The 57,063-nt window shown below is 64.6% G+C and carries 55 protein-coding genes and 1 pseudogene (1 of these 56 only partly in view); 33 read left to right on the top strand and 23 right to left on the bottom strand.

The genetic code is table 11. The features are described from left to right. Nucleotides 1–798, top strand: the 3' portion of a protein-coding gene (gene thpD, locus GOSPT_RS00405; protein WP_210734976.1) for an ectoine hydroxylase. It extends 126 nt beyond the left edge of the window; 798 of the gene's 924 nt are visible here — the last part of the coding sequence; its start codon lies beyond the left edge, outside the window; it ends in the stop codon at nt 796–798. Between the two features lie 91 nt (nt 799–889). Here the strand turns inward: thpD and GOSPT_RS00400 are convergent, their stop codons facing one another. After that, on the bottom strand, nt 890–2,383 hold the full coding sequence (locus GOSPT_RS00400) for an MFS transporter (RefSeq protein WP_005201841.1): 1,494 nt from the start codon (nt 2,381–2,383) through the stop codon (nt 890–892). Between the two features lie 105 nt (nt 2,384–2,488). Here GOSPT_RS00400 and GOSPT_RS00395 point away from each other — a divergent pair, with 105 nt between their 5' ends. Genes GOSPT_RS00395 through GOSPT_RS00385 form a run of 3 tightly spaced genes read left to right on the top strand, consistent with a single transcriptional unit; the run spans nt 2,489 to nt 5,017 of the window. Next, on the top strand, nt 2,489–2,995 hold the full coding sequence (locus GOSPT_RS00395) for a MarR family winged helix-turn-helix transcriptional regulator (RefSeq protein WP_005201840.1): 507 nt from the start codon (nt 2,489–2,491) through the stop codon (nt 2,993–2,995). An 8-nt stretch (nt 2,996–3,003) separates the two neighbouring features. Next, a complete protein-coding gene (locus GOSPT_RS00390) occupies nt 3,004–3,879 on the top strand; it encodes an SDR family oxidoreductase (RefSeq protein WP_005201839.1) in 876 nt (291 codons plus the stop codon). Beyond that, nucleotides 3,866–5,017: a CaiB/BaiF CoA transferase family protein gene (locus tag GOSPT_RS00385; RefSeq protein ID WP_005201838.1), complete on the top strand. Its 1,152-nt coding sequence runs from the start codon at nt 3,866–3,868 to the stop codon at nt 5,015–5,017. Before GOSPT_RS00390 ends, GOSPT_RS00385 begins: the two co-directional genes overlap by 14 nt. A 39-nt stretch (nt 5,018–5,056) precedes the next feature. On the opposite strand, the gene GOSPT_RS00380 is transcribed toward GOSPT_RS00385, so the two are convergent. Then, nucleotides 5,057–5,350, bottom strand: a complete 294-nt coding sequence (locus GOSPT_RS00380; RefSeq protein ID WP_005201837.1) for a hypothetical protein — start codon at nt 5,348–5,350, stop codon at nt 5,057–5,059. A gap of 188 nt (nt 5,351–5,538) precedes the next feature. Between GOSPT_RS00380 and GOSPT_RS00375 the strand changes: the two genes are divergently transcribed. The 12 genes from GOSPT_RS00375 (at nt 5,539) to GOSPT_RS00320 (ending at nt 16,664) form a co-directional block, all read left to right on the top strand. Next, the gene (locus GOSPT_RS00375; RefSeq protein WP_005201836.1) at nt 5,539–6,375 is read left to right on the top strand and encodes a sulfurtransferase; all 837 of its coding nucleotides are present in this window, start codon (nt 5,539–5,541) and stop codon (nt 6,373–6,375) included. A 186-nt stretch (nt 6,376–6,561) separates the two neighbouring features. Further along, on the top strand, nt 6,562–7,590 hold the full coding sequence (locus GOSPT_RS00370; protein ID WP_005201835.1) for a zinc-binding metallopeptidase family protein: 1,029 nt from the start codon (nt 6,562–6,564) through the stop codon (nt 7,588–7,590). A gap of 2 nt (nt 7,591–7,592) precedes the next feature. Beyond that, nucleotides 7,593–8,393 (top strand): crotonase/enoyl-CoA hydratase family protein, encoded by an 801-nt coding sequence (locus GOSPT_RS00365; protein ID WP_005201834.1) that lies wholly within the window; start codon nt 7,593–7,595, stop codon nt 8,391–8,393. Between the two features lie 83 nt (nt 8,394–8,476). After that, on the top strand, nt 8,477–9,358 hold the full coding sequence (locus GOSPT_RS00360; protein ID WP_005201833.1) for an ABC transporter permease: 882 nt from the start codon (nt 8,477–8,479) through the stop codon (nt 9,356–9,358). Continuing rightward, on the top strand, nt 9,355–10,149 hold the full coding sequence (locus tag GOSPT_RS00355) for an ABC transporter ATP-binding protein (protein WP_005201832.1): 795 nt from the start codon (nt 9,355–9,357) through the stop codon (nt 10,147–10,149). The genes GOSPT_RS00360 and GOSPT_RS00355 overlap by 4 nt, the downstream gene beginning before the upstream one ends. Continuing rightward, nucleotides 10,142–11,749: an FAD-dependent oxidoreductase gene (locus tag GOSPT_RS00350; protein ID WP_005201831.1), complete on the top strand. Its 1,608-nt coding sequence runs from the start codon at nt 10,142–10,144 to the stop codon at nt 11,747–11,749. The genes GOSPT_RS00355 and GOSPT_RS00350 overlap by 8 nt, the downstream gene beginning before the upstream one ends. Next, nucleotides 11,746–12,120 (top strand): 4Fe-4S dicluster domain-containing protein, encoded by a 375-nt coding sequence (locus tag GOSPT_RS00345; RefSeq protein WP_005201830.1) that lies wholly within the window; start codon nt 11,746–11,748, stop codon nt 12,118–12,120. The genes GOSPT_RS00350 and GOSPT_RS00345 overlap by 4 nt, the downstream gene beginning before the upstream one ends. 11 nt (nt 12,121–12,131) lie before the next feature. Then, the gene (locus GOSPT_RS00340) at nt 12,132–13,160 is read left to right on the top strand and encodes an ABC transporter substrate-binding protein (RefSeq protein WP_005201829.1); all 1,029 of its coding nucleotides are present in this window, start codon (nt 12,132–12,134) and stop codon (nt 13,158–13,160) included. Nucleotides 13,161–13,179: 19 nt separating this feature from the next. After that, a complete protein-coding gene (locus GOSPT_RS00335) occupies nt 13,180–14,289 on the top strand; it encodes an LLM class flavin-dependent oxidoreductase (protein ID WP_005201828.1) in 1,110 nt (369 codons plus the stop codon). Between the two features lie 139 nt (nt 14,290–14,428). After that, nucleotides 14,429–15,640 (top strand): LLM class flavin-dependent oxidoreductase, encoded by a 1,212-nt coding sequence (locus GOSPT_RS00330; protein WP_051993706.1) that lies wholly within the window; start codon nt 14,429–14,431, stop codon nt 15,638–15,640. Beyond that, the gene (locus tag GOSPT_RS00325; protein ID WP_005201826.1) at nt 15,637–16,134 is read left to right on the top strand and encodes an NAD(P)H-dependent oxidoreductase; all 498 of its coding nucleotides are present in this window, start codon (nt 15,637–15,639) and stop codon (nt 16,132–16,134) included. Before GOSPT_RS00330 ends, GOSPT_RS00325 begins: the two co-directional genes overlap by 4 nt. After that, nucleotides 16,131–16,664, top strand: coding sequence for a flavin reductase family protein (locus GOSPT_RS00320; protein WP_005201824.1), 534 nt, complete (start codon nt 16,131–16,133; stop codon nt 16,662–16,664). Before GOSPT_RS00325 ends, GOSPT_RS00320 begins: the two co-directional genes overlap by 4 nt. Nucleotides 16,665–16,668: 4 nt before the next feature. Here the strand turns inward: GOSPT_RS00320 and msrC are convergent, their stop codons facing one another. From msrC to GOSPT_RS00295, 5 genes are all read right to left on the bottom strand, one after another. Beyond that, nucleotides 16,669–17,154 (bottom strand): free L-methionine (R)-S-oxide reductase MsrC, encoded by a 486-nt coding sequence (gene msrC / locus GOSPT_RS00315; RefSeq protein ID WP_005201823.1) that lies wholly within the window; start codon nt 17,152–17,154, stop codon nt 16,669–16,671. A 46-nt stretch (nt 17,155–17,200) separates the two neighbouring features. After that, a complete protein-coding gene (locus tag GOSPT_RS00310; RefSeq protein ID WP_051993705.1) occupies nt 17,201–18,025 on the bottom strand; it encodes a TIGR03619 family F420-dependent LLM class oxidoreductase in 825 nt (274 codons plus the stop codon). A gap of 164 nt (nt 18,026–18,189) precedes the next feature. After that, complete coding sequence (locus GOSPT_RS00305) at nt 18,190–18,465, bottom strand: GlsB/YeaQ/YmgE family stress response membrane protein (protein ID WP_005201821.1); 276 nt, start codon at nt 18,463–18,465, stop codon at nt 18,190–18,192. A 229-nt stretch (nt 18,466–18,694) separates the two neighbouring features. After that, a complete protein-coding gene (locus GOSPT_RS00300) occupies nt 18,695–19,567 on the bottom strand; it encodes a formate/nitrite transporter family protein (protein WP_005201818.1) in 873 nt (290 codons plus the stop codon). 138 nt (nt 19,568–19,705) lie between these two features. Continuing rightward, nucleotides 19,706–20,755, bottom strand: a complete 1,050-nt coding sequence (locus GOSPT_RS00295) for an NAD(P)-dependent alcohol dehydrogenase (protein WP_005201816.1) — start codon at nt 20,753–20,755, stop codon at nt 19,706–19,708. Between the two features lie 177 nt (nt 20,756–20,932). Here GOSPT_RS00295 and GOSPT_RS00290 point away from each other — a divergent pair, with 177 nt between their 5' ends. Beyond that, nucleotides 20,933–24,262 carry an arabinosyltransferase domain-containing protein gene (locus tag GOSPT_RS00290; protein ID WP_005201814.1) on the top strand — a complete coding sequence of 1,110 codons (3,330 nt, stop codon included), beginning with the start codon at nt 20,933–20,935 and terminating at the stop codon, nt 24,260–24,262. Further along, nucleotides 24,252–27,629, top strand: coding sequence for an arabinosyltransferase domain-containing protein (locus GOSPT_RS00285; protein WP_005201813.1), 3,378 nt, complete (start codon nt 24,252–24,254; stop codon nt 27,627–27,629). The genes GOSPT_RS00290 and GOSPT_RS00285 overlap by 11 nt, the downstream gene beginning before the upstream one ends. Nucleotides 27,630–27,677: 48 nt before the next feature. Here the strand turns inward: GOSPT_RS00285 and GOSPT_RS00280 are convergent, their stop codons facing one another. Further along, nucleotides 27,678–28,721, bottom strand: a complete 1,044-nt coding sequence (locus tag GOSPT_RS00280; RefSeq protein ID WP_005201811.1) for an ABC-2 transporter permease — start codon at nt 28,719–28,721, stop codon at nt 27,678–27,680. 68 nt (nt 28,722–28,789) lie between these two features. Here GOSPT_RS00280 and GOSPT_RS00275 point away from each other — a divergent pair, with 68 nt between their 5' ends. After that, nucleotides 28,790–29,266: a glutathione peroxidase gene (locus GOSPT_RS00275; protein WP_005201810.1), complete on the top strand. Its 477-nt coding sequence runs from the start codon at nt 28,790–28,792 to the stop codon at nt 29,264–29,266. A 62-nt stretch (nt 29,267–29,328) separates the two neighbouring features. On the opposite strand, the gene GOSPT_RS00270 is transcribed toward GOSPT_RS00275, so the two are convergent. Continuing rightward, on the bottom strand, nt 29,329–29,802 hold the full coding sequence (locus tag GOSPT_RS00270) for a DUF2231 domain-containing protein (RefSeq protein ID WP_005201808.1): 474 nt from the start codon (nt 29,800–29,802) through the stop codon (nt 29,329–29,331). Between the two features lie 71 nt (nt 29,803–29,873). Beyond that, nucleotides 29,874–30,176 (bottom strand): DUF2316 family protein, encoded by a 303-nt coding sequence (locus GOSPT_RS00265; protein WP_005201805.1) that lies wholly within the window; start codon nt 30,174–30,176, stop codon nt 29,874–29,876. 94 nt (nt 30,177–30,270) lie between these two features. Between GOSPT_RS00265 and GOSPT_RS00260 the strand changes: the two genes are divergently transcribed. Next, entirely contained in the window at nt 30,271–30,756 is a 486-nt protein-coding gene (locus GOSPT_RS00260; RefSeq protein WP_039854106.1) for a helix-turn-helix domain-containing protein, read from the top strand. Nucleotides 30,757–31,067: 311 nt separating this feature from the next. After that, a complete protein-coding gene (locus GOSPT_RS00255) occupies nt 31,068–31,841 on the top strand; it encodes a glucose 1-dehydrogenase (RefSeq protein ID WP_005201800.1) in 774 nt (257 codons plus the stop codon). Between the two features lie 2 nt (nt 31,842–31,843). Here GOSPT_RS00255 and GOSPT_RS00250 read toward each other — a convergent pair whose 3' ends face one another. Then, the gene (locus GOSPT_RS00250) at nt 31,844–32,731 is read right to left on the bottom strand and encodes an alpha/beta hydrolase (protein WP_005201798.1); all 888 of its coding nucleotides are present in this window, start codon (nt 32,729–32,731) and stop codon (nt 31,844–31,846) included. An 80-nt stretch (nt 32,732–32,811) separates the two neighbouring features. Between GOSPT_RS00250 and GOSPT_RS00245 the strand changes: the two genes are divergently transcribed. From GOSPT_RS00245 to GOSPT_RS00235, 3 genes are all read left to right on the top strand, one after another. After that, nucleotides 32,812–34,614 carry an N-acyl-D-amino-acid deacylase family protein gene (locus GOSPT_RS00245; protein WP_005201796.1) on the top strand — a complete coding sequence of 601 codons (1,803 nt, stop codon included), beginning with the start codon at nt 32,812–32,814 and terminating at the stop codon, nt 34,612–34,614. A 188-nt stretch (nt 34,615–34,802) separates the two neighbouring features. Continuing rightward, nucleotides 34,803–35,300, top strand: a complete 498-nt coding sequence (locus GOSPT_RS00240) for a redoxin domain-containing protein (RefSeq protein WP_005201795.1) — start codon at nt 34,803–34,805, stop codon at nt 35,298–35,300. A gap of 10 nt (nt 35,301–35,310) precedes the next feature. After that, nucleotides 35,311–35,835, top strand: coding sequence for a DsbA family protein (locus GOSPT_RS00235; RefSeq protein ID WP_005201793.1), 525 nt, complete (start codon nt 35,311–35,313; stop codon nt 35,833–35,835). A 37-nt stretch (nt 35,836–35,872) separates the two neighbouring features. Here GOSPT_RS00235 and GOSPT_RS00230 read toward each other — a convergent pair whose 3' ends face one another. From GOSPT_RS00230 to GOSPT_RS00215, 4 genes are read right to left on the bottom strand one after another with little or no spacing between them, the layout of a single operon-like run. Continuing rightward, nucleotides 35,873–36,880, bottom strand: coding sequence for a pyridoxal phosphate-dependent aminotransferase (locus tag GOSPT_RS00230; RefSeq protein ID WP_005201791.1), 1,008 nt, complete (start codon nt 36,878–36,880; stop codon nt 35,873–35,875). Continuing rightward, nucleotides 36,880–37,914, bottom strand: coding sequence for a 3-oxoacyl-ACP synthase III family protein (locus GOSPT_RS00225; protein ID WP_005201789.1), 1,035 nt, complete (start codon nt 37,912–37,914; stop codon nt 36,880–36,882). Before GOSPT_RS00225 ends, GOSPT_RS00230 begins: the two co-directional genes overlap by 1 nt. Then, nucleotides 37,911–38,576 (bottom strand): hypothetical protein, encoded by a 666-nt coding sequence (locus tag GOSPT_RS00220; RefSeq protein ID WP_005201788.1) that lies wholly within the window; start codon nt 38,574–38,576, stop codon nt 37,911–37,913. Before GOSPT_RS00220 ends, GOSPT_RS00225 begins: the two co-directional genes overlap by 4 nt. Beyond that, nucleotides 38,573–40,258, bottom strand: a complete 1,686-nt coding sequence (locus GOSPT_RS00215) for a thiamine pyrophosphate-binding protein (protein WP_005201786.1) — start codon at nt 40,256–40,258, stop codon at nt 38,573–38,575. The genes GOSPT_RS00220 and GOSPT_RS00215 overlap by 4 nt, the downstream gene beginning before the upstream one ends. A gap of 134 nt (nt 40,259–40,392) precedes the next feature. Here GOSPT_RS00215 and GOSPT_RS00210 point away from each other — a divergent pair, with 134 nt between their 5' ends. Further along, a complete protein-coding gene (locus tag GOSPT_RS00210; protein WP_141630761.1) occupies nt 40,393–41,898 on the top strand; it encodes a sensor histidine kinase in 1,506 nt (501 codons plus the stop codon). Here GOSPT_RS00210 and GOSPT_RS00205 read toward each other — a convergent pair. Beyond that, nucleotides 41,815–42,495: a response regulator transcription factor gene (locus GOSPT_RS00205; protein WP_005201781.1), complete on the bottom strand. Its 681-nt coding sequence runs from the start codon at nt 42,493–42,495 to the stop codon at nt 41,815–41,817. The genes GOSPT_RS00210 and GOSPT_RS00205 overlap by 84 nt on opposite strands. Nucleotides 42,496–42,556: 61 nt before the next feature. Between GOSPT_RS00205 and GOSPT_RS00200 the strand changes: the two genes are divergently transcribed. Next, a complete protein-coding gene (locus tag GOSPT_RS00200; RefSeq protein ID WP_005201779.1) occupies nt 42,557–43,915 on the top strand; it encodes a cytochrome P450 in 1,359 nt (452 codons plus the stop codon). On the opposite strand, the gene GOSPT_RS00195 is transcribed toward GOSPT_RS00200, so the two are convergent. The 3 genes from GOSPT_RS00195 to GOSPT_RS00185 all read right to left on the bottom strand — a co-directional run bounded on the left by GOSPT_RS00195 (nt 43,878) and on the right by GOSPT_RS00185 (nt 46,681). Then, nucleotides 43,878–45,122, bottom strand: coding sequence for an APC family permease (locus GOSPT_RS00195; protein ID WP_005201777.1), 1,245 nt, complete (start codon nt 45,120–45,122; stop codon nt 43,878–43,880). The two genes, GOSPT_RS00200 and GOSPT_RS00195, sit on opposite strands and share 38 nt — an antisense overlap. Before the next feature lie 103 nt (nt 45,123–45,225). Next, a complete protein-coding gene (locus tag GOSPT_RS00190; protein ID WP_005201775.1) occupies nt 45,226–46,236 on the bottom strand; it encodes an acrylyl-CoA reductase family protein in 1,011 nt (336 codons plus the stop codon). Between the two features lie 43 nt (nt 46,237–46,279). Then, nucleotides 46,280–46,681: an ArsR/SmtB family transcription factor gene (locus GOSPT_RS00185; RefSeq protein ID WP_245548665.1), complete on the bottom strand. Its 402-nt coding sequence runs from the start codon at nt 46,679–46,681 to the stop codon at nt 46,280–46,282. A gap of 103 nt (nt 46,682–46,784) precedes the next feature. Between GOSPT_RS00185 and GOSPT_RS00180 the strand changes: the two genes are divergently transcribed. Continuing rightward, a complete protein-coding gene (locus GOSPT_RS00180) occupies nt 46,785–48,248 on the top strand; it encodes an MFS transporter (protein ID WP_005201771.1) in 1,464 nt (487 codons plus the stop codon). Nucleotides 48,249–48,584: 336 nt separating this feature from the next. Here the strand turns inward: GOSPT_RS00180 and GOSPT_RS00175 are convergent, their stop codons facing one another. Beyond that, entirely contained in the window at nt 48,585–49,268 is a 684-nt protein-coding gene (locus GOSPT_RS00175; protein ID WP_005201770.1) for a type 1 glutamine amidotransferase domain-containing protein, read from the bottom strand. A gap of 60 nt (nt 49,269–49,328) precedes the next feature. Next, nucleotides 49,329–49,727, bottom strand: a complete 399-nt coding sequence (locus GOSPT_RS00170; RefSeq protein WP_005201769.1) for a hypothetical protein — start codon at nt 49,725–49,727, stop codon at nt 49,329–49,331. A 62-nt stretch (nt 49,728–49,789) separates the two neighbouring features. Between GOSPT_RS00170 and GOSPT_RS00165 the strand changes: the two genes are divergently transcribed. Beyond that, nucleotides 49,790–50,221 carry a MarR family winged helix-turn-helix transcriptional regulator gene (locus tag GOSPT_RS00165; RefSeq protein WP_005201767.1) on the top strand — a complete coding sequence of 144 codons (432 nt, stop codon included), beginning with the start codon at nt 49,790–49,792 and terminating at the stop codon, nt 50,219–50,221. A 10-nt stretch (nt 50,222–50,231) separates the two neighbouring features. On the opposite strand, the gene GOSPT_RS00160 is transcribed toward GOSPT_RS00165, so the two are convergent. Continuing rightward, a complete protein-coding gene (locus tag GOSPT_RS00160; protein ID WP_005201765.1) occupies nt 50,232–51,602 on the bottom strand; it encodes a CoA transferase in 1,371 nt (456 codons plus the stop codon). Between the two features lie 64 nt (nt 51,603–51,666). Between GOSPT_RS00160 and GOSPT_RS00155 the strand changes: the two genes are divergently transcribed. Beyond that, a complete protein-coding gene (locus GOSPT_RS00155; RefSeq protein WP_005201763.1) occupies nt 51,667–52,377 on the top strand; it encodes an IclR family transcriptional regulator in 711 nt (236 codons plus the stop codon). A gap of 95 nt (nt 52,378–52,472) precedes the next feature. On the opposite strand, the gene GOSPT_RS00150 is transcribed toward GOSPT_RS00155, so the two are convergent. Continuing rightward, nucleotides 52,473–52,961, bottom strand: coding sequence for a hypothetical protein (locus tag GOSPT_RS00150; RefSeq protein ID WP_005201761.1), 489 nt, complete (start codon nt 52,959–52,961; stop codon nt 52,473–52,475). 419 nt (nt 52,962–53,380) lie between these two features. Here GOSPT_RS00150 and GOSPT_RS00145 point away from each other — a divergent pair, with 419 nt between their 5' ends. The 4 genes and pseudogenes from GOSPT_RS00145 to GOSPT_RS00130 form a co-directional block, all read left to right on the top strand. Then, nucleotides 53,381–53,995 carry a TetR/AcrR family transcriptional regulator gene (locus GOSPT_RS00145; protein ID WP_235434417.1) on the top strand — a complete coding sequence of 205 codons (615 nt, stop codon included), beginning with the start codon at nt 53,381–53,383 and terminating at the stop codon, nt 53,993–53,995. 125 nt (nt 53,996–54,120) lie between these two features. Continuing rightward, nucleotides 54,121–54,525: an SCP2 sterol-binding domain-containing protein gene (locus GOSPT_RS00140; protein WP_005201757.1), complete on the top strand. Its 405-nt coding sequence runs from the start codon at nt 54,121–54,123 to the stop codon at nt 54,523–54,525. A 27-nt stretch (nt 54,526–54,552) separates the two neighbouring features. Beyond that, nucleotides 54,553–56,068: pseudogene (locus tag GOSPT_RS00135) on the top strand (aldehyde dehydrogenase family protein). 1 nt (nt 56,069) lies between these two features. After that, nucleotides 56,070–57,063: NAD(P)-dependent alcohol dehydrogenase (locus GOSPT_RS00130; protein WP_039854102.1), on the top strand; the 994-nt coding region annotated here is incomplete at its 3' end.

Genomic DNA, 57,063 nt, shown 5'->3' with positions numbered 1-57,063 from the left:
GTTGTCTGGGAGCACGACGCGCGAGGGCCGCTGTCTGCTGCCGAGGTCGACGGCTACCGCGAGCGCGGGTACCACGTTGCCGAAAATGTGTTGTCCGACAGCGACATCGACACATGCCTGACAGAGGTTGCGGCCATCACCGACAAACTGGGCGTCGACGAACGCGTGGTGCGCGAGTCGTCGAGTGGCGACGTGCGTTCACTTTTCGCGGTCCATCAGCTCAGCGACGCGATCGCCGACATGTGTGATCGCACCGAAATTGCCGGTGTCGCAAGACAAATACTCGGCGACGACGTCTACATCCACCAGAGTCGTATCAACCTCAAACCAGGATTCGCGGGCGGCCCGTTCTACTGGCACTCCGATTTCGAGACCTGGCACGCCGAGGACGGCATGCCCACACCGCGTGCGCTCAGCGTGTCGCTGGCTCTGACTCCGAATCTTGTCACCAACGGCGCGTTGATGATCATCCCGGGCTCCCACGAGCAGTTCGTCGGGTGCGTCGGACAGACTCCCGACGGCTACCACAATCAGTCGCTGGTGTCGTACCGTCCGCCGTTCGGGACGCCCGAGGAATCCGACGTGACGACGTTGGCGGACGAGCACGGCATCGACATGATCACCGGGCCCGCGGGTACGGCGCTGTATTTCGATTCGAATTGCATGCACGCGTCGTCGGGCAACATCACGCCCTATCCGCGCAGCAACCTCTTCGTCGTGTTCAATGCGAAATCGAATGCGCTGCAAGCGCCTTTCGCGTCCGGCGCGCCGCGCCCGGACTATCTGGCGCATCGCTGAGTGAACGCGAAAAGTGGGGGACGAGAACTCGTCCCCCACTCTCGGTGAGCTGTTCGTGCGCCCCTCTGTTGGCCCGTCTGCCTGTTGGCCGTCAGTTCGCGGCGGGCACCGCCGGAGCGTCGTCCGATGACGCCGCAGTCGGTACCGGCTGCGGACCGCGCTTGGGAATGGTGAGCGTGATCGCGACACCGACGAACGCTGCAATCGCGCCGACGAGGAAGCACAGACGGAACGACGTGTGCGACGGCATGTCGTGGCCGCCGAGCGACACGGTCGCGGTGGTGAGCAGCACAGCCATGACAGCCGACGACACCGTGGTGCCGATCGATCGCATCAGGCCGTTGAGACCAACCGCCGCACCGGCTTTGGTCATCGGCACCGAACCCATGATCAGTGTCGGCATGGCCGCGTAGCCGATTCCGACGCCCGACGCAGCGATGATCGACGCGACCATGAGCTGCCACGGTGAGTTCATTAGGAACAGTGCGATCAGGTAACCGGTGCCGAGGACCGTGGCACCGATCGCCAGGGTGTATTTGGCGCCGATCTTGTTGATCAAGATGCCCGACACCGGCGAGAAGACCAGCATCATCAGGCCACCGGGGGCCATCCAGAGTCCGGCAGCCAGCATCGTTTGGCCGAGTCCGATCCCGGTTTCCTTCGGCATCTCCAGCAGAGCGGGGATGACGACCGACTGAGCCATCATGCCGAAACCGATCGCGATCGCGGCGATGTTCGTCAGCAGCACCGCCGGCTGCGCAGTGGTGCGCAGGTCGACGAGTGGGTCGGATGCGCGCAGTTGGTAGAAGCCCCACGCGATCAGCACGACGATGCCCACGGCGAGTAGGCCGAGCGTGGTGCCCGATGCCCAGCCCCAGTCATTGCCTTTCGAGACCGCGATCAATGCGGCACACAGGCCGATGGCCAGGCCGATGGCGCCGATGATGTCGAGTCGACCGCCCGCGGCGTCGGGAACATGCGGCACGACGACGATGACCAGCGCCAGCACGACTGCGCCGAGCGCCGCCGCGACCCAGAACAGGGCGTGCCAGTTCCACGTCTGCGCGATCCACGCTGAGAGCGGGAGACCGATCGCGCCGCCGACGCCGAGGGTGGCACTCATCGCGGCGATGGCCATCGAGGTGATCTTCGGCGGGGTGACCTCACGCATCAGGCTGATACCGACGGGGATGAAGCCCATCGCGAGGCCCTGGATGGCGCGACCGACGATCATCGGGATGACCGAATCGCTCAGCGCGCACACAACCGAGCCGACGACGAGCAGTACGCCCGAGCCGACCAAGACGCGCTGCTTGCCGAACATGTCGCCGAGTCGGCCCGCGATGGGCATCGCCACGGCTGCGGCGAGAAGCGTTGCGGTGATAACCCACGAAGCGTTCGAGCGCGACGTGTGGAGTAGATCGGGCAGTTCAGGTTGAATCGGGATCACGAGCGTCTGCATCAATGCGGCGACGAGTCCGCCGAGGCAGAGGACGATCACGGTGGCGACCGCGCCGGTCGCGGTCTTGTTCTCCACGTGCGGCAGCGAATTGTCTGCAGCAGGGGATGATTGAGTGTCGGACATGAACACCTCCTTGGGGTATGCACACTACATATGTAAACTACATATGCCTAATCCCTTAGGATATTTCGGACATAGTGGACAGCGTTGAGGGCGAAGGGAATTCGTGTGACGAGGGAACGCGCAAGCGGCGTCGACGACTCGAGCGATGAGTACGCACCCTGGCCGTCGCCGCTCTATCGCGATCTCGCGGAGGAATTCCTCCGCATGGCCCGACGTCGCTCGCATGTCGATCCCGACTCGATCCTCGAGGTCTCCGCTTTCAGCCTGCTGTGGATACTGTCCGACGGCAGGCCTCGCACGTTGCGACAGCTGACCGACGCCATGCAACTCGAGCAGTCGACCGTCAACAGGCAGGTGAACGCGGCGATCAAACACGGCTACCTCGAGCGCTTCGACGTCGCGGGATCGATCAGCAAGCAGGTCAGGCCGACGAGAGCGGGTCTCGACGCTTTCGAGCACGACGGCCTGCTGCGCGCGCGACGCCTCGAGCGTGTGCTCTCCGACATGGGGCCCGGATCTCCCGAGGCATTGTTTCGCCAACTCCACGCGTTCAACAACGCCTATGACCGTACGCTGGCCGACGACGACCGCAACCGGCGGCGACACGGATAGGAGGCACGATGGCCGACGCTCCGCGGCGATACGTGGTCACCGGAGCTGCCTCGGGAATGGGTTGCGCAGTGGCGGAATCCCTTCGGGCACAAGGGCACACCGTTATCGGTGTCGATCAACGAGATGCCGACGTCGTCGCCGACCTCGCGACGCCCGATGGTCGACGCGACGCGATCGCTGCCGTTCTCACGCTCTGTGACGGCGTACTAGACGGCGCCGTGCTAGCCGCGGGAGTCGGGCCCGAGGCGGGTGCAGAACGCGCGATTGTCGAGGTCAACACCTTCGGTGTCACAGAACTGCTCGCCGGACTGCGCGACGCGCTCACAGCGTCGAACAAGGCGAAAGTGGTTGTCTTCGGCTCCAATTCGACGACGTCGACACCGTTCGTGCCGAAGTCTGCGGTGCGCAAACTGATGAAGGGCGATGCGGCCGGGGCGGCCACGATTATCCGACGCCGCGGTAAACCGCTGTCGGGGCCGGTTGCCTACGCGGCGTCGAAACTCGCTGTGACCCAATGGTGTCGTGTGCACGGTACCGATCTCGACTGGGCAGGCGCGGGTATCCGGTTGAACGTGATCGCGCCGGGGCCGGTGATGACCCCACTGCTGCAGGCGCAGCTGGACGGTGTGTCGGGCAAGAACGTCCGGTCGTTCCCGGTCCCGTTGCGCGAGTACGGCACGCCGGAACAACTCGCGGCGTGGGTCATGCTCATGCTGTCGTCGGATGCCGACTTCATGTCGGGTTCAGTGGTCACGGTCGACGGCGGAACGGAGGCGTATCTTCGGTCGCGCGATTGGCCGGTCCGGCTGCCGTTGCACGAGGTGCCGCGAACGCTGTGGCGAATGTACCGAGCTCCCAGGGAGGGTCGCGTTGTCAGATACTGAGGGTTCGTCGTCCGAGAATGATTGGGCACCAGGGGCTCTCGACGGCCTCGTGGTCGCCGACTTCACCCGCGTACTTGCCGGTCCGTACGCGACGATGATGCTCGCAGACCTCGGCGCCGACGTCGTCAAGATCGAACGTCCGGGGGCGGGGGACGACACGAGGACGTGGGGGCCGCCATTTACGGCCGACGGCACCGCTACCTATTTCGCGTCCGTCAATCGCAACAAGAAGTCGGTGACGCTCGACCTACGCGATCCGGACGATCTGGCCCGCGCTCGTGCGATCGCGCTGCAGGCCGACGTCGTGATCGAGAACTTCCGGGCCGGAACGATGGAGCGCCTCGGTCTGGGATACGACCAATTGCGTTCGGAAAGACCAGATCTCGTGTACTGCTCGATCACCGGATTCGGTCGTGACGGGGGCGCGGCACTGCCCGGATACGACCTGCTGGTTCAGGCGGTCGGCGGATTGATGAGTGTCACCGGCTCGGGACCCGACGAACCGGTGAAGGTTGGAGTCGCAGTCGTCGACGTTCTCGCGGGTCTGCACGCGGGCTTGGGAATCCTTGCCGCACTACGCCATCGCGACCGGACCGGCCAGGGGCAACGCGTCGACGTCGACCTGTTCTCGGCATCGTTGTCGTCGTTGGTCAACCAGGCGTCGGGGTTCCTCAACGCAGGTGTGGTGCCCGCGCCGATGGGCAACCGCCATCCGAGTATCACTCCCTACCAGGTGTTCTCGACGGCCACCCGCCCGATCGCGTTGGCTGTCGGCAACAACGGCCAGTTCGAGAAGGCCGTCGAGGTGCTCGGCCGCCCGGAACTGGCTGCAGACGAACGCTTTACGTCGAACTCGGCGCGCGTTGCCCACCGCGACGAATTAGTCGACGAGATCACCACGGTGCTTGTCACCAAGGACGCCGATCATTGGTACGCCGAATTCACAGCTGCGGGAGTGCCTGCGGGACCGATCAATTCGGTCGCCGAGGCGTTCGACTTCGCCGACGAACTCGGCATCGACGTGCGCGCCTCGACCCCGGACAGCGCAATCGTGACGACTGCGAACCCGATACGACTGTCGGGTACGCCGGTCACCTATCGCAGCGGACCTCCGAAACTAGGCGCCGACAACAACTAGGCGCCGACAACATCACCGCGCCGACAACGAGGGTTGAGGTCACTCGTTGTGATCCTTGGGCCAGTCGCCCTCGGTGATCAGCTCTTCGAAGTTCTTGAGGAGATGCGGATTGAGCTCGTCCTCGACGGCCTTCTCGTAGTTGCCGTTCCACTTGGCGAACCACTTCTCGTCGCGATCCATCAGATAGATCGGCCAGCCGTGCGTGATGATCAGCTCGTCGGAGTACAAATCCGTCGACCCGTCGTCACGCATGTACCAATACTTCTTGCCTGAGTCGTAGAACGCGGCCAGTTCCTCGGCCGTCACGAAGTATGTGCCGTCTGCCTGCCTCATGGCGACGATCCTACGGAGTCAGGCGGGCCGGCGGGGGTAGGACTCGACACACGGGCGAAGGCCGGTGGTGGCGAGTATAGGCGGCGACAGGGCACGATTGGTATGCGCGGGTCGCCATGAGTCCACCTCCGCCATGACAGGTCCGTGTTCGCTTTTCGTCCAGGTCGTTGTTCCCAGAGAGGTCTCGTGTGTCAACCGTGCTGATCGACGTCGAGCAACTTGCCGACGCCATGCTCTCCGACACCCCGCCGGTCGTGCTCGACATCCGGTGGCAACTCGGCGACGCCGACGGTCACGCTCGCTACCGCACCGGACACATTCCGGGAGCGGTCTATGTCGACCTCGACTCCCAACTCGCAGCGCCGCCGTCGCCCGAGGCCGGGCGGCATCCGCTACCCGAGATCGACGCACTGACCGAGGCGGCGCGGTCGTGGGGCATCGACGACACCTCACCCGTCGTGGTCTACGACGACAACGGCAACCTCGCAGCTGCTCGCGCCTGGTGGCTACTGCGGTGGGGCGGCCACCGCGACGTCCGCATTCTCGACGGGGGTCTGGCCGCATGGCGCGATTCCGGCATGCGGTTGTCGAGCGGCGACACACCCGTCCGGCCCGGAAACGTCACGCTGCACGCGGGATCACTGCCGGTCGCCACGATCGACGACGTCGCGGCGCTCGGTTCCGATGACTCGAAGACAGTCCTCGTCGACGCGCGGGCAGGCGAACGTTATCGCGGTGAGGTCGAACCCATTGACCCGCGCGCGGGTCATATTCCCGGTGCGATCAGCCTCCCCACCAGCGAGAACATCGACGCGTTCGGACGTTTCCGCGCCGCGTCGGATCTGCGTGAGCGGTTTGCGCAGGCGGGCGTCACGGACGGATCGGCGGTCGTCGCCTACTGCGGTTCGGGTGTGAATGCCGCACACGAGATCGCCGCGCTGGAGATCGCGGGATTGTCCGGGACTCTGTATCCCGGCTCGTGGTCGCAATGGTCGGCCGACCCTGCGCGTCCAGCGGAGATATGACCGAACTGGAACCTGAACACCATCGAATTCGACGACTGTACTGCGAGAACAGGGTGACACTGGTCACGAACGCGTGCAGAAGGCAGCGCGGCTCCGACCTCCATCACGATGCATAGCTCTGAGACGTCAGCGGCTCGGAGTTCACCACCGGTTACGTCCGGCCCGAAGAACGAGAAGAGTGAGTAGATGCGCGATTTCCATTGTTCCAACTGCGGACAGCAACTGTCCTTCGAGAACACTGTCTGTCTCAATTGCGGGCACAACCTGGGTTTCCACCTGCCCAGCCGCACGATCCAGGTGCTCGACGACGACGAGAAGGGCACCGTCGACGGGGCGACGATCGTCCGCTGTGCCAACAATCTGCCCGCCGCCTGCAACTGGATGGTCGAGGAGGGCCCGGATCTGCCCGCGCTCTGTGAATCGTGCCGGTTGACGCGCACAAGGCCGTCGGACTCCGACGAACAGGCCATGGCCGCCTTCGCCGAGTCCGAGGCCGCGAAGCGTCGAGTGATCTACGAGCTCGACGAGCTCAAGCTCCCGATCTTCGGCAAAGACACCGACCCGGAGACCGGACTCGCCTTCGACCTGCTGTCGAGCCGCGATCAACCGGTCACCACCGGGCACGCCGACGGCGTGATCACCCTCGACCTCGCCGAGGGCGACGACGTGCACCGCGAGCGTCTACGCGTCTCGATGGACGAGCCGTACCGCACGTTGATCGGGCACTTCCGTCACGAGATCGGGCATTTCTATCAGATGGTTCTCGTGGGTGACGGCCCCAACCTCGAGCGCTACACCGAGCTGTTCGGTGACCCCAACACGAGCTACCAGGACGCGATCGATCGTCACTACAACGACGGACCGCCGGAGAACTGGGAACAGGACTACGTCTCCTCGTACGCCACGATGCATCCGTTCGAGGACTGGGCCGAGACGTTTGCCCACTACCTGCACATCCGCGACACCCTCGACACCGCAGCCGCCTTCGCGCTGGCACCCGCCGGCGCGACATTGGAGGCAGACCTGCCGGGCAAGGTCGGGTTCGAGCGGATCATCGACTGGTGGCTGCCGTTGACCTGGGCGCTCAACCAGATCAATCGGTCGATGGGGCATCAGGACCTCTACCCGTTCGTGCTGCCTCCGAAGGTGCTCGAGAAGATGGAGTTCATCCACGAACTCGTCAGCTCCGACGACCGTGCGGTGGTCGCGCAGTAGTCATGGCCGAGCCGGTGCTCTACGAGGTCGACGGGCCGGTTGTCACCATCACGCTCAACCGGCCCGAAGTACGCAACAGCGTCGACGGGCCGACTGCGCGTGCGCTGCGAGCAGCCTTCCACCGATTCGACGACGATCCGGACGTCAAGGTTGCGGTCCTCGTAGGCGCAGGCGGAACATTCTGCGCCGGAGCCGATCTCACGTCGGTCGGCGATCCGTCGCGCCGCAACGACCTCGACGCCGACGGCGGGGGAGACGGTCCGATGGGTCCGACCCGAATCGCGTTGTCCAAGCCGGTGATTGCGGCGGTCAGCGGGTACGCGGTGGCCGGTGGATTGGAGTTGGCGCTGCTCGCCGATCTCCGTGTGGTCGACGAGGACGCGACGCTCGGCGTGTTCTGCCGACGGTGGGGCGTGCCGCTGATCGATGGCGGGACGGTCCGCCTACCGCGCATCGTCGGCCTCGGCAGGGCGCTCGACCTCATCCTCACCGGAAGACCGGTCGACGCCGAGGAAGCCTTGGCGATCGGGTTGGCCAATCGGATTGTGCCGCATGGCAAGTCGCTGGACGCTGCGCGGGAACTCGCGCAGCAGATCGCGCAGTTCCCGTTCGAATGCGTGCTCGCCGACCGCGTGTCGGTGTACGCGGGACTCGACCTTCCCCTCGACGACGCGCTCCGCGCCGAGGGGGCGGCAGGCGTACCCATCGTCGAACGCGAGGGCGTCGCCGGTGCAGCGCGCTTCGCGGGCGGGGCAGGGCGTCACGGCAGCTTCTCGAGCGGACCACGGTCAGGATCGCAGTGAATTCAACTCTGTGATCGAGTGAGCGTCGGCACTACCGTCCACTGAAGTTCAGCCCGACTTCTTTGACGACGGAGATGCCACCCGTGACCCTGCATGTGCGTAGTGAGGCGTGGCCGCGCCACGAGCGCAGCCCGTCGAGAACCGCTGTCGTGCAGGCAGGTTCCGGAGCCACGTCTCGTGGCGGCGTCCGTGTTCCACGGCCGTCGGCGCGCGTCATCCGTCTGCTACGTCAGTCGTCGGGTTTGATCGTCGTGGTCTTCGTGTGGCAACTCGGTGCCCGCGCATGGTTGGGTGCCACGACACCTGCGCCGACCGAGGTGTTGTCCGCCGGTTGGGAACTGACGCGAACCGGTGAGATCTGGCAACACCTGGCAGCGTCGACGCGACGAGTCGCCATCGGTCTGGCCATCGGCATCACCATCGGAACTCTGCTGGGTGTCGCTGCAGGGCTGGCTCGCGTCGCCGAGGACTTCATCAACGCCCCGGTGCAGGTCTTGCGCATGATGCCAGCAGTTGCGCTGGTTCCGGTGTTCATCATCTGGTTCGGCATCGACGACGTCTTCAAGATCGCGCTTATCATTGTCGCGCCGATCTTCCCGATGTACGTCAACGTGTTCGCAGGTATCCGAAGCGTCGACCAGAAGCTGATCGAAGCAGCAGAGTCGTTGAACCTGAACCGATTCGAGCTGATGCGCTTCATCCTGCTGCCCGGCGCGCTGCCTCAGGCGTTCGTCGGTCTACGGCAGGCGCTGGGCATAGGGTGGCTCGTGCTCGTCGTCGCCGAGATGCAGACGACGCCGGTGGGTCTCGGCTATCTGATGAACGACGCCAAGGAGTACCTGCGCACCGATCAGATCTTCCTCGTGCTGGTGATCTACGCGATCCTCGGTCTGCTCACCGACCTCGCGGTGCGACTTCTCGAGAAGCGTTTCTTGTCCTGGCGCAACGGGTTTGCGGGACGATGACCGACACCGTAGCGGCCCAAGCCGCATCATCGTCCGGCATCGAGACGACCAGGGGCAGCGGTGTTGTCGTCGAGAACGCAGGCAGGACGTTCGGCGATCGCGACGTGCTGCGCAACGTCGACCTTCGCATCGGAGCGGGAGAGTTCGTCGCGCTGTTGGGTGCGAGCGGTTCTGGCAAGAGCACGCTGCTGCGCGGAATCGGCGGTCTCGACGACGGATTCACCGGAACTATCGAAGCCCCGACTGCCAAAGCGATTGTCTTCCAGGAACATCGATTGGTTCCCTGGCTTCCGGTGTGGCGGAATGTCGCACTCGGCCTGCGGGGTGCGCGGCCCCGTGACCGATCGGTGCAGGCGTTGGCCGAGGTCGGTCTCGCATCGAAGGAGAATTCGTGGCCGACCACGCTCTCCGGGGGTGAGGCGCAACGAGTTGCGTTGGCGCGGGCGCTCGTACGTGAACCCGACCTGCTACTCCTCGACGAACCGTTCGGTGCGCTCGATGCGCTGACGCGACTGAACGCCCAATCGCTCGTCGAAAAGCTCTGGCAGCGGCATCGCCCCGCCACGCTGCTTGTGACCCACGATGTCGAAGAGGCTGTGCTACTTGCGGATCGGGCACTTGTGCTCCGCGACGGACGGATCGCCGAAGACATTCCCGTCGATCTCGACCATCCGCGAGACATCACGGATCCGAGGTTCGTCGACCTACGCAGAACACTGCTGTCCGCGCTCGGCGTCGGACGGGGCCCAGATGGCACACACACTCGAGAACCGGAGAACCCTGATGACTGAGCAACTCACCCTGCAGACGGACGTGCTCGTTCTTGGCGGTGGACCGGCCGCGGCGTGGGCTGCGTTGAATGCCCGAGATCGAGGTGCCGAAGTGGTCCTCGTCGACAAGGGCTACTGCGGTACGTCGGGAACCACCGCGCCTGCGGGAACGGGAGTTTGGTACGTCGTGCCGGATCCCGAGCGGCGGGCGAAGGCCAAGGCCGATCGGGAGCAACTCGGTGGATACCTGGCCGACCACAACTGGATGGACCGGGTACTCGACCAGACGTACGCGAACATGCGACGTCTCGGCGACGAGGGCCGCTACCCGTACCCGATCGATGAGAAGACCGGCGAACCGATCCGCAGCGGTCTGCAAGGCCCCGAATACATGAGGCGAATGCGAGCATGGCTGCAGCGCAGGGGGGTTCGCATTCTCGATCACTCGCCGGCGCTCGAGCTGCTGTTCGACAACGCCGGCCGAGTGTCGGGCGCCGCGGGTGTGCAGCGCCAGACCGGCGACGAGTACCGCATCAGTGCTGGTGCGGTGGTGCTGGCGACCGGAGGGTGTGCGTTCCTCTCACGCGCGCTGGGCACAAACGTCGACACCGGCGACGGCGCGCTGATGGCGGCCGAAGTCGGTGCCGAGTTCTCCGGGATGGAGTTCGGCAACGCGTACGGGATCGTCCCGAAGGGTTCGACGATCACCAAGACGGCCTACTACGGGTACGCGAGCTTCTATCACGAGGACGGCAGGATCGTCGAAGGCGCGGGCTCGATGAGAGGACGCTCAGTGATCGCGCGAACCCTGTTGACGGAGAAGGTCTTCGCGCAGCTCGACCGCGCAGACGAGACGACCGCCGCCCAGATGAGGCTGGGCCAACCCAACTTCTTCCTGCAGTTCGATCGACGCGGAATCGACCCGTTCACCCAGCGGTTCGAGGTCGATCTCCTCGCGGAGGGGACGGTGCGCGGCACTGGTGGGGTGAACGTGATCGACGACGACTGCTGGACAGGCGTCGAAGGCCTCTACGCCGCGGGAGACGCCGCAACGCGTGAGCGCATTTGCGGCGGCTTCACCGGGGGAGGCAGTCACAACGCCGCCTGGGCGATGTCGTCGGGCACCTTTGCGGGCGCGGGTGCAGCGCGAGATGCGTTGGCGCACGGGCGTCGAGCGGTCGCGTCACTGAGGGGTGCGGGACGAGTCGGACTCGGAGTCGGCGATACGACGCTGAACCCCGACGCCGTCGTCGTCTCAGCGCAGTCACAGCTCCTGCCGTTCGAGAAGAACTATCTACGTGACGGGATCCGGTTGACGCCCGCGCTGGGTGAATTGAACAGTATTTGGGAGGCACTGTCGCACAGTGACTTCGGTGCGTCGACGGCTCGTGGGCGAGTCCTCACCAGGCAGGCTGCAGCGATCACCGCTGTCGGACGGTGGATCTACACGTCGGCCCTCGCGCGAACGGAATCGCGTGGGATGAGCACGCGCGACGACTTTCCCGCTCTCGACCCGGCGCAACACGGTCACGTCCTCATCAAGGGACTCGACGACGTCGAGATCCGTCGCACGCCTGCGCTTCCGGGTTCGCTGCGGCCTCATCAGGTGAGAGTCGCATGATCGAACTGGTTCTCGCCGACGCATGTATCGCATGCGATAGGTGCGTAAGTGTCTGCCCGACAAACGTGTTCGACTCGACAGAGTCGGGTATCCCCGTCATCGCACGCCAGACGGACTGTCAGACGTGCTTCATGTGCGAGGCATACTGCCCGACCGATGCGCTCTATGTGAGCCCCGAGTCGACGCCGGTCGACGACGTGGATCTGCTGCGCACCGACCTCATCGGCACCTATCGCGAGCACATCGGCTGGGGTAAGGGACGCGAACCCGGCAGTCGAACCGCGGTAGGACCCGAGATCCCACACGGCGACCCACCACCGAGGAACGCGGCACGCGTAGCCGCAACCACGCCATCACACCAGAGATCATGAAACGGAACACCATGAACCGCCCATTGAGGATCCGCCCTGTCGCGGTCCGCCTTCTCGCGCTCATCAGCGCGTCACTTCTCGCAGGACTGGCGCTCACTGCCTGCGGCGGCCAACAGAACTCGGGTGCGCAGCGAGACGTCATTGACACATTGCGCGTAGGCGTGATCGGTTCGGCAAACATCCTGACCGGGCCTACTGGGTACGCACACAGTAGAGGCCAACTGCTGCCTGCGCTCTCCTCTCTCGGGGTGAAGAACATCGAGGTTGTCAGCTTTCCCAACGGCCCCGATCTGAACCAGGCGCTCGTCGGCGGGCGGCTCGACGTCGCACAGTACGGCGACACCCCCGCGCTGGTGGCGCGCGGCAGCGGCCTCGACACCCGACTCATCAACATCGAGCAGTTCAACCTCAACGCCGGAGTCGTCGCGAAAGACCCGACGATCAAGACCCTGAAAGATCTGCAGGGCAAGAAGATCGGTGTACCCAAGGGGTCATACATCGATCGCTACCTCCAGGGTGCTCTGCAGGAGGAGGGCGTCACCGCTGAACTAGTGCACCTGTACCCGGCGGATCAGGAGGCCCCACTGGGAGCGGGCGAGATCGACGGTGCCGCACTGCCGGGCGTCGTGCCATCGGTATCGCTGCAGATGTTTGAACTCAAGGGATTCCACCTCGTCGACTCCGTTTACCGGGACCACCCGCATCTCGCCGGAACATCGTCGACTGTCGCCGAGAGCGGCTTCCTCGACAAGCATCCGACGTTCGCCGCGACCTGGCAGCAGCTGCACGCGAGCGCCGTGACCTATGCCAAGGCGCACTGGAACGAGTACGTGGACTTCGAGGTCAAGAACTCCAAGGCGCCCGCCGAGGCGATCCGTCAAGCCGCGAACCCCGACGGGTACTCGACCGAGCCATTCCCCGACGCAGGCGTCACATTGCTGCGCGGCACAAAAGAATTCCTCGTCGCGAAGAAGAGCATCAAGAAGGACTTCTCGCTCGACGACTGGTTCTATCGCGCACCCGCGTCATCCAACTCCTGAGCAATGGAAGCGAAATACTATGACCGACAACGTGACCAACGATGATGCAGCACGACGGGCCGGACCCAGGTTCGGTGTGTGGGCCAATGTGTACGGCACATGGGCGTCGGCCCACCACCCCGATGACCCGGTCGACGCATCGTGGCGACGCAACCTGAACCTGATCCAGCAGGCCGAGAACCTCGGATACGAAAGCACATTGGTTGCTCAGCACCTGATCAATCCGTTCTCACACGACTGGGAACAGTTGGAGACCTGGACAGCGGTCGCGGCGCTCGCGGCGTCGACGACGAAGATCGAGTTGATCGCCGCAATCAAGCCATTGCTGTTTCATCCGGTCGTACTGGCTAAGCAGGCAGCGACGATCGAAGAGATCTCTCGCGGTCGGCTGTCGTTGAACGTGGTCAACGCCTGGTACAAACCCGAGATCGAGCGGGCGGGCATCGCCTTCCCCGAGCATGACGACCGATACGCCTATGGTGCCGAATGGCTCTTGGTCGTACGCAGGTTGCTGGCGGGCGAGGTCGTCGAACATCACGGAAAGTTCTTCGACATCGACGGCTATCAACTCAGTCCGACCGGGCTCTACCGCGAACGGCCGCAGATCTACGTCGGTGGCGAGAGCGATCGGGCGCGTGACCTGGTCGCCGACCAGGGCGACGTGTGGTTCATCAACGGGCAACCGATCGACAGCGTGCGCGAGCTCATCGGATCAGTCGCCGCACGACCACGCCACGGCGACCCGGTGCGGTACGGGCTCGCAGCGTTCGTCGTGGCGCGGCCGACTGCCGCCGAGGCGCAGGCCGAGCTCGACCGCCACTGGGAACTCAACCGACTCGACGAGGAGTACACGGCGTCGATAATCGCCGGCGCCGACGAGAAGGCTGTGATGTTCCAGACATTTGCGAAGTACCCGGCAATCGGGACGAATGGCGGAACCGCGGCGGGACTCGTCGGCAGCTACGACGAGGTGGCCGACCGGATCGTCGAGTTTCACAACGCCGGCATCGAGACCTTCATGCTGCAGTTCCAACCGTTCGAAGCGGAGATGGAGCGCTTTGCCGGCGAAGTCATTCCGCGGGTCAGGGAGCGTATCGGGAGCGCCGAACTCCAAGTCAGTGCGTCGTGATCCAGCGCTAGCAGGCGGCAGTCAGCGGGTGGCAAATCTAGTAATCAGTGCGAACGCAACCCTTGGAAAAACTCTCCACCTGCACTGAACTGGTGTAGTTGCGCCTACGGCGCGGCACCTGCTCGCGCTCGATGCCCGGATGTGTCGAGCGACGAGATGCGTCGATCGAGGAGAGAGGCTTTACGTGAGCTCCCTGAAGTTCCATTGGTTCCTGCCCACCAACGGTGGTGACAGCCGCAATGTCGTCGGAGGTGGTCACGGCGTCGCTGCCGAAGCCGCTGGTCGACCGGCGTCGGTGCAGTATCTGGGACAGATCGCGCGCAGCGCCGAGCAGCTCGGCTTCGAGGCCGCGCTCACTCCGACGGGTGCCTGGTGTGAGGACGCGTGGGTCAGCACGGCCATGATCAGCAGCGTCTCCGAGCGTCTGAAGTTCCTCGTGGCATTCCGCCCGGGGATGACCGCGCCGTTCCTGGCCGCGCAGATGGCCGGGACGTTTCAGAATCTCTCCGGTGGTCGACTCCTGCTCAACGTGGTCACCGGCGGTGAGGACGCCGAGCAGCGGATGTTCGGCGACTTCCTCGACAAGAAGCAGCGCTACGCCAGGGCCGACGAGTTCCTGGAGATCGTGCGACGGCTCTGGACCGGCGACACGGTGAACTTCGACGGTCAGTACCTCTCCGTCGAAAACGCGGTGTTGCACCAGATCCCGGATCCGTTGCCGCAGATCTACTTCGGCGGCTCGTCGCCCGAAGGAATCGCGGTGTCGGCGAAGCATGCCGACGTCTACCTCACCTGGGGCGAGCCGCCAGAGGCCGTGGCAGAGAAGATTTCTCGTGTCCGTGCCGCCGCGGAAGAGCAGGGTCGCGAACTGAAGTACGGAATCCGGTTGCACACCATTGCGCGGGACACCTCCGAAGCCGCGTGGGCCGAAGCGGATCGCCTGCTGGCCAACATCTCCGAAGACGACATCGCGCGCATCCAGGCGGGGCTGAAACGCTCGGCGTCGGAGGGGCAGCAGCGCATGCTCGCGCTGAACAAGGGGTCCAAGGACGGGCTGGAGATCTACCCGAACCTCTGGGCGGGCGTCGGCCTGGTGCGCGGCGGTGCGGGAACCGCAATGGTCGGCTCCTTCACCGAGATCGCCGACCTGATCGAGGCGTATCACGAGGTGGGGATCGACGAATTCGTGCTGTCGGGCTACCCGCATCTCGAGGAGTCGTATTGGTTCGGGGAGGGTGTGCTTCCCGAGCTCACCCGTCGCGGACTGTGGGAGCACCCCGCTCCTGTCGCGGTCAGCGCATCGGTTCCGTTCGGGTCGCCCGCACCGCTCAAGCGGGTGTCGGCGTCGTGACGACTGCGGTCGTCGTCGGCAACCCGAAACCAGGTAGCAGAACACTCGGCGCCGCAACATATCTGGCCGCGGAACTGTCGGGTTCTGAACCCGATCTGATCGTCGACCTGGCAACACTTGGTTCGACGATTCTCGACTGGGGCGACGAGTACGTCAACGATCTCGTGTCACAGGTCGGCCGGGCTGATCTCGTCGTATTCGCCAGTCCCACATACAAAGCCGCATACACCGGTCTGCTGAAACTGTTCCTCGACCGCTTCGCCGGCGGGACAGGACTCTCCGGCATCGCGATTCCGCTGATGCTCGGCGGTAGCCCCGCACATTCACTCGCGCCGGAGCTCACGTTGCGCCCCGTGCTCAACGAGATCGGTGGCACGGTGCCGGGACGTGGACTCTACGTCATCGATTCCGCATACGACGACCCTGCCGCATACGCCGAATGGCTCACTGCGACAAAGCCGATCGTCACCACATTGCTGAAGGCAGGCTCATGAGCGAACCGCGTCCGAACGAACTCCCGACCAATGAACTGCATACCAACCAGGATCTCGATCCCGCTCGTCTACGCAAGGCATTCGGCATTTTCCCGACCGGTGTCGTCGCGGTTGCCGCAGAGGTCGACGGCCAGTTGACCGGCCTCGCCGCAAGCTCGTTCACCAGCGTCAGTCTCGACCCGCCGCTGGTGTCGGTCTCGGTGGCGTCGGGGTCCAAGACGTGGCCGGATCTTCGACGCGCAGCACACCTCGGCGTCACGATTCTCGCCGACCACCAGGGTGCCGCCTGCCGGCAACTCGCCGGAGCGGTCGAGCACCGATTCGACGGCATCGCGGTGAAGGCATCCGACGAGGGCGCGGTCACCCTCGACGAGGGACTGGCTCATTTCGATTGCACCATCTACCGCGAGGTCGAGGCGGGCGATCACATCATCGTGCTGCTCGAGCTGCACGGCGTCGACCATCCGGAGACCGGAAATCCGCTGATCTTCCATCGCAGCGGGTTCGGCAAGCTGGCGCAGGTCATCTAGGAAGCTACCCGAGAGACGCGAGGAACGTCTCGGCGATCGATTCGAGACCCGCCTGATCGTCGGCTCCGAAGCGGTGGGTGACCGGACTGTCGAGGTCGAAGACCCCGATGAGTTCGCCGTGGTGCACCAGCGGCACAACGATTTCCGACCGACTGTCGGCGTCACAGGCGATGTGGTCGGGGACGGCGTGCACGTCGGCGACGCGTTGCGTGATGCGGGTCCGTGCGGCAGCCCCGCAGACGCCGCGATCCAACGGGATGCGTACGCAGGCAGGTTTTCCCTGGAACGGGCCGACCACCAGCTCGTGGCCGTCGAAGAAGTAGAAGCCAACCCAATTGACCTGTGGCAGAGCCTGATAGACGAGCGCCGACAGATTGGCAGCATTGGCGACGCGATCGGATTCGCCATCGATGAGTGCGCGTGCCGCGCCGGTGAGCTCGGCGTAGTCGATCGCGGGGTGGCCGGTAGGCGGAAGGTACTCGGCGCTCATCTCACCACTGTGCCCGCATCGGTGGCTGTTGCGCCAGCGCGGGTCGTCATGTGTTGACCTGTGCCTTGCGTGCGAAACGTTCTTGGAGAGGGCCGAATACGGATGGCTCCCCGAACCAGACGACGACGTCGTCGGCCCCGGCACGACGCCACGTGTCGAGTTCGTCGACCAACGCGTCGACCTGGTCGGCGGTGCGGACGAAGCGCTTGATCGCCGTCGTGACGCGACCTTCGGTACGACGTTTGAGGTCTGCTGCTATCGCGCGGAACGTCGCCGGGTCGGTCCCCGAGTTGTTGAAGTAAATCGACTGCCAACGATCACCAAGGCGTGCAGCACGATTCACCGCCGCGGGGGAGTGCCCGCCGATCGTGATCGGAATGCCCTGTGGGCGTACCGGGGTGGGATACCCGCCGCCGAAGCTGTAGTGCTCGCCCAGCAGGCCGTCGGTGTTGCCTGCCCACAGATGGCGCAGCACGCCGATCGCTTCGTCGGTGCGGCGCCCGCGGTCGTGGAACTCGGCTCCCACGGCGGTGAATTCGTCGGCGTTCCACCCGACACCGACCCCGAGTTCCAGCCGCCCGTCGCTCAGCGCGTCGACAGTCGCGGCCTGTTTGGCGACGACGAACGGATTCCGCAGGGGGAGAACGAGTATGGAGGTGCCTACCCGCACGGTGGTCGTGTGCGCGGCGATGAAACCGAGCAGCACCAGCGGGTCATACTCGGCGGCATAGGCCGAATCGGGATGCTTGATCGGTGGAAGGACGTGCTCGGCCAGCCACATCCCGTCGAAGCCGAGGTTCTCAGCCGCGGTCGCGAGTTCGGTGAGTTGCTCGATGCTGCCGTCGTTGGGCAGTGCGACGTGAAAACCCATGCACACCATAGTGTGACGTACGCGTCGCGCAGACGATCATTGTGCCCACGGCGATCACAAGTGAGTCGACTCGTGATCATCAGCCACAGAGGTGGATTCGAATGCTGTGAATACGACTACGGCCGGGAAGTCCCCGTGCTTCCCGGCCACGCGTCACCCCAGTGCTAGTGGCGGACGGCGGTACGTCCCCGGATCGCCAGGTATGCGGCGATCAACACGATCGCCACGACGATGCCGACGATGAACGGGATGACCTCCCAGCCGCCGTTCGCGTTGCTGTACCCGAACTGGTAGGTCAGCCAGGAACCGATGAGCGATCCCAGGATTCCGAGAACGATGGTCATGATGATGCCGATGTCCTGCTTGCCCGGCATGAAAAGCCGTGCGAGTGCGCCGATGATCAGGCCGACGATGATGGCGCTGATGATTGTTCCGATCACGTGAAACTCCTCCGATAGCGGGCCCTGATCCCCCTTTGGATGTTCCACGACTGCTTCATGGAAGGAAGGTCGATTCTTCGACGCATCCGCAAGGCCCCGAGTCAACGTACGACCGGGGACCAGCGGCAAAGCTCATCGCCGACCGCGTCGTGATCCAATCGCAATGTCGGACATATGACCCATCTCGGGTGGGCGCCGATTGGTGCGGAGCGTGCGGGGGCGTGACGGTTCAGTGCCGGTGCCGTCGGAGGTGCACGAGGTGGGTGTCGCGCTCGTCGTTGACCCACGCGTAGTAGAACCCGATGAGGATTCCGCCTCCGACGAAGTTGCCCAGCAGCACGGTCCCGAGATTGCCGAACACCAAACCGATCGGTATGTCGTGTTGGAATCCGACGATCATGAACAACACGGTGTTGGCCACGGAGTGCTCGAAATCGAGGAACGCGAAGACGAAGACGGCGGTGATCATCGCCATGCATTTCGCGATGTCTTCGGTCAGGTAGCCGTTGTAGACGAGCAACATCGCGAGGTTGATCATGAAGTTGCAGAGGACTGCGCGGATGAACAGGTCGAGCCAACCGCTGAATCCGTTGCTGAGGTAGCCCGTCTTGACGTCGACCGCGTGCACCATCGCGTTGAGTACCGGGCCGTCGAGAAGTGTTGTGCCACGCAGCATCACGGCGATCAGCAGGCCGCCGAGGATGTTGCCGAGGTAGCAGAACAGCAGGATGCGCATGATCAGGACGGGTGTCACGCGTCGGTAGTACGCGCCGACCGAGACGATCATCATGTTCGAGGTGAGCAGCTCGGACTTGGTGTAGTAGATGAACACCAGCGCCCAGCCGAAGGCGAGCGCACCGATGAGCTTGCCGACCGCGTGCAGTTGCCCTGGCGGATCGGTCATCGTGTCGAATGCGGCGACGATCGTGTAGTTGATGACGTAGAAGATCGCGATGATGATGCCTGCCATCGCGGCGCGCTGGATGAACCGGCGTCGCAGATGGCCGGTCATCTTCTTCTTGGACTCGAGCACGTCGAGCGTGGTGCTGATGAAGAACTTGCCCGGGAAGAGCTTGTTCACATCGAACTCGGGGTCGCTCATGTGTCAACGGTTCCACAGCGCATGGCCGGGCGCCCGTTATACGTACACAACTGCGACCTCAGCGCGAGGCCATCGAAATTATTGTCGTGGCCTCGCGCTGACGACCGAGTTGTGTACGTACCTCGTCGAGGGTTGGGGTCAGTCGGCGAGAGTCGCGGTGTCGATCACGAATCGGTACCGCACATCGCTGTCGACGACACGGTCGTAGGCGGCGTTGATCTCATCGGCGCTGATCTTCTCGATCTCGGCGCCGATGCCGTGTTCGGCGCAGAAGTCGAGCATCTCCTGGGTGGCAGGAATGCCCCCGACCATCGAACCGGCGATCGAGCGGCGGTTGGCCAGCAGCGAGAATGCCTTGATCTCCAGGGGATGCTCGGGCACCCCCAGTTCGACGAGGGTGCCGTCGATGGCCAGCAACCCGAGGTAATCGTCGAGGTCGAGATTCACCGACACGGTATTGATGATGAGGTCGAACTCTCCGCGCAGGGTGCGGAAGGTCTCGGGATCCTTGGTCGCGTAGTAGTGATCGGCGCCAAAGCGTTCGCCGTCATCCTTCTTCGACAGGGTCTGACTCAGGACGGTCACTTCGGCGCCCAGCGCATGGGCGATCTTGACTCCGATGTGTCCCAGGCCGCCGAGACCGATGATCGCGACCTTCTTGCCGGGGCCGGCTCCCCAGTGCTTCAACGGCGCATACAGCGTGATTCCCGCGCACAGCAGCGGTGCCGCGACGTCGAGGTCGACGCCCTCGGGGATCTTCAGCACGAAGTCCTCGGTCACCACGACCTGTTGCGAGTACCCACCGTGGGTGAACTCGCCCTCGTAGGTCTTCGAGTTGTAGGTCTGGACGACGCCCTTGGTGCAGTACTGCTCGTCGCCGTTCTTGCACGCGGCACACTCACCGCACGAGTCGACGAAGCATCCGACGCCGACGCGATCGCCGACCTTGTGCCTTGTCACCTCATCGCCGACGGCCGCGACCGTTCCGGCGATCTCGTGTCCGGGCACGACGGGGTAGGTGGTCCCGCCCCACTCGTTGCGGGCGGTGTGGATGTCGGAATGGCAGATCCCGGCGAAGGCGATGTCGATCAGGACGTCCTTCGGGCCGAGGTCCCTGCGCTCGATGGTTGTCTTCGATAGTGGCGCATCGGGAGCTGTTGCCCAGAAAGCATTGACGGTCGTCGTCACTGTGTTCCCTCTCCGGCGTCCGCGGAATCCACGACGATCTGCCGGTGCCGCGGGCACCTCACCACATCCAGCCTGCCGACGTATTGCCGGATGCGCATGCGACTGTGTCGCGTGACACGCCCTGCTGAAATGGGGCCGACTTGGTTTTGTCACAGGCAACCTGACTAGCATTCGCGTGTGACCGAATCGCCGGAGAAGACGACAGCTGCGCTGCCCAACCGTCGATCCGACGACCCGAATAGTCGCGCACGACGCCTCTCACCTGGGACGACGTCGATCATTGCTGTCGCAGCGGGTCTGATCGCGATTGTGGCTGCAGTACTCACGCCCTTCCTCCCGGTCACCACGACTACGGCAACCATCACCTGGCCTCAGGGCCAGAAGCTCGGTGCGACCAACGCCGACATCACGGCTCCGCTCGTCGCGCAGATGGCGCAGGATCTCGACGTCACCATTCCGTGTTCGCTCCTGCGGTCGCCGCCGACGGATGCGTCGTCGACGATCCTCACGACGATGCCGCCCGCGGCGAAGAACCAGCGATCCTCTGCGCTGAACGTGACGGCAGACGCGAACGCGGTGACGGTGACGATGCGTGGCGACACCGTCGCGTCCGCTCCGCGCGCCGACGTCGCGTCGGATCGGTGCACGCAGCTGCACATCTTCTCGTCGGCGGCGGGTTCGGGCGCACGCTTCGTGGGACTCGGACCTGCACAGACGGCGCCGGAGGCCGACCGGCCGCAGGTGGCGGGCCTGTTCACCGACATCCCGACGTCGACGATCACGTCGACGCCCGGCCTGTCGGCGCGCATCGTCGTCGACGATCGGTTCGATTCGAGTCCGTCGGTCATCAAGTGGCTCGTGATGATCGTCGGCGTGCTTGCGGCGATCGTCGCACTCGCGGCGCTCGCACAACTCGATCGCATCCACGGCTACCACCGACGGGTCGGTGGGGTGCGGTGGTTGGCGCTGCTGCGTCCGCGCGTCACCGACATCGCCGTGACCGCCATCCTGATTGTCTGGCACTTCCTCGGAGCAGGCTCGTCCGACGACGGCTACATCCTCAACATGGGTCGGAACGCGGAGCACGCGGGTTACCTGGCCAACTACTACCGCTTCTACGGCATCCCCGAGGCGCCGTTCGACTGGTATTACGACTTCCTCGCGCACTGGTCGTCGGTGTCGTCGACGGGTGTGTGGATGCGCATCCCGTCGTTGGTGATCGGATTGGTGAGCTGGTTCATCCTCAGTCGGGTGCTGCTCCCGCGGCTGGGGCGTGCCGTCCGCACGTCGCAGTGGGCGATGGTGACCGGCGCCGCGGTCTTTCTCGCGTTCTGGCTGCCGATGGCCTCGGGTCTGCGCAGCGAGGGCGTCGTGGTGCTCGGCAGTCTGCTGACCTGGTGGGGCGTCGAGCAGGCCATCGCGACCCGGCGCATGTTGCCTGCCGCGGGAGCGGCCTTCGCCGCCGCTCTGACCCTTGCCACCGCGCCGACGGGTGTCATCGCGGTCGCACTGCTGATCACCGGTGCGCGGCCGATGCTCAAGATCCTTGTTCGACGACGCCGCGAATCGGGCCTCGCCTCCCTTCTGCTTCCCCTGTTGGCGGCTCCGGCGATCGTGGTGATCATCGTGTTCCGCGACCAGACACTCGCGTCGGTGTTCGAGGCCATCCGGGTGCGCTATACCGTCGGGCCGACGCTGGCCTGGTACCAGGAACTCCTGCGGTACTACTTCCTGGCGGTCAACACGCGCGACGGCTCGCTGGTACGCCGGGTGCCGGTGCTGTTGCTGCTGGTCTCGCTGTTCGTGGTTCTCGCGATCATGCTGCGGCGCAAAAAGATCCGTGGAGTCGACAGCGGACCGGTCTGGCGCGTCACCGGGGCGGTACTGATCACGATCGGGCTGCTCTCGCTCACCCCGACCAAGTGGACCATTCAGTTCGGCATCTTCGCGGGCCTCGCCGCGGCGCTCGCTGCGGTCGCCTGTGTTGCGATCGGCCAGGTGGCGCAACGTAATACGCGCAACCTGTCGATCCTGATCGCAGGTCTGCTCGTCGCCTGCGCGGCCGCGGCGGCCGGATACAACGCGTGGCCGTGGTCGTACGACTTCGGGATCTCGTGGTTCGACAAGGCACCAGTGGTTGCGGGACTGCAGGTCTCGTCGATGTTCCTGGTGCTGGCGGTGATCGCACTCGTCATCGCGGTATGGCAGCACCTGCGCCTCGACTACGTCGCCGACACCGGACTGCACCACGACGCGGGCAAGCCGCCCAAGCGGTGGCGAACCGGCATCGCGTCGTCGCCCATCGCCGTCATCGCGGTGATCATCCTGCTCGCGGAACTCGCGGTGTTCGCCAAGGCCGCAGCGGCTCGCGCCGACACCTACTCCGTGTTGAAGGGCAACGTGCACGCGGTCACCGGGGGTTGCGGGATGGCCGATTACGTTCTCGTCGAACCCGATTCGAACAAGGGCAGTCTCGCTCCGGTCGACAACGCCTCGGCGTCGAAGGCACTGGAGGGCACCTCGCGGGGCTTCTCGCCCCAGGGGGTCGCCGACGACCTCACCCCGGAGGCGGATTCGATCAAGCCGGGTACCCAGAACACCTCGGCCGATCTCTCGAAGACCTTCGTCGTCGCCGGTGGTGCGCCGGGCACGACGGGCGGGCGCGGACCAGAAGGGGTCAACGGCAGCACCGCGGCACTGCCGTTCGGACTCGACCCCGCGACGACCCCGGTGATGGGTAGTTACGCAGCCGATGGCCAGGCATCGCTGACGACCGACTGGTATCGACTGCCCGCGCGCGACTCGTCGCCGCTGATCGTCATCACGGCGGCAGGCGCGCTGGCCTCGACCGATCCCGACGGGGTCACGACGTACGGGCAGTCGCTGCAGGTGGAGTTCGGCGTCGAGCAGGACGGAAAGTTCCAGCAGGTCGGTGCGGCCGTGCAACCGATCGACGCCGACCGCAAGGCGAATCGGCCGTGGCGCAACCTGCGTATCCCGATGTCGTCGGTGCCCGCTGGTGCGACCGCGATGCGGATCGTCGCCACCGACAACAACCTCGACCCCGACCAGTGGCTCGCGGTGACACCGCCGCGCGCTCCCGAGTTGAAGACGTTGCAAAACGTCGTCGGGTCGTCGGACCCGGTGCTCGTCGACTTCGCGGTTGGCGCGGCATTCCCGTGCCAGCACCCGATGGATGCGTCCAACGGCGTCAACCAGATTCCGCAGTGGCGAATCCTGCCGGAGCTGGCGGTGGCGAACTCGCAGTCGAAGACGTGGATGGCCACCGTCAACGGTGGACTGCTCACCACGGCGGAAGCGCTGACGACGCCGTCGACGATGGCGACGTATCTGAAGAACGACTGGTATCGCGATTGGGGCAGCCTGCAACGGTTGTCGCCGTTGGTGCCAGAGGCGGTGCCCGCAGCGGTGAGTACCGGAACGTCGACCAGGTGGGGCTGGAGCCGTCCCGGAGCAATGCAGGTGGTGCCAGAAGATGATGAGTGAGACGCCGGTGAACGCAGCGGGGAAAGACGACGACAAGCCTGACGCCAAGAGCACGGGCGGATCGGTGTCGTCGACGTCGGCCGATCGGATCAGGATCGCCAAGATCGTCGCGGTGGTCGCGGGGCTCATCGGCATCGTGATCGCGTTGCTGACCCCGTTCCTGCCGGTCAACTACACCAAGACGGAACTGACCTGGCCGCAACAGAATTCGGTCGGCAGCGTGGCGGCGCCGAGCGTCTCGTTCTCGCCGGTGTCGATGGACGTGTCCGTCCCATGCTCACTCGCCAAGAGTCTGCCGGCGTCGGGCGGCGTGATCGTCTCGACGGTGCCGTGGAACGGAACCGACGCCAACAAGGTCGGCTTCTTCATCCGCGCCACCCGCGACTCACTGCAGTTGACACAGCGAAACATCGTGTTGCTCAGTGCCCCTCGAAGCGCGGCGGAGAATTCACCCGGATGCCGCGTCGTCTTCCACGCCGACACCGACGGTGCCGCAGGCAAATTCGAGAATCTCTCGACAACCGACACCGGTCTGGGCTCATTCGACCTGCGCGACGCGACAGCACGACCGCAGATCATCGGTGTGTATTCGCAGTTGCCGCAAGATGCGCCGACGGAAGGCTTGTCGTTCCGCGCCACGCTGGACACCCGGTTCGCGTCGACCCCGACGACGCTGAAGTTCTGGCTGCTGGTGATCGGCGTCGTCATGACGATTGCCTCGATGCTCGCGCTGGCCGTGCTCGACGCCCATGACGGACGCGGCGTCCACAAGCTCTTCCCGCAGGGGTGGTGGAGACCGCGCTGGGTCGACGCCTTCGTCACGCTCGTCCTGCTGATCTGGTTGTTCGTCGGTGGCAACACGGCGGACGACGGCTATCAGGTCACCGTCGCCCGAGTCGCCCGCAATGCCGGCTACCTCGACAACTACTACCGATACTTCGGTGTGCCGCAGGACCCGTTCGGCTGGCACTACCAGTACCTCTCGCTGTGGATGGAGGTGAGCACGGCGACTCCGTGGCTGCGCTTGCTGCCCTTCCTCTACGCGGTGGTCGGCTGGTGGCTGATCAGCCGCGCCGCCATCCCGCGGCTGGGCTACGCGGTTCGGACGTCGCAGTCGGCGATCTGGGCTGCCGCGCTGGTGTTCCTCGCGGTGTGGATGCCGTTCAACAACGGTCTTCGTGTGGAACCGATCATCGCCGTCGGCACGCTGCTTGCGTGGGTGCTGGTGGAGCGGGCGATAGCCACCGGACGGTTCTTCCCGTTGACGCTCGCGATCGTGGTCGCGGCGTTCACGCTCACGATCCACCCGACCGGCGTGATCGCTGCCATCCCGCTCATCGCGGGAATCCGACCGCTGTTGAAGCGTCTGATGATCAGACGTCGACGAGACGGCTTGTGGCCCATCCTCGTACCGATTCTGGCGTCGGGACTCGTGGTGCTCTACGAGATCTTCGCCGACCAGACGCTCGCCACGATTCGCGAAGCGATCAGGGTCAACTCCGCTGTCGGTCCGACCAACAAGTGGTGGGAAGAGGGCATGCGCTACTACATGCTCATGAATCCCACCGCCGACGGTGGCATCGCGCGCCGCTTCGGTGTGCTCATCACCTTCGTGTGCCTGATCGTCGTGGTGGTCATGCTGCTCAACCGTCGACGGTTGGCGGGCATTGCGTCGGCTCCCACCTGGCGGTTGGTTGCCACGGTCGCGGGCACCGCTCTGATGATGGCGTTCCTGCCGACCAAGTGGACTCACCAGATGGGTGTGTATGCCTGCATCGCAGGCGCTTTGGCCGCTGTCGCAACCGTGTGCGTCGACCGCGCCGTGATGCGTCGTCGACGCAACCGCACGCTCTTCGCCGCAGCGTGTGCCTACGTTCTCGCGCTGGCATTCTCCGGACGTAACCAGTGGTGGTACGTCGGCAGCTACGGAATCCCTTGGCGCGACGCCGTTCCCGACGTGAAGGGGATTCCGGTCTGGGCGGTCATCCTCACGGTCGCGGTGTTGTTGACCATTCTCGGTCTCTGGCAACACTTCCGCGACGACTACGTCTCCGACGACGTTCGACGCGGTGAGGAGCGGGTATCGAAGAAGCGGTGGACGGCCTGGCTGCGTTCGCCGTCGATCATCGTCGTATCGGTGATCATGCTGCTGTTCACCCTCGTCTCGTTCGCGAAGGCGGATTGGACACAACGGAATTCGTGGTCGTGGCTGAGTTCGAACGTCGCGGCGGTGCGCGGTCAGCCGTGCGCGCTCGCCGACTCGGTGCTCGTCGAGAAGGACGTCAACTCGGCCTTGCTCGCACCTGCACGTGTTGCGGGACAGAACAACCCGTCACCAGGAGCGGCGCTCGCGGGTGCCGAGGCGACCGGTTTCGACCCGAACGGCGTCGGATCCGATCTCTCCGACGACGGCACCGAATCGGACTCGTCAACGGGGACATCGTCGGCCGAGGTCGACCGGACGCAATCGGACGCGACCGATCAGACCGGAACGGACAGCAGTAGTCCGTCGAGCGACACCGCGGGCGGCACGACGTCGACCACGGGCGTCAACGGCTCGAAGGTGAAGCTGCCGTTCGGGCTGTCGCCGCAGCGCACGCCGGTGCTCGGTACCTACGGATCGCCGTCGGGCACAGGCAGTCTGACGTCCGATTGGTATCAGCTACCCGCGCGCAGCTCCGACGCTCCGCTCATCACCATGTCGGTTGCCGGACAGATCGAATACGTCGACGACCTCGCCGTGACACGTTCGGGACAGCAGGTCCGCCTCCAATTCGGCCGCGTGGGTCCGGACGGATCGGTGACGCCCGCGGGGATCATGATCCCGATGGACATCGGCGGTGCACCCGCGTGGCGCAACCTGCGGTTCCCGCTCGACGGCGCCCCGCAGGGCGCGACGGTCGTGCGTGTGCTGGCGCAGGACACGTCAACCAACTCCGATCAGTGGCTCGCTGTCACACCTCCTCGTGTCTCGAAGATGGTGACGCTCAACGACCTCGTGGGTAGCGAGGCGCCCGTGATGATCGACTGGGAGGCCGCGCTGGCGTTCCCGTGTCAGCGTCCCGCGCAGGTGTACAACGGCGTGCTGGAGACACCGGAGTGGCGGATCTCGCCCGACCGCGAGGGCGAGCGGGTCAACTCGCAGCGCTGGATGGCCGGGACCGCGGGCGGTCCGCTCGGCATCGTCGAAAACGAGATGCGCCCAACGGTGTTGCCGTCGTATCTACGCAACGACTGGGCCAAGGACTGGGGCATGTTGCAGCGTCTCACTCCGCTTGTGCCGCAGAAGCCAGCAGAACTGACGGTGACGACCGATGTCCACAACGGACTGTGGTCGCCCGGACAGATCCGCGCCGTGGGCTTCTGAGGCCCGTCGGTTTCTGAGGCCCATCGGTTTCTGGGGCCTGTCGCGAGATCAGGCGGCGCCGATGTCGGCGGCCGGTGCGTTCGGGGTCTTGCGGCCCCGAACGCGTCGCTCGAACAGGTAGACGGCGATACTCACCGCGGACCACACGGTGAGCACCAGAAACGGCCAGACATGTTGATGCCCACGGAAATACACCGCGGTGTGCAGTGCGTTGACCGACGCGCCGGGTGGCAGCCAGCCGCCGATGGTCGCGATCACCCTGGGTAGCAGCGGCCACGCGACGGAGCCTCCCGATGAGGGATTGCCCAGCAGTACCATGACCGCCCACGTCGGCAGAATTGCCCAGCGTCCGAACATCGCGCTGAACATCGTGAAGATCATGCCGCAGGTGAACATTGTCAGGGCGAGGATGAGCCATACCTCGAGCACCGGCAGCGTCAGCGCACCGATGATCCAGTCGATCATGGCGCAGATCGTGAAGCCACCCAGTAGCGAGTACAACGCGGTGAATCCGATTCTCTCCCAAGGCCGCAACTTGTTGGCGTGCACGCCGAGCTGGATCGCGCCGACGAATCCGATGATGACCGCGGCGAGCATCATGTAGAAGATGGTGAGCCCGTGCGGATCTCGCGGTTGCAGCGGGTTGACGTCGCGGATGCTCACGCGGTACCCGGTCCCGGCGGCGGCACGCGGCATGCTCTGTTCGAGGAGTTGGGCGACCGTCGCGCCGGATGCACTCGACAGGTCGACGTCGATGGTGCGTGCCGTGGTGTCGATGTCGACGACCGCGAAGACCTGTTGGTTCTGCAGCTGTTCCATGGCCTCGGCGTGAGTCGACAGATGCCGTACGTCGACGGAGCTTCCGAGTTCATGTGCGAGCCGTGCCTCGACGTCGGCCGACTGTGGTGGCGGCAGGGTGCCGACGACCGCGATCGGCACGCGTTCGGGTTTCGGGTTGGCCGTCGAGTAGGTGTAGGAGCCGACGAACAACGCCGCGGCGATACCCAGGATCACCACGATCACCAGCGCGGGCGCGAACCGCGAGGTGCGGACGGTGTGCCAAGCCCTGCGGAAGTCATCTGAGGTGCGCACGCTTCGAGGCTATTCGTTCGTCGGATAGGCTGCGGAGAAGCTGATCGGATCGACGCGGAGGTAAGCCCATGACCAGTGCCTACGATTTCACGGCAACGGACATCGACGGCAACACCGTCGACCTCGACGATTTTCGGGGGCGGCCCCTGCTGATCGTCAACACGGCGTCGAAGTGTGGTTTCACCCCGCAGTACAAGGGACTCGAAGAGCTCAGCAAAACCTACGCCGAGAGCGGACTCGTCGTACTCGGGTTCCCCTGTGATCAGTTCGCTCACCAGGAGCCGGGCGACGAGGCGGAGATCAAGAACTTCTGCTCGCTCACCTACGACGTCAGCTTCCCGATGTTCGCGAAGGTCGACGTCAACGGCTCCGACGCGCATCCGCTCTTCGCGTGGCTACGCGAGCAGAAGTCGGGCGTGCTCGGCAATCGCATCAAGTGGAACTTCACCAAGTTCCTCGTGAACCGCGACGGCCAGGTCGTCGACCGCTTCGCACCGACCGTGAAGCCCGAGAAGCTGACCGGAGACATCGACAAGGTGATCTGAGAACGGGAATCGCCGTGTGGCCGTTGTCTGCCGTGTGGCCGTTGTGTGCCGTGTGACCGTCGTCAGCCCAGCCACACAGACCGCGCCCCGGAATCGCCGACGCGGACGACCATCACCAGAGCGCCAAGCGCCACAACGATAGTCGCCACCGCGAGCCCGACTCGCAGCCAACGATGAGTGCGTACCGAGGCCGCAGCGGGCACACGTCGTGCGATGGTGTCGTCGTACATCGCCCAGGAGAGCACGACCAGTACGAAAAGCGCTGCGACCCAATAGAGCATCTGGCCGCCGAGCTCGGTATGTCGGTGCAGTGTTTCTGAACGCGGCACCTGCTTCTCCAATGCCTCACCCGCGGAAGTGGTGAGCGGAGTAATGGCCATTGCGACAACCGCGACCGCCGACGTGAACCAGCCGAGCCGTCGGCGCGCTGCCGGCCAGAGGCTTGCCAGGATCGCCAGAACGGCCGTCAGGGGAATCGCCACCACGGCAAGGTGAACAAGGAGGGGGTGCGCGGGCAGTCCTGCGATCGTGTCCATCGCACGAGTGTGACCGTCGGTCGCTGAAGGAGCGCTGAGAATGCGTCGGCAAGCCCATCGCGTGGAGCGACTCAGTCCGAGAAGCGGTGATCTCCGACGCCGAACCAGACCTGCGCGGCCGATCTCATCCGCTCGGGAAGGTAGGTGTACTCGTGCGGCGCAGCGCCCGCCGCACGGGCCGCGGATTCGAGGTGATCGCGCAGGCGCCACACGAGTGCTGGATCGGTCGCCGGTCCGATGTCGAGCGCGTCCTCGACTGCAGCCGTCGACAAGCCGAGTTCTGCTGCGAGCGTTGCGGTATCGAGGTCGGCGAGGTCGAGATTCGCGCGCAGCTCCGCGCTGGTGACGCGGCGCTGGTGTTCGTTCAGAGACATGGTTCGCCAACCCTCCTGGGCGCCGTTGCGCGTCTTGTGACCGACATGTTATCCCCTGTGTCGGCGGTCTGGGCGGCACATAGATAATGTGCGAATGACTAACGGAACTATGGTCCCCGAGCCCTGGTATTCAGCGTTGCTCAATGCTGGATTCACTGGTCCACACGGCGACCCTTCGTTGCGCCAGCTGGCGTTGGCGGTCGACATCCATCCGTCGACTGTTTCTCGCATCATTCACGGGACTAACACGCGTGGCGCCCGGCCGGAGTACCTAGGGAGGATCGCGAAGGCGCTCAGAACGGACCCTGCGAAAGTCGCGGAGTGGGCGAAGTCGGAGTGGCGCGAAGGTCCAGGGCCCTATACGCCGCCGGCCGGGACCGAGATACTCGCCCTCCGCCAGCGCGAAACCGTCGATCGGGTGATTCGTGCGTTTATCGAGGTGAACCAGCGTGCGCGGACCCGTCGAGCCTTGGACTCGAAGACCGTCGTAGAGCTTGCAAAAGCCACACGGAGGAGTCGCCGTGAGATCGCCGACATCCTGGAAGAGATAGAGGGCGCAGAAATACATGAGATGCAGTAACACCAAGAGAAAGAACAGAATACAGCCATAAACGATCCTCGGAACTAGTTGATCCGAAGAGTTCGATTCGTTTGCATGCGTGTCCGCAACTGGTCTCATGAGGTATGCACGACACACTCAACAAACGGGCGGAAACCGCAAGCAGTGGCACTCAAGGCGCGGTGTCATCCTACGTTGTGAGTCGGTCTGCCAGCCGTTCTGCGGACATCTCGACCCCGCAGGCCCCGAATCTGCGCGATCGGAGAAATCTACGCCATACAACGAAGCGACGGGCGTATGGTCTGCCGAGACGGAGTCTGGAAGGGGAGACGATGAGCGAGCGGCTGGCGGGCAAGGTTGCATTGGTGAGTGGCGGCGCGCGGGGCATGGGTGCCGCGCACGTGCGCGAGATGATCGCGGAGGGCGCGCGCGTGGTCGCCGGTGACATCCTCGACGACGAGGGCAAGGCACTCGCGGATGAACTGGGCGACGGGGTGCGCTACGTCCATCTCGACGTCACAGAGCCCGATGACTGGGACGCCGCTGTCGCGCTCACGGTCGAGACTTTCGGGCGCCTGGATGTCTTGGTGAACAACGCCGGGATCGTGAACTTCGGCCTGTTCGAGGACTATTCGCTCGACGACTGGCGCACGATTCTCGACGTGAACCTCACGGGGGTGTTTCTCGGCATCAAATCTGTTGTGCCGCAGATGAAGGAGGCCGGTCGCGGTTCGATCGTCAACATCTCGTCGATCGAGGGTTTGGCGGGGACGATTGCCACTCACGGCTACACGGCGTCGAAGTTCGGTGTGCGTGGACTCACCAAGTCGGCTGCGCTGGAGTTGGGGCCAAGCGGCATTCGGGTCAACTCGGTGCACCCGGGCTTGATCAAGACGCCGATGACGGAGTGGGTGCCCGACGACATCTTCCAGACCGCACTCGGCAGGGCAGCCGAACCGTCCGAGGTGTCGAAACTTGTTGTCTACCTTGCCTCCGACGAGTCGAGCTACTCCACGGGGGCGGAGTTCGTCGTCGACGGTGGTGTGGTTGCGGGATTGGCGCACAAGGACTTCGGGGTCGTCGACGCTTCGGGGGTTGACGGCTGACCTCACACGGACGCGAGCTTCCTACGCAGGAACGAGCGCAGTGACTCGTTGAATCGTTGCGTCGTGGGTGCTTTCGGCACAAGCTGATCGAATGCGTGGAAGGCGCCGTCGGCGACCTCAACCTCGCAGTCGACGCCTGCCTCACGGAGTCGTCGCGCGTAGTCGAGTGTCTCGTCGTGGAACAGGTCGCAGGTTCCGACGCCGAGCCAGGTGGGCGGGAGACCGTCGAGGTCAGCGCGGCGTGCGGGTACGGCCCGCTGCCTGTCCGCAGCGCCGAGGTACAGATCCCACCCCCGCTTATTGTCACTCTCGGACCAGAGCACGTATCGACGTCCCGTTGGCGTCGCGGCGGTCCGGTCGTCGAGCATCGGGTACACGAGAGCCTGTGCGGCAAGCGGGATATCGCCACGGTCGCGCGCTAGTAGTGCGAGCGCCGCGGTGAGGCCGCCGCCCGCGCTGGCACCCCCTATCGCGATGCGATTGCTGTCGACCCACGGCTGCTCGGCCAGCCAGGCGAGCGCGGTATAGCAGTCCTCGAGCGGTGTGGGATACGGGAATTGCGGTGCGAGCCTGTAGTTCACGGCAGCCACCGTGATGCCGGTGGCGTCGGCGAGGTCGCGGCAGTAGATGTCATCTTGTCCGGCGGAACCGAGCACGTACCCACCGCCGTGGATCCACAGCATTGCGGTGCCGGTGTTCTGTGCTCCGGTCGGACGGTGCAGGCGAATCGATACCCCCGGCGCGATACTGACCGTCGGGACGCCGCGCAGGCGTGCCAGCGGCACGCCGCCGAGTCGTAGGACGGCTTGCGGCATGTGTCGCAATCCGATTCCGCGAGGAATCCAGCGTGCGGTGCGTCGAAGGTCGGGAGCGATGTCATCGATCGTCATCGACTGGACTATACATTTTCGGAAAAGTGTCTACATCGACTGTGATCTGTGCCACGATGAGCCCGGCGAAGGGAGTGGTCATGTCCACATTTGACACAGTCGTTCGAGGTGGCCGGTGGTTCGACGGCACGGGGGCGCCCTCGGCGATCCGCGACATCGGTATTCGCGACGGTCGTGTGGCCGCGATCAGTACCGAGCCGCTCGACACCGACGGCGCGCAGGTCATCGACGCCGAGGGTGCGTGGGTGACGCCGGGACTGATCGACATCCACACGCACTACGACGTCGAGGTTCTCGACACCCCGGAACTGACCGAGTCGCTTCGCCACGGAGTGACAACGGTATTCATCGGGTCGTGCTCGCTGTCGACGATCTACGTCAACGGCGAGGAGGCGGGCGACCTCTTCGGGCGCGTCGAAGCGATCCCGCGCGACCACGTCATCGCCGCGGTGGACGAGCACAAGGACTGGTCGTCGCCGAAGGAGTACGTCGAGCGATTGGAGAGTCTGCCGCTCGGGGCGAACCTGGCTGCGTTCATTGGACATTCGGACATGCGGACGTCGGTGATGGGTCTCGATCGTGCGACACGATCGGATGTACGACCCACACATGCCGAGCAGGCGCGGATGGAGGAGATGCTCGGCGACGCACTCGTCGAGGGATTTGTCGGACTCTCGTCGCAGCAGCTCAAGTTCGACAAGCTCGACGGTGTGACGTGTCGGTCACGAACGCTGCCGTCGACGTACGCCAAACCCAAAGAACTGCGCCGACTCAAGAGCATGCTGCGGCACAGTGGCCGTGTGCTGCAGTCGGGACCCGACATTCAGAACCCGCTCAATCTGGTGTCGCAGATGGTGCAGTCGATCGGCTTCGGGCGCCCTGTGCTCAAGACGTCACTGCTGTCCGCGGCCGACGTGAAGTCGAACGAGAAGGCGCTGATCCTGATGGACCGGCCCACCGCGCTCATCAACCGGCTGGGCGGCGACTTCCGCTGGCAGCATCTGCCGGTGCCGTTCGAGGTTTACGCGGACGGTATCGATCTGGTGATCTTCGAGGAATTCGGTTCCGGCGCAGCAGCATTGCATCTTCGTGACGACATCGAACGAGATGCGCTGATCCAAGATGAGGAGTACCGGCGCCGGTTCCGCAAGGATTACGAGCAGAAGTTCGGCATCAGGGTGTGGCACCGCGACTTCTTCGACGCCGACATCGTCGCGTGCCCCGACGAGTCGGTGATCGGAAAGTCGTTCGGCCAGGTCGGACTCGATCGCGGCGGACTCCATCCGGTCGACGCCTTCCTCGACCTCGTCGTCGAGCACGGACGTGAGATTCGTTGGCGCACAACCATCTCGAATCACCGTCCGGAGATGCTCAAGAAGATCGCCACCTGGCCAACAGTCCAGATGGGCTTCTCCGACGCGGGCGCGCACCTGCGCAACATGGCCTTCTACAACAGCGGACTGCGACTGCTGCGCCATGTTCGCGACGCCGAGCAGGCCGGAAAGCCTTTCATGAGTACCGAATACGCGATCCATCGACTGACCGGTGAGGTCGCCGACTTCTACGACATCGACGCGGGACACCTACGTGTCGGAGACCGCGCCGACCTCGTCGTGATCGATCCCGTACACCTCGACGAGCAGCTCGAGGCGTACGGCGAGGCGCCGATCGAACAGTTCGGCCAGATGTCGCGCATGGTGAATCGAAACGACGACGCGATCAGAGCCGTCATGGTGAGTGGGCAGACAGTGTTCGCCGACGGCGAGTTCGCGTCGTCGGTGGGCACGACGCGCACGGGAAGCTTCCTGCGGGCCGGGCACACCACGCCGCCGACAATCGCGCCGCCGACGACAGCTGAGCGTGAACTGATCCGGTCGAACTGAGTGCTGTCGAACTGAGTGCGGTCGGGGAGTCGTTGAGGACTCCCCGATCGGCGCTCTACGCCTCGAAAGTCACTGTTACGTATAGGTGCGACAGCGGTTTGCGTCGCATCTCCACCGGCAGACGTCGGTACGCAGAAGTCGCCAGGCTTTCAGTGCGGTGACCCCCTCCCGCGTGCAACGATCGGAGTATGGCCGATACAAGCACCGCACCCGACAGCATCCTTGAGGCCGGTACCACCGCGCCCGATTTCACCCTCAAGGCGACGCCCGATCAGTCGCTGAGCCTCTCAGAACTCAAGGGCAATCCTGTTGTCCTCGTCTTCTATCCCGCCGACTGGAGTCAGGTGTGCGGTGACGAACTCGCCGTGTTCAACCAGTCGCTGCCGCTGCTGCAGGAGTACCGCGCCGTACTCCTCGGCATCTCGGTCGACAGCGCGTGGAGCCATCAGGCGTTCAAGGAGTCGCGCAAGCTCGGCTACGACCTGCTTGCCGACTACAACCCCAAGGGTGCGGTCTCGAAGGAGTACGGCGCGTACGACGAACAGGCCGGATGCTCCAAGCGCGCGCTGTTCGTCGTCGACGCAGACGGTGTCATCTCGTGGAGCTACCTGTCGCCGATGGCCATCAACCCGGGTGTGAACGGGGTTCTCGACGCCCTCGAAGCCCTCAAGAACAAGAACGCGTGAGGAGCCGACCATGCCGCTGACCCAACCCGTGGGATCCGACGACTACATTCAGGGACCGTCCGACGCCGCTCTCACACTCGTCGAGTACGGCGACTATCAGTGTTCCTACTGCGGGCAGGCCTATCCGATCGTCAAGCAGATCCAGCGCACCTACCCCGACTCGCTGCGATTCGTCTTTCGCAACTTCCCGATTCCCGAGATCCACCCGGAGGCACTTGCAGCCGCGGAGGTCGCCGAATACGCCGGTAGCCAGGGCAAGTTCTGGGAGGCGCACGACGCGCTGTATGAGAACCAGGATCAGCTCGGCGACGGCTTCTACCGCGCGTTGGCGTCGAGTCTCGGACTGGACGCCGCCGCAGCGGAGGCTGCGGTGAGTGCGCAGCAGTTCGGTGATCGTATCCAGGGTCAGATCAACAGCGGACTCCGCAGCGGTGTCAACGGCACACCCGCCTTCTTCATCAACGAGCAGTTCTTTCCCGGACCCTTCACCGAACTCCCCGACGTGCTCGAGCAGATCTTCGCGTCGGGACGCTGACACGCCCAGGCAGTTGCTCGCCCGGGCAGTTTCTCGCTCAGGCAGTTGCTGCCGTCGCGCGCAATGCGGCCAGTACACGCGCGTTGCTGAAGGTGTCGCCGACGGTGATCCGGACGCCGTGACCGGGAACGGTCTTGACCGCAACGCCGCAGGTGCCGAGCAGTGAGCCGAGCGCCACTCCGTCCGCGCCGGGCAGATAGACGAAGTTGCCCTCACCCGCAATGGTCGACGCACCTATCGCGTGCAGTTGCGCGGAGAGCCGATCACGCGCGGCGCGCATCGCCTCGACCCGGTGCGCGAGCGCGGTCGTCGCGGCCAATGCCACCGGCACCGCGGCTTGGGCCGGCGCACTCACGGCGAAGGGAATCTCGAAGCGACGGATGCCCGACATGAGCCGCTCGTCACCGACGCCATATCCAACCCGCAGAGCCGCGAGACCGTGTGCCTTGCTGAAGGTTCGGACGACCACCAGGCGGGGATGCAGTGCGACCAGCCGGTGCAGATCTGGTGCGGCAGTGCTGAACTCGATGTAGGCCTGATCGAGAATGACCGTCACGTGGTCTGGCAGTGACGTCAGGAACGCATGTAGTTCGCGTTCGTCGACGACCGTACCCGTCGGGTTGTGTGGTGAGCAGACGATCACTGCGACGGTGGCCGCGGTGACGGAGGTGCGCAGCGCGTCGAGGTCGACGCCGCCGAAGCGATCGAGCGGCACACCGCGAAAGTCCATGCGCAGCAACTGCGCGAGGATGGGGAATCCGTCGAATGTCGGGGTCGCGGTCACCAACTCGGGCACGACGCCCCCGTGGTGGTCGAGAGCTGCCTGCAGTGCCTGGAAGATGACTCCGGTTGCTCCAGCGCCGACGGTGACCATATCGTCGGACACGCCCAGATGGTGTGCGATGACACGACGGGAACCGTGCGGTGTGAACTCCGGGTAGCGGTGCGCCGACAGCACCTGTTCATGGAGCACCTCGGCGACCGCAGGCAATGGCGGATACGCGGATTCGTTGAGATTGAGTCGAATCATGTTGTCGGCGAGCACTAGTGACGATCCGACCAACGAATCGCTGCCGCTCCGGCGAAATCTCCCGCGTGGGCGAACGCCGACATCATGACGACGTCACCGGGCTGGATGCGCCCGTCGGACACCGCGGTGTCGAGGGTGATCGGGAGTCCGACGCCGAACAGGTTTCCGCACTCGTCGAAGGTGTCCGGGTGTCGCTCGGCGGGGAGTTCGAGCGCCTCGCGCCAGTTGCGTAGAAAGATGCGGTTCGGCTGGTTGGTGATGAACCAATCGAGCTCGGACGGCCGAATGTCGATGGAGTCGGCCACTTCGATGGCAGCGGCGGGGACCATGCGATTGCCGCGCGCGAGAACCTTGGTGATCTTCGCTTCGGTGAAGCCGATGTGGATCTCCCCGGTACCTGCTTCCCAGTATCGACGGTCGGGTTCTGCGACCGATGTCATGTCGGCCGAGTACTCGCCGTACGAGTGGGTGACCAGTCCGAGGACGGGGGAGCCTGCCGGATCGTCGAGGCTCACCACGGCGGCTGCCGCGCCGTCACCGGGGATCGCGGCCTGTGCCTTGCCGCGAACCTGCTCCTGCGTGAAGATCTGTGATGCGCTGTTCTGCGCCAATCCCAGCAACGCCTTGCCGCCGCCCGCCGCCGCGAGCAGCGCGGCAGCGAGATCGATCATGTGGATGAATGCGGTGCAGCCGCCGTTGTGGACGTCGAGAACCGTGGTGGGTCGCAGACCGAGACGGTCGGCGAGTTCGCCACCGCATCCGCGGACCGGTACCTCGGGAAGTTGGCTGTGCGTCAGGACAACCGTGACGTCATCGAGGTAGTCGTCGCCGTGCCTCTCCGTGAGAGTTCTTGCGGCAGAGAGCATCATATCGGCCGACGTCTCGCCTTCCGCTGCGTGGTGCCGGAACGCGGGCGCCGAGAACATGATGTTGTCGGCGAGGTCGTCGTTCTCGGCGAACTGGCTGAAATAGGATGCCGGAACGCGATTCTCGGGGAGATATCCCGCGACGTCGGCGAGGACGACGGCGGGTGCAGTCGGGTTGTTCATGAGCGCATCCAATCGGGGGTGAGGGGCAGATTGTTGGCGTGCCGATACTCGGCGATCGCGGTGAGATTGTTCAGTTCGAGCTGGTGTCCTGCGGCGAACATGTCCCAGAAGTCGCCGACCCAGACCGGCCGGTCGGCCGGTGCCGTTTCCGGGTACGGATTTCGCTCATAGAACGGATGTCGGCAATTGGTCCACAGCACCACCGACCCCGGCTTATTGAGCACGACCTGTGCGTCGACCACGCGCATCAGGTAGATCATCCACAGGTGTTTGCCCTGATCCCACGCGCAGTGATAGTCGACGGTCATCGCGTCGGGGTTGGCGACCGTCCGCGTGTAGATGTCGGTGGCGTCGCCGAGTCTGTCCGACGCAAGCCACAGCCCCGGCTCGTCGGTCGGTGTGAATCCGCGGAGACTGTAGGTCCACTCCTCGAGAGACCTTGTGTCGGAGAGCCATTCGTAGAGTTCGCGAGGCGGTGCGTCGACGTATCCCTGCACCGGACAGAAGTCGCCGTAGATCTGGTCGTGCGGATAGACCGATCGCAGCATGTCGAGAATGATCGGTGTGGCGGTCTGTCGTGGGTGTGTCTCGATGCGGGTCAACCCGTCGAGCTCGGCGGCTTGCCGGCCGAGGTCGGCCAGCGGTGTGGTCTCGATGGTCATCGGAGTCCTTTCTGCAGAAACGGTAGGAACGGTGGTATTTCGTCCGGATCGCAGTCGACGACGAGTGCGTTCGGCCCTGTGGCGGAGAAGAGTTCGGCAGCGTCGGCTCTCAGTTCATGCAGGTCGCCGGGATGGCGGACCTCGACGTTGGAGAACATGGCGGCCATGCCGCGTGCGATGTCGGTTGGTCTGAATCGGTTCACGCTCGGAGTGTCGGGGAAGTACAGGCTCTCCCGTGTGACGCACATGCCGTGCGCGTCATTGTTGAGGATGACAAGAGTGACCGGCGCGTCATACTCGACGGCGGTGTGAAACTCCATGCCGTGCATGAAGAAAGCGCCGTCGCCCGCGACGATCACCGTCCTCCCGTCCGCTGCCGGTCCGATCGCCGCACCGATCCCTGCCGCGATCGCGTAACCCATACCGCCCATACCGAGAGCGACTGTGAACCGTCCGTCGGTGACCGGCGTGAGGTAGTGGATCGCGGCCGCGCCGACGTTGCCTGCGTCGGCAAACAGGATCGCACTCTCGGGAAGGGCGTCGGCGATCGTATCCATGATCTCTCGCAGGTGGGGAAGCCGAGACTCGGGAACCGTTGGGGTGTCGAGGTATTCGATCCCGACAGTGGGCACACTCTGCTCGTCGACTCCCAGTCGTTCCAGTTCGGCGTCGAGGTACGACAGCGTATTCGGCAGCGAACCGACGATCGACGTGCCACGGGTCGGGCGTGCGCTGTGGCGCCCGATGTGCACGATCTCGAGGTCATCGAGCGCCGGATCGAGACCTCCGCGATCGGTGGCTGTCATGCGGCAGCCGATACTGACACAGATCGACGCCGACGTGAGTGCTTCGCGCGCAGACGGATGCCCCATGACGCCGGTGATGCCCGCGTGTCCCGAGCGGGTGTCGGTGGTATCCGCTCCGCCGGGCGACGCAACGATCGTCGCACCCAACCGAGAAGCCAACCGTTGCACTGTGTTTCCCACGCGTGCCCGTGATGCCTCGTCGCCCAGCCAGAGACAGATGCGTGCACCGTCTGCGACAGCGTCAGCGAGTTGTCGCGCGAGCATGGTCAGTTCGTCCGTGTCGATACGTCCGCTGTCGATACGTCCGCTGTCTGTGCCCGACGAGGGGGGTGGCTGATTTGTGCTCTCCCACATCGACTGCGACTGCACGTCTTTGGGGATCACCAGGGCGGCGGGCAATCCCCGATCGAGGGTGTCGAACGCTGATTTCAGCGCGGGCCCGAGCTCGGTTGTGTGCGTGACGAGTTCGGCGTGGCCGGTCACCGATCGCAGCACGCCCATCAGGTCGATGGTGTCGGGCGCGTCGAGCATGTCCTGGAACGCGCCCCGGGCGGTGAGCGCTGTCGGTGCGACGCCGATCACGGCAAGCACCGGAACCCTGCTGTCGTACGATTCGGCCAGTGCCGGAACGACATTCATCGAACCGCCACCCGAGGTGGTGATGACCATCGACGGCGAGTCGGTCATCCGCGCCACCCCGTCTGCCATCGCTCCCGCGGCGAACTCGTGCTTGGCGACCACCGTGGGCATGCCGAGTCGTGCCGCGGCGTCGTACATGTCCTCGATGTTCGCGCCGTGCACGCCGAAAACGTGGGTGACTCCGCGCTGTTGGGCACTCACGAGGACGTGCTCCGCGACATTCTGACGACCGGTCATGGTGCCAGCGTGCCCTCGGGTACCTGAAGGTTGGCTGAAACCGGCTCCTGTCGATTCTGGCGAGGACGCAATACACTGACGTCCACGACCTACCAGCGACCCGATCGGTGGTCGAACGCGCATTGGATGAGTTCGTGACCGTAACCAGACGTCTTCGCAAGCGAATCAGTGGTTTCGGTGTCCGCGCGCAGCTGACGATCGTTTCAGCGGTCATACTCGTCGCCGCACTGGCTCTCAGCGGGGGAGTCATGTTGTTGATGCTGCATCGAGAGAACACGGCGCAGATGTACCGCGCGACGGGTCGGCAGGCGTATCAGATCGCTACCGCGGTCAACCGTGGTGGCGTGTCGGCAGTGGATCCCGACGATCTCACTCCCGGCGCGGGTATCGACATCACACAGGTCGTCGACGACAGGGGAGTGGTGGTGGCTGCGTCGCCCGGAGCTCCTCGCTCGCCGATTCGGTTGGCGAGCCACTCCACTCCCGACGAATCGACGGCACGCTACGCCGACAACGTCAGTGTTCCCGGGTACGGCGACGAGTTCTGCGCGTCGGTGAGCACTGCCTATCACGACGGCCGCGAGTACACGATCCTCGCGCTCGACAAGGCAACCGGCATCAGGAGCAGTGAGTGGACGACCGCGACGCTCATGGCGATCGAACTGCCGATCATCGTGGCACTCGGAGCAGGTGCGGTCTACCTGCTCGTCGGTCGGTCGCTTCGGCCTGTCTCGCGTATCATCAAGCAGACCAACGAGATCACCTCCACCGAGCTCGAGCAGCGAGTCCCCGTGCCGACCGCGGACGACGAGATCCGCACGCTCGCGGTCACCGTCAACAGCATGCTCGGGCGACTCCAACGCGGGCGGGAGTCGCAACTGCGTTTCATCGGCGACGCGTCGCATGAATTGCGAAGTCCACTGACGACACTGGTGGGTTTGCTCGACCTTGCCGACGACACGTCGTCGCCGATCGATGTGGAAACCGTCCGCACCATCCTCCTGCCCGAGGCGCGTCGGATGCAGGCCATGGCAGAAGATCTGCTCCTTCTGGCACGCGCTGACGAACGGGGTCTGACAGTCACCGCCGGCGACGTGGACCTCGACGACGTGGTCGTCGGGGAGGTCGCACGGCTGCGTGCCATGGGTGCGGCGAAGGTGACCGCACGCATTGTGCCCGTTCGAGTCTCAGGCGACGCAGAGATGATTCGACGCGCCGTGCGCAACCTCGTCGACAACGCCGCCAGGCACAGCGATTCGGCGGTGTGGGTTTCGCTGCACTCCGATGAATCGAATGCGGTCATCGCGGTCAGCGATGACGGGCCCGGCATCCCCGTCGACCGCCGATCGATGATCTTCGACAGGTTCTCGCGACTCGACGTCGACCGTCAGCGTGACTCGTCGGGAGCCGGTCTCGGCTTGGCAATCGCGTACGAGATCGCGCGGGCCCATGGTGGTTCGGTCTCAGCCGTCGACGGCAGACACGGCGGCGCCACCGTCGAACTCGTTCTGCCACTAGGGCACTCGTCAGATGGTTCCGAAGAAGCAGGGAGCCGTTCAGAGTGCGATCAGACGGTACCCGGCGCCGCGGATCGTCTCGATGGACGCGATCCCGAACGGGGCGTCGATGCGCTTGCGTAGGTAGGCGATATAGACCTCGACGATGTTCGGGTCACCGTCGTAATTCTCGTCCCACACCGATTGGAGAATGGCTTGTTTCGACATCACCCGACCCTGATTACGCAACAGCAGTTCAAGCACTGCGTACTCGCGGGGAGTGAGGGTAATCGGCGTCCCGTGGCGCGTGACGACATGTTGGGCGGGATCGAGACACAGCGATCCCGCCGTGAGTATCGCCGGTCGCTCGCGCTGACCGCGTCTGGCGACGGCCCGTAGATGGGCCTTCAGTACGACGACGGAGAACGGCTTGACGAGGTAGTCGTCGGCTCCGAAGTCGAGCGCCTCGGCCTGGTCGTACTCGCCGTCTTTCGCCGACAACATCACGATCGGCACCCACTGCGACTGTCTACGCAACTCTCGGACGACCTCATAGCCGTTGAGGCCGGGGAGCATGATGTCGAGCACCACTGCGTCGAACTCCTCGTCAACGGCACGCTGTAGCGCCTGCGCGCCGTCGTGCAGGACCGCCACGTTCCACCCATCGCTGACCAACACTCGACGAATGGTCTCGGCCGCCCGCACGTCGTCGTCCACCACCAACACACGCACGTCGGTCATCGCCCTTCTCCACGATGCTCAGGCACCGCGGCTTCCGGCGTCGCCATCAGAAAGGACCCCGATGCGTCACCGCACATTGACCCGACCCCGTAACAATTCGACCCTACTCCCGGTACGTGGACCACGATCGCTTCCGCTGCAGTCCGCACTGCGGCTGCGAGCCGACCCGGCGCAGTTCGCTGAGAATCTGCGTGCCGACTACGGCGACATCGCCTTCATCACGGTGCTCGGGCGCAACATCGTCATCGTGCAGGGTCCCGAGGCGCTCGGCGAGTTGGTTCGCGACGCCGACCGCGCGTTCCGCAACGAGCCGGTCTACGGATTCGCGCTGGGCACTCTCTTCGAACGCGGAATCCTGCTGATGGATACGGAGGAACATCGCAAGCATCGTCGAATCATGCAGGCGGCGTTCACCGCCGACCGTCTCGCCGGCTACCAGGAGCAGCTCAATTCGCTTGCCGCCGAGGCCGCGACGCGGTTCACACGCGGACCCGACGTCGACATGCGTACCGAACTCAAAGCGATGGCACTCGACGTCGCGTTGGAACTGTTTGTCGGAGAGAGGCTTTCGCGTGACGATGCCGATCGGATGAATGCGGCGTTCGTCGATCTCATCGAGGCGGGCAGTGCGCTGGTTCGGGTTCGGGTCCCGGGCACCATGTGGGCGCGTGGGCATCGTGCGCGCGGCGTCGTCGACGAGTTCTTCAGCGACCTTCTGCCGGCGCGACGCGGCGCGGACGGACCGGACCTGATGTCGGCGCTGTGCCACGCACGCGACGACGACGGCTCGCAGCTCTCCGACCAGCAGGTCGTCGACCACATGCGATTCATGCTGTTCGCTGCTCACGACACCGCGACCATTGCGATGACGTCGATGGCCTATCGGTTGGGGCGTGACGCGCGGTGGCGTGCACGGGTCGTCGACGAGGCGCAGCGTCTGGGTGAAGCGCCGTCAGCAGCGACGCTGAAGCAGTCCGACGTCTATCAGGCGGTGTTCAAGGAGTCGCTGCGGCTGCGGCCACCGGTTCCGGTGATCCCCCGTGCGGCGATTGCGGACACGTCGATCGGTGGCCACTTCATCCCGAAGGGCACATTTGTCATCGCGGTCAGCGCGAGCAATCACCGGATACCCGAAATATGGCCGCGGCCAGACCATTTCGATCCTGAGCGATTCATGCCGGAGAACGCGGAGCGACGGCATCGGTTGGCATGGGCACCTTTCGGTGGTGGTGCGCACCAGTGCATCGGCATGAACTTCTCGTACCTGGAGGCGGCGACTGCGATTCACCACATGGCCCGACGGCTCGACTGGACGGTCGACTCCGACGACTACGAGCGTCGCGACGTCGCTCTGACAGCGAATGTGGGTTTCAGCGCGGCGGTCACCGACGCGCGAGAACGATCCGACACGCGTAGATAGCGATACCGATGACGATCACCACGACGCCGGAGATCACCGAGGCGCGTGGAAGTGTGCACGCGAGTACCACGCAGCCGACGAGGCCGACGACGCAGACGATCAGAGGTGGGCGCCGCTCGAGGCGCGAAAGCGTCATGGCCGACGCGTTCGCGATCGCGTAGTACAGCAGAACTCCGAACGACGAGAATCCGATCGCGCCACGGACATCTGCGGTCGCGGCAACTATGGCGACAACTGCACCGACGGCGAGTTCGGCGTGATGCGGCACGCCGAAGCGCGGGTGAACCTTCGCCAACGTCCGTGGCAGATGTCCGTCGCGCGACATCGCCAATGTCGTTCTGGAGACGCCGAGAATCAGTGCGAGCAGGGAACCGAGCGCTGCGACAGCGGCGCCGACCCGAACGACAGGAGTCAGCCAGCCAGCGCCTGCGGCCTGCGTCATCGCGGCCAGCGGCGCGGTCGCGGCAGCGAGTCCCGATGCCCCGAGCGCCCAGAGTGCGGTGGCCGCGACAGTCGCGTAGACGACCAAGGCGATCCCCAGCGCGACGAGGATCGCGCGAGGAATGATGCGGGCAGGCTCCCGCACCTCCTCGCCGAGGGTCGCGATACGCGCGTAGCCCGCGAAGGCGAAGAACAGGATGCCCGCGGACTGCAGTATGCCGGTGACTCGTGCGTCCGAGCCGACCTCGAGTGAGTCGACGCTGCCCACGTCGGACGCGAGCGTCGTCACGACCACCACGGTGAGCACCATCAGCACCACGGCGACGATCGCGCGTGTCAGCCACGCCGACTTCTGCACTCCGACGTAGTTCACCGCGGTGAGCGCGACAACAGCGGCGACCGCCACCACGTGTGCATGTGCAGGCCAGGCATAGAGTCCGACGGTCAGCGCCATTGCGGCGCACGACGCCGTCTTGCCGACAACGAAGGCCCACCCCGCGAGGTATCCCCAGAAGTCACCGAGCCGCTCGCGGCCGTAAACGTATGTCCCACCGGAGACCGGGTAGATGGCCGCAAGTCGCGCCGACGACGTCGCGTTGCAGTAGGCCACAACAGCGGCGATGACGAGCCCGATCAACAGCGCCGATCCGGCTGCGGCCGCCGCGGGTGTCAGCGCAACGAAGATCCCGGCGCCGAGCATCGAGCCGAGGCCGATGATCACGGCGTCGGACATGCCGAGCCTGCGGTGCAGCGTCGGGTCAGTCATGGGTCGATCGTGGTCTGAGCATGGTCGAGACTCTCACCGGAAGGTGAATGGCAGATTTCGCGTGCTGCGGCGGCGAAGACGAAGACCAGGGCGCCGCTGCGGCTCAGCTCTGAGCGCTGATACGCACCACGGTTCGTCCAGTTGTCTGGCCCGCCCGTATCTCGGCGAGCGCGCCGTCGAGATCGTCGACCTCGATCTCGGTGATGAGTCGATCGAGATGCGCTGGGCGCAAGTCGGTTTCGAGGCGCGCCCAGACCGATCGGCGAAGCTCGGGTCCGATCAACACCGAATCGATTCCGAGGAGCGCCACGCCGCGCAGGATGAAGGGCATGACGGTCGTGGGGAGGTCGGCGCCTCCGGTGAGACCGCTCGCGGCGACCGAGCCACTGTGGTTCATGGTCGACAACACGTAGGCGAGCGTCTTGCCGCCGACACAATCGACTGCGCCCGCCCACTGTGATTTACCGAGCGGACGAATCTTGGTGTCGTCATCGACGAGACGGCCGACTACCGATGTGGCGCCAAGATCGGTCAATAGTGCTGCGGCGTCGGACTTTCCGCTCGACGCGGTGACCGAGAACCCGAGTGCGCTGAGTAGATCGACACTCACCGAGCCGACACCGCCACTGGCTCCGGTGACCACCACGGGGCCGTCGTCGGGGGTCAGTCCGCGGTCGAGAAGTGCGACAACACTGAGTGCCGCGGTGAAGCCCGCCGTGCCGATGGCGGCGGCTTCGCGCGTCGAGAGTGTGTCGAGTCGTACGACCTGCGCGGCGGGCACCCGTGCATAGGCGGCATAACCGCCGTGTTGCGCGGTTCCGATCGGACCGCCATGTGCCACAACGCGATCGCCGGGGGCGAAGTCGAGTGTCGACGATGCGATCACCTCGCCGGCGAGGTCGATGCCCGGCACGATGGGGTAGTCGCGCACGACGCCGCCGCGCGGTGTGACGGCGAGTGCATCCTTGTAGTTGACGCCGGAGTAGTCGACGGCGATCGTCACCTCGCCATCGGGAAGCGCGGTGGCGTCGAGTTGCTCGCTCGCCAAGGTGATTTCGCCGTCGGACTCGCGGGCCATCAGGACGGTGAACTGATCGGGCAGGGTGCGCGTCATTGTGCTCCTCGGATCGTCATGGGTCGTCGAAATCCAGCGTAGGTCAGAGCAATCCTCCGATGTCGCCCGCGGCGAGCAGACAGATCAGCACCGGGACCAGATGCGTCGGGGCGATCCCGTGGTCGTTGCGACCGACTTTGGTGACGATCGACGCCGCGGTCAGGATCTTCAGACGGTTGTAGAGCTGACCCGATGTTCCGAAGTCGCCTGACTCCTGCAGATGTGCGACCGAGGCATTGCCGCGTGCGAGGATGCGCACGATCTCGACGCGCGCAGGATGGCCGAGCGCGGCGAACACGCTGGCAGTCGTCTCCGGCGCGAGATCGAGCGTCGCGTCGGCCGAATAGGCGATGTTCCAGGTGACGGGTCCGGTGAAGTCGACGCTGCCCGAGTAACCGAGCATTCCTGACCGGTCCTCGGCGGCCGAGTCCTGTTCGCTGTCCACGTGATCGGCCGTCAGGCACACGACAGGCGACGGCAGGGCCGTGTAAGCGCGGCTCCTTAACGTCAGTGTCAACAAATCCTGACTACTGATAGGAGGTGCTGTCATGGCAACCACCACTGATGTCGCGGCGCAGAACTCGTCGCGCACCTATACGTCGCTCGCCGCAGCAGCTATACCGCTCGCTGCGCTCTGTCTGGCCTTCTTCGTCGAGATGGTCGACAACACGCTGCTCTCGATTGCCCTGCCGACCATCGGTCGCGATCTCGGCAGTAGCACCACTGCGCTGCAGTGGATCACCGGTGCTTACTCGCTCACCTTCGGTGGGCTGCTGCTCACCGCGGGATCGATCGCGGACAGATTCGGTCGACGACGCGTCCTGATGATCGGGCTGGCCGCATTCGGGCTGCTCAGCCTGCTGGTCGTGTTCGTGAACTCGACCACCGAACTGATCGCCTTGCGAGCCGCTCTCGGCGTCGCCGCCGCGATGATGGCCCCGATCACCAACTCGCTGGTCTTCCGCCTCTTCGACGACCAGAAACTGCGGATGCGCGCGATGACCGTGATGATCGTCGTCGGCATGGCCGGATTCGTGCTCGGCCCGATCCTTGGCGGTTCCGCGCTTGCTCATGTGCGGTGGGAGTGGCTGCTCGTCGTCAATGCGCCGATCGCGCTCATCGCCGGTATCGGCATCTGGTTCGGCGTCGCGTCGGATCGTCGTGAAGACCTCACCGACTACAAGCTTGACATCCCCGGTGCGCTGCTGAGTATCGCGACGATCGGTCTCGCCTGCTGGTCGCTGACGAGCGGCGTCGACCACGGCTGGGCGTCGGCGATGACGCTGGCGTCGATCATCGGCGCGGTGGTCGCAGGCGCGGCATTCGTCTGGCATGAACGGCGAAGCGCCGCCCCGATGTTGAACCTCTCGCTGTTCCGCAACGGCACGGTGCGCGGTGCGACGATCGCCCAGGTCGGCAGCGCAATCGCGATGGCAAGCGTGATGTTCGGACTCATCCTGCACTTCCAGTACGCCTACGGCTGGAGCCCGATGAAGGCCGGACTGGCCAACCTGCCGATGATCGCGACGATGCTCCTCGCAACACCGCTGTCGGAGGCACTGATCACCCGCTTCGGTCACCGGATGACCTGCTTCATCGGCGCGATGGCGCTCGCGGTGGGCACTGCGGGTCTCGGCTGGGGTGTCACGCACGGATACCTCGCGATCGCGATCTTCATGGTCGTGATGACCTTCGGACTGCGGACGGTCATGACGATCTGTGCGATCGCGCTCGTCGACGCGATGCCCGAGAACCAGACGTCGATCGGCACCGCGCTCAACGACACGGCACAGGAGGTCGGCAGCAGCGTCGGCACGGCGATCGTCGGCACGATGCTCGCGACGCTCGTGGCGGCGCACCTACCGGAGGGGAAGTGGACCGCGGCCTTCACCGACACGTTCTTCCACGGGGAGAGCATCACGTATGTCGTGCTGGGGATCGTCGTCGGCGTGATCGCGGGCATCGGAGCCCTCACTCTGACCAACTCCCGCAACGCCGAGGAAGCTCACTAGGACGCGAGGACGCCAGCCGGCGCCAACAGTCAGAGGGGTTGGCGAGCGACTGAAAGCCGAAGGACTATCCAGAAGCTCAGGTTAGCCACCGGATTGCCAAGGCGATGACGACGATAGGCAACACCCCATCTCGCCGCCGCCAGAAACACCGCATCTACGCAGATGAGGGGGTGTTTCGCTGTCTGGGGTCAGTTGGCTGTCTCGGCTCTCCCGTTTTCAGTCATTTCTGAACGGTCCCGGCGAGCCGACCTGGGCTTTTGCCGCCGGGCAGCTCTGAAATCGACTGAAAACGGGAGCGCGGTTATCTCTGGAGGACTCCCGGTCGCTGTGGCGTGTTCAGAGGACCGAAACCACCTTCTGCGCAGTCTCTTTCGCTGATCCGGGATTCTGACCGGTGACCAGGCGGCCGTCGACGACGGTGTAGGAGACGAACGGCAGTTTCGCCTTGTGGTAGTTGGCGCCGCGACTGCGCATCTCCTCTTCGGCGTTGTACGGCACCAGCTTGTTGACTCGTGCGAGAACCTCTTCCTGCCAGGCGAATCCGGTGACGTCACGGCCGGCCACGAGTAGCGAGCCGTCGGACAGGGTGGTGTTGAGTAGTCCGCAGTAGCCGTGGCAGACCGATGCGACGACTCCGCCGCGTTCGAAGATCTCGCGCGTGATGCGTTGCAGCCCAACGCTGTCGGGGAAGTCGTACATCACCGCGTGGCCCCCGGTGAAGAAGATGGCGTCGAAGTCGGCGGAGTCGATGTCGCCGGGGGCCGCCGTGGTGTCGAGGAGCGCCATGCGGTCGGGGTCGGCGCGCCAGGCCTTCGCGGTCTTGTCGTAATTCGGAAACTTCAGCGACCGTGGTTCGAGCGGGGAGTGTCCACCGGCTGGGCTGATCAGAGTCTGCTCATAGCCGGCGTCATCGAAGATCTCCCACGCGTGAGTCAACTCGGACAACCACAGACCGGTGGCGTGCGACGGATCGTCGTAGTGGCTCACGTTGGTGACGACGTTGAGGATGCGAGTGACCATCGTGTGCGGCTTTCCGTCGGTGGTGTGTTGGTCCGACGGTAAGGGCATATGTAAGCAGTGTCAACCGGCGGTGGCCTGCGCGCGGGCCCGCTGTTGGATGAGCTCGAGAGTCCTGGCGGTGGCGTCGATGTCGGATGCGTCGATGTCGGCGGTGAGTTGGGCCGTTGCTGTGGTGACGGATTCGCGTGCGGCTGTGAGTTGGTCATTGCCGGAGCTGGTGAGTACGCCCGCGGCGTCGAGGATTCCGTTGTCGCGGAGTGTGATTCGTATGCGCTCGACAGATTCGACGGACCGCTGCAGGGTTGCCGCGATCGCAGCAAGAGGCGCACCGGCGAGGCTCATGTTCAGGTAGATCCACTCGTCTCGGCCGAGGGCCGGGAAGGGCGCGAGCGCGTGATCGAGGAGTGCGCCGAGCGCGCTCTCGGTGGAGCCGATGATCTGGGGCAGTGAGCGTGTCATGGTGACCTCCCGCGTGTACCGTTGGTGTGACCAACAGTAGCAGACCATTGGTGGTACCAACAGTGAGTGATTCTTCGACGCCGCATCGGTTAACCGACTTGCCGACGTGGCAGCTCTCGCGCGCCGCTGCGCGTTCGCATCAGGTGCTGCACGAGCGACTGCGCATCGCGGGCGTCACGGGCTATGAGTTTCGCGTGCTGGCGGTCGTGGCCGACCTCGGCCCGGTGAGTCAGACGGAACTCGGCCGTGCGGCAGAACTCGACCGTCGCGACGTAGCGGTGACGGTCCGCGACCTGGAGGCTCGGGGGATGGTCGAGCGAACGGCCGATCCAGCTCACCGGCAACGAAAGCTGGTGTCGCTGACTGCTTTGGGCGAACGCACGCTGGCTGACCTGGAACGAGTGATTGCGGCGGTTCAGCGTGAGGTGTTCGGCGCCTTGGACGACGCCGAGATGTCGACGCTGCTGGGGTACCTGTCCCGACTCGGTGGCTAATGCCGTGTGGTCACCACGCCAGTGGCGACGTGCCGAGGGGGCGCGCGGGTAGCGGTCGCGGCGTGGGCTTGCCGTCGAACATGATGGGGATGACCGGTTCGTCGATACGGCCGAACGGGCCGTCGACTGTAGTCAGCTCGATTGACCTTGTGCCCCAGTCGATGTCGGAGTCGGCGCCCGACGGACCGAGAGATTGCACCCAGGTGCACACGCGCGCGAGTCGCACGCGCACCCTCCATGAACCGCCCTCAGATTGTCGACGACGAAGCGTGGCAACGATTCCCGTCGCGCCGAGGTAAGCGGCCAGATAGTCGTTGAGGAGGTGTGTCGGGGGTAGTGTCGGCGGCCCGCCGCGTCCCTCTTCCAGGCTGAAACCGGTTGCTGAGCGGGCGAGTTGATCGAATCCGCCGCGATCTCCCCACGGTCCGTCCGAGCCCCAGCAGTGATATTCGACGACGATGATGCCCGGTCGCCGTCGTGCGAGGTGCTCGGCATCGAGGTCGTGGCGCTGTAGGCCGCGGTAGGCGTTCACGAAGACGTCGCCGTCGGCGATCAGATCGGTGAGTTCGGCCAACTGGTCTGGGTCGCGAACATCGCAGTAGGCGTTGCGTTTTCCGCCACCGGTGAGCGCTGGCATGGGGTGCGGGTCGACGAGGTCGGGTCGGGTGACGTGCACGACGTCGGCTCCGAAAGCGGCCAGCAGTTCGGTGCTCACCGGCCCGGCGATCACATGAGTCATGTCCACAACTCGAACGCCATTCAGCGGCGGCCATTCTCTTGGTGCGGTGAGGAATTCGTAGTCGGCGTCGTCGATGCGTTCCAGGTCGATGACCGGTCGTCGCGCGACGTCGATGCCTACCGGCGACGCGGCCCACTGTTCGGCGGTTCGTGCTGCGGCCGCAACGCCGCCCGCCGCAACCACGGCTTCTTCGAGGGCAACGGACTTCCATGCGAGAGCGGCCTGTGCAATGCGCTCCTTTGTCGGCGGGCAGTTCAGGACGGAGCACACGGCGTCGCGTTGGTGCGGAAAGGTGGTGATCAAGAACGTCCAGCCGTCGGCAGTGCGATAGAAGTCGTTGTTGCGCAGTGCTGTTGGGTCTTCTGCGACCGATCCGGTTGATTGACCGTTGATCGTCGTCAGGTATGCGGCACGCAGTTGGTCGACGGCGTCGGAGACACTCACGGACACTCGCGAGCTGTCACCCAGCGCTGCGATCTGGGCGCCGAACGCCGCGATCGCCGCTGCCGATGCGTCGCCGATTCGGTGGGGTGAAGGCGTGATCGGGTCGGTTCCGGTGATGCGCGTCGGACCGACGGCGGTTCCGGTGAGGGCGGTCAGACCGTCGACGATGTCGGAGACGCGCGGCGTGGTGGTTGGCATGTCTCCAATCTTCGCGTCGCGCTCGCACCGCCGGTGATTTTCCGAATATACGTAAGATGTCGGCGTGGGTGGACAACGCGCCGTCGTGCGAGCCGACCGGGTACTGGAAGAGGTCGCTCGCGCGTCGAAACCGTTGTCGCTGAGCGAGATTGCGCGCTCTGTGGACGCACCGGTGTCGTCGGCGTCGGATCTGCTTGATGACCTGGTGTCGTGTGGATACCTGGTTCGATCCGACCGCGGGTACCGTCTGGGTCCGCGGCTGATGACGTTGCGGCTGATCGCGGCCCATGCCGATGCGCCGCCGATCGACTCCGATGGGCTTGCGGCGCTGGCGGAGTACACAGGTCTGCCGGTAGCGCTTGCGGTGCTCGTCGGCTCCGACGTCGTGTATCTCGGGAGTGTCGGCGAGGTGTCGGAGTATGCAGAAGCGGTGGTCGGGGAGTACCGTCCGCGACCACTTCTTCGTACGGCGGCCGGGCGTACGTTCCTGGCTTTCGCCGACGACGGTGAGCGCGACCGGTTGTTGGCGGTGCACGCCGGACCGGCCGACGCCGTTGGTTTCCGTCGTGAGGTCGCCGGGATTCGACGTCGCGGCCATGCGATCAGCGACGGGCTCGCCGATCCCGAGATCCGCGCCGCGGGTGTTCCGGTGTTCGAGCGCGGGCTGTTGGTCGGCGTCGTCGTGGTGGTCGGTCGTCGAACCGGCACCGGGCGGGCCGTGGACAAGGCCGCGCGGCGGGCGCGGGAATGGCTTGATGGAGGCGTTGCCGGTTGATGGGGCTCGCTAGATTTGTGTCTTACGTAAGGATGTGGGTGCTGCAGCACCCAACTCTTTCGATTCGACACACATTTAGCCGCCGGTTGGCCGAGTTATCGGATGGTGAACACGTCTGAGCACTGCGAGGTGGCCGGTGTGGTCAGCAGTGCGCCCCGGTTGGTCGGCCGGAACTCGATGCGGACGCGGCCCGGGCCGGTGTTCACGCCCTCGAAGGTCTTCATCGTGCCACCGTCGGAGAGGCGTACACCGAGTTGGCCGCGCAACTGCCCGGTCTTGCCGGTGCCGAGGTTTCGCCAGCGGACGTCGATCAGGTTGGTATAGCCCCAGACCGACATGTTGGCGTCGATCCGGATGTCGGCGTAGCCGCTTCGGAGCGGATTTGATTGGGAGACAGAGATTCTCCCGGAGTAGGGCAGGTCGATCACGTTGGGACTGATGCCCGTACAGGGGGTGGTGGAGGTTTGGAATCCGCCGCCGGGACCGTTGTGAAAGATCGACGCCGAGGCGGTGCCCGCGGTGATCCCTGAGCCGATGATCGCGGTCGCCGCAGCCGCCGCGCCGAGCTTTCTGAGGTGTCCCATACTGATCTGTCGGGATCGGGGCGGGGTGTGTTAGCCGAGTTCGCAGAATGCGTGGCATTTCGTTACCGACGGCCGCGACCATCGGCTCGTCTGGTGCCGAGTGGTGCGGTAAAGACGAGGAGTGCGGTAAATGTGTGTCTTACGTAAGGATGTGGGCGCTGCAGCACACACATCCTTCGATACGACACACATCTGGCTGCGTCGTCGGATGGTGAACAGGTCTGAGACCCAGCGAGCCCCGATTGTTCGGGCGGAATTCGACGCTGACGCGGGCGCGACCTTGACGCGGCTGCCCGCGTGAGCGCGGGGGAGGGCAAACTGAGGTGGTGACGGAATCGGTTTCGACGAGTAAACGGCGCTCGACAGCGAATGCGCGTCCGAGCAGTCGCGACGAAATTCGAGACGCATTCACTCGCCACGTGGCGGAGTCGGGATACGACGGCACCAATTTCGGATCCATCGCCGACGAATTGGGCATCAGCAAGGGCACCATCGTCCACCACTTCGGCACCAAGGAACGGCTGTTTGCCGACGCCCACGAGCGCTACATGGAGAAGCGGCTCGTCGAGGCGCAAGACATTGTCGGGCGCCTCGACGCCGTCGAGGAGCGTCTGGCTGGTCTGGTCTGGGCGTTCACCATGTACCAGACCTACGGGCGAACGGAAACGGTCGCGTTCCAGCGTGAGATCGTGCGCTTCAACGACGCCCCGTCGATGCGACGATCCCGCGACCTACGCCACGAATACCGTGATCTCGTCAAGGCAATCCTCGATGAGGGGATGAGCACGGGGGTCTTCCACGACGGCAACTCGTCGATCCTGGCGCTGCAGATCTTTGGTGGTACGCAATGGATGTGGACGTGGTTCAACCCCGCCGGTTCGCAGTCCAACGACGACGTCGCCACCACGTATGTCCTGCTGATTCTTCGAGGCCTGATGCTGTCCAGCGAAGGCATCGATGCCTTGATCGATCCCGCCGGCCGGGTCCGTGCGGCGGTGTACGAGGTCCTCGACGGAGGCGCTACGCCCAGCTGAGAGCGGTTTTCTCATACCGGAAAGCGGCTGGATCGAGCCGTAGTGTGACTATTGACTGTACGTACGGTCAGTGAGATAGTCGTCACACATCGGGCGGCCGATCGCCGGTGAGAGAGGGATCTACGATGAGCTACTTCGCTGACGCATCCGAGGTGTACGAGTATCTCGGTGGCGTGTTCAAGCAGGCCGATGGTGTCGACGGCGTCGGGTCAACACTGCGGGCGGCCAATATTGTTCTCCGACTGGACTATTCGGCGCCCGATGCGTCGATCACCGTTGTCTTGAAGGAACCGGCTATCTCGGTCATTGAAGGCGACAGCGAGTTGACCCCGGATGTGCGGATGTCGATGTCCGCGGACAACGGCAACAAGTTCTGGCGCGGTGAGTACAACGTCGCAGTGGGACTCGCCAAGGGGCAGGTGAAGGCGAAGGGGCCGGTGTCGAAGATTCTCAAGCTCATCCCAGCCGCTAAGCCGGTGTTTCCGATCTATCGAGATCTGGTGTCGGTCAAGGACGCCGAGAACGCCTGACGGTTCTCGCGCGAGAGAGGAGCATTCGTGACCACATCGTTGCACTATGAGATGTACATCGACGGCGACTGGGTCGACTCGGCCGTCAGCACCGAAGTGATCAACCCGGCGTCGGATGAGTTGGTGGCGACCGTCGCATTCGGCAACGCCGACGACGCTGACCGCGCAGTTGCTTCGGCATTGCGGGCACACCGTGACGGCGAATGGCGGAACACGCCTCCGGAGGAACGTGCGAAGGTGATGTCGCGGTGGGTCGAGATCCTCAACGAGCGCATGGACGATCTCGTCGATCTGCATATTGCCGAGAACGGGGTGACTCGACGACAGGCAATGGCATTCCATGTCGGCTACGCGATTTCGCATCTGCAGTACTTTGCCGATCTCGCGGCGAGTTACGAATTCACCCGCAGCGGGCCGATGCTCGGCTATCCGACCGCCGCAGCAGGGATCGTTCGTCGGGAGCCGTTCGGGGTTGTCGCGGGCATCGTTCCGTGGAACTTCCCGATGCTGCTGGCGGTGTGGAAGTTCGGCCCCGCACTGGCGGCAGGCAACACGATCGTTCTGAAGCCGGATGAGAAGACGCCATTGACTCTCCTCGAGATGGCTCGCGCGGCCGACGACGCGGGCATCCCCGCGGGCGTCTTCAACGTCGTGACCGGGCCGGGCGAGGTGGTCGGAGCGCGATTGGCCGCTCATCCTGACGTCCGCAAGGTTGCCTTCACAGGCTCAACTGCGGTGGGCCGCACCATCACCGAGCTCTCGGCCGTGAACATCAAGAAGGTGACCCTCGAACTCGGCGGCAAGGGTGCAAACATCATCCTGCCTGACGCCGATCTCTCGCAGGCGGTTGACGCGGCTCTCTTCGCCTTCTGTCTCTACCAGGGACAGGCATGTGAATCAGGTACACGCCTGCTGCTGCCGGAATCGTTGCACGACGAATTCGTCGCACGGCTCGTCGAACGCGCGGCCGCCATTCGTGTAGGTGATCCAGACGACTTCGATACCGATATGGGACCGATCATCTCGGCCGAACAACGTCAACGCATCGAGCACTACGTCGAATTGGGTACGAAGGAAGGCGCAACACTGGCTTTCGGTGGCGCGCGCCTGAGCGGCGGAGTGTTTGATTCCGGAAACTGGTTCGGCCCAACTATTTTCACCGACGTCGACAATTGGATGACGATCGCGCAGGAGGAGATCTTCGGTCCCGTTCTCGTCGTCATCAAGTATCGAAGCGTGGCCGAAGCGGTCGCGATCGCCAACGACAGCGAGCGAGTACGGACTGTCTGCCGGGGCCTGGAGCGAGGATATCGACGCGGCTCTCGACGTCGCGGCACAGATCGAATCGGGCACGGTGTGGATCAACGACTGGCACATGGTGAATGCGTTGTATCCGTTCGGCGGCTACAAGCAGAGCGGCAACGGACGCGAGCTCGGACCACATGCCCTCGACGAGTACACCGAGGAGAAGTTCGTTCACGTCGATCTCGCCCGTCGGATCGAGAACAAGGTGTACGACCTCGTCGTACCGAGAGAGGACTGAGATGTCGACGACACCGAGCTCCGGTCGGATGCGTGCCGCAGTCTTTGCGGAAGTCGGTGAAGAACCGTCCATCGAAGAGGTCTACCCGACCGATCTGGAATCCGACGAGGTTCTCGTCTCCATTGCGGGCGTTGGCATCTGCCACACCGACCTCACCGCGATCAACGGAACTGTCCCGCTGCCAACCCCTTTCGTTGTGGGACATGAAGGTGCGGGAGTGGTCGAGGCCGTCGGACGCGGAGTGACCGAATTGGGGGTCGGCGACCACGTGGTGCTCACCTTCGACCACTGCCGCGAGTGCGCCAGTTGTCGATCAGGACACCCGGCGTACTGCGAGCTGTTTGCCGCGCTCAACTACTTCGGTACCCGTCTCGACGGGACGCCGACACTGCACAGTGGCGAACGGGAAGTCCATGGAAGTTGGTTCGGACAATCCTCTTTCGCGACTCACGCTGTCGCAAGTACACGGAATGCGGTAAAGGTCGACGACCGACTGCCCATCGAAATCCTTGGACCACTCGGGTGTGGTTTGCTCACCGGTGCGGGCGCGGTGCTCAACGTGCATCGGCCCAGTGAAGGGCAGAGCATCGGCGTATGGGGGATCGGGACGGTTGGGTTGGCAGCGGTCATGGCTGCGAAGGCTGCAGGATGTGATCCGATCATCGCCGTCGACCCGAATGCCGAACGTCTGGCGGTCGCACGGAAGCTCGGGGCCACGCATACGTTCGACCCCACGGCGGTCAGCGATCTCGTGTGGGAGATCCTGCAACTGACGGGCGGACTCGACTACACGATCGATGCGGTTGGATCGGGAGTCGTTGTGCGCCAGGCTCTCGAATCGCTGCGGTCGCCCGGCGCGTGTGCCACGCTCGGTCTGCACAAGCTCGAGAACGAGATCACCGTCGATCAAGGACATCTGCTGCTCGGACGCACGCTGACGGGTGTGATCGAGGGCGATGCGGACCCGCACCGGTTCATCCCTGAGCTCATCGCGC

Origin of the sequence: Gordonia sputi NBRC 100414, from assembly GCF_000248055.1 — a bacterium.
GTDB lineage: Bacteria > Actinomycetota > Actinomycetes > Mycobacteriales > Mycobacteriaceae > Gordonia > Gordonia sputi.
The sequence above is the reverse complement of the archived record's forward strand: the minus strand, read 5'-3'. Positions and strand labels throughout refer to the sequence as shown.

Bases quoted from the DNA above. Each gene is read 5' to 3' on its own strand.
- msrC (WP_005201823.1), bottom strand. From the start codon at position 17,154: ATGAGCGCCGAGTACCTTCCGCCTACCGGCCACCCCGCGATCGACTAC.
- GOSPT_RS00140 (WP_005201757.1), top strand. From the start codon at position 54,121: ATGAGCTACTTCGCTGACGCATCCGAGGTGTACGAGTATCTCGGTGGC.
- GOSPT_RS00175 (WP_005201770.1), bottom strand. From the start codon at position 49,268: ATGGTCACTCGCATCCTCAACGTCGTCACCAACGTGAGCCACTACGAC.
- GOSPT_RS00215 (WP_005201786.1), bottom strand. From the start codon at position 40,258: ATGACCGGTCGTCAGAATGTCGCGGAGCACGTCCTCGTGAGTGCCCAA.
- GOSPT_RS00355 (WP_005201832.1), top strand. From the start codon at position 9,355: ATGACCGACACCGTAGCGGCCCAAGCCGCATCATCGTCCGGCATCGAG.
- GOSPT_RS00330 (WP_051993706.1), top strand. From the start codon at position 14,429: ATGTGTCGAGCGACGAGATGCGTCGATCGAGGAGAGAGGCTTTACGTG.
- GOSPT_RS00400 (WP_005201841.1), bottom strand. From the start codon at position 2,383: ATGTCCGACACTCAATCATCCCCTGCTGCAGACAATTCGCTGCCGCAC.
- GOSPT_RS00225 (WP_005201789.1), bottom strand. From the start codon at position 37,914: ATGAACAACCCGACTGCACCCGCCGTCGTCCTCGCCGACGTCGCGGGA.
- GOSPT_RS00195 (WP_005201777.1), bottom strand. From the start codon at position 45,122: ATGACTGACCCGACGCTGCACCGCAGGCTCGGCATGTCCGACGCCGTG.
- GOSPT_RS00390 (WP_005201839.1), top strand. From the start codon at position 3,004: ATGGCCGACGCTCCGCGGCGATACGTGGTCACCGGAGCTGCCTCGGGA.
- GOSPT_RS00235 (WP_005201793.1), top strand. From the start codon at position 35,311: ATGCCGCTGACCCAACCCGTGGGATCCGACGACTACATTCAGGGACCG.
- GOSPT_RS00310 (WP_051993705.1), bottom strand. From the start codon at position 18,025: ATGGGTTTTCACGTCGCACTGCCCAACGACGGCAGCATCGAGCAACTC.
- GOSPT_RS00300 (WP_005201818.1), bottom strand. From the start codon at position 19,567: ATGAGCGACCCCGAGTTCGATGTGAACAAGCTCTTCCCGGGCAAGTTC.
- GOSPT_RS00265 (WP_005201805.1), bottom strand. From the start codon at position 30,176: ATGTCTCTGAACGAACACCAGCGCCGCGTCACCAGCGCGGAGCTGCGC.
- GOSPT_RS00335 (WP_005201828.1), top strand. From the start codon at position 13,180: ATGACCGACAACGTGACCAACGATGATGCAGCACGACGGGCCGGACCC.
- GOSPT_RS00220 (WP_005201788.1), bottom strand. From the start codon at position 38,576: ATGACCATCGAGACCACACCGCTGGCCGACCTCGGCCGGCAAGCCGCC.
- GOSPT_RS00370 (WP_005201835.1), top strand. From the start codon at position 6,562: ATGCGCGATTTCCATTGTTCCAACTGCGGACAGCAACTGTCCTTCGAG.
- GOSPT_RS00245 (WP_005201796.1), top strand. From the start codon at position 32,812: ATGTCCACATTTGACACAGTCGTTCGAGGTGGCCGGTGGTTCGACGGC.
- GOSPT_RS00250 (WP_005201798.1), bottom strand. From the start codon at position 32,731: ATGACGATCGATGACATCGCTCCCGACCTTCGACGCACCGCACGCTGG.
- GOSPT_RS00275 (WP_005201810.1), top strand. From the start codon at position 28,790: ATGACCAGTGCCTACGATTTCACGGCAACGGACATCGACGGCAACACC.
- GOSPT_RS00160 (WP_005201765.1), bottom strand. From the start codon at position 51,602: ATGCCAACCACCACGCCGCGCGTCTCCGACATCGTCGACGGTCTGACC.
- GOSPT_RS00190 (WP_005201775.1), bottom strand. From the start codon at position 46,236: ATGACGCGCACCCTGCCCGATCAGTTCACCGTCCTGATGGCCCGCGAG.
- GOSPT_RS00350 (WP_005201831.1), top strand. From the start codon at position 10,142: ATGACTGAGCAACTCACCCTGCAGACGGACGTGCTCGTTCTTGGCGGT.
- GOSPT_RS00240 (WP_005201795.1), top strand. From the start codon at position 34,803: ATGGCCGATACAAGCACCGCACCCGACAGCATCCTTGAGGCCGGTACC.
- GOSPT_RS00170 (WP_005201769.1), bottom strand. From the start codon at position 49,727: ATGACACGCTCACTGCCCCAGATCATCGGCTCCACCGAGAGCGCGCTC.
- GOSPT_RS00260 (WP_039854106.1), top strand. From the start codon at position 30,271: ATGACTAACGGAACTATGGTCCCCGAGCCCTGGTATTCAGCGTTGCTC.
- GOSPT_RS00205 (WP_005201781.1), bottom strand. From the start codon at position 42,495: ATGACCGACGTGCGTGTGTTGGTGGTGGACGACGACGTGCGGGCGGCC.
- GOSPT_RS00270 (WP_005201808.1), bottom strand. From the start codon at position 29,802: ATGGACACGATCGCAGGACTGCCCGCGCACCCCCTCCTTGTTCACCTT.
- GOSPT_RS00365 (WP_005201834.1), top strand. From the start codon at position 7,593: ATGGCCGAGCCGGTGCTCTACGAGGTCGACGGGCCGGTTGTCACCATC.
- GOSPT_RS00320 (WP_005201824.1), top strand. From the start codon at position 16,131: ATGAGCGAACCGCGTCCGAACGAACTCCCGACCAATGAACTGCATACC.
- GOSPT_RS00255 (WP_005201800.1), top strand. From the start codon at position 31,068: ATGAGCGAGCGGCTGGCGGGCAAGGTTGCATTGGTGAGTGGCGGCGCG.
- GOSPT_RS00180 (WP_005201771.1), top strand. From the start codon at position 46,785: ATGGCAACCACCACTGATGTCGCGGCGCAGAACTCGTCGCGCACCTAT.
- GOSPT_RS00150 (WP_005201761.1), bottom strand. From the start codon at position 52,961: ATGGGACACCTCAGAAAGCTCGGCGCGGCGGCTGCGGCGACCGCGATC.
- GOSPT_RS00345 (WP_005201830.1), top strand. From the start codon at position 11,746: ATGATCGAACTGGTTCTCGCCGACGCATGTATCGCATGCGATAGGTGC.
- GOSPT_RS00200 (WP_005201779.1), top strand. From the start codon at position 42,557: ATGCGTCACCGCACATTGACCCGACCCCGTAACAATTCGACCCTACTC.
- GOSPT_RS00285 (WP_005201813.1), top strand. From the start codon at position 24,252: ATGATGAGTGAGACGCCGGTGAACGCAGCGGGGAAAGACGACGACAAG.
- GOSPT_RS00340 (WP_005201829.1), top strand. From the start codon at position 12,132: ATGAACCGCCCATTGAGGATCCGCCCTGTCGCGGTCCGCCTTCTCGCG.
- GOSPT_RS00380 (WP_005201837.1), bottom strand. From the start codon at position 5,350: ATGAGGCAGGCAGACGGCACATACTTCGTGACGGCCGAGGAACTGGCC.